Source organism: Maribacter aestuarii (assembly GCF_027474845.2).
Lineage (GTDB): Bacteria > Bacteroidota > Bacteroidia > Flavobacteriales > Flavobacteriaceae > Maribacter > Maribacter aestuarii.
The window spans coordinates 2951333-3009003 of the sequence record NZ_CP107031.2 but is presented as its reverse complement, the minus strand read 5'-3'; the positions used below and the strand labels follow the sequence as shown (position 1 = coordinate 3009003).

Genomic DNA, 57671 nt, shown 5'->3' with positions numbered 1-57671 from the left:
TCCATAGTTCTCGTCCAAGAGCGATTTTAAAAATCGGATTAATTAAAACAGCAGATGAAAGCCAAATTAAAAACCAGATTTGATTTATTTTATAATGGTAATATGCTAAAACTCCAAAACCTACCATTCCTAAAAATCTAACCAATTGGTAATAGCCATATTCCCAATTTAGTAAGCAACCCAAAAAAAGGATTATTAAAATTACCTTTATTGTCAATTGTAGCTTACTCATTACTAATATTGGTCTACTTCATTTTGGTAGTCTAACATTTCATCTTGATAGTCCTCAATAATTTCATCTCTTGTTATCATCTCGTACTGATAACTGAAAATTATTGATGCAGTTAATTTTTTCGGTAAATCATTCTCATTAGCTATGGTGTCAATTACTTTTACAACATAACTTGGGTCTTCCATTGTTTGAATAGTTGAACGAAATGTTTTTGCTAAATAATCTCTTAATACTGAATTGGCTTTTTCTTGTGGAATGTCTTTGATAATAGAAATCAGTCCAATTTTTTCCGCATCAAATTCCAAAAACATATCTGCTATTTCGTAATCCAATTCAGTCTGTGATTTTTCGGGTTCTTTATCGGTAGATGTCGAATTGTTGCAAGAGCAATAAAATAATGCAACTAGAGAAAGAAGTATAATTTTTTTCATAATGGATGAATCTAATTTTCTGTGAAGTCCTTTAACTCTAAATATTTTTTCCCAGATGGTATGTACATAGTACCAGTTTTAGTGTCTAATATTATTAAGCTTTCTTCTCTGATAGTATATCTGCCGTTCGAGGAATAATTCCAAAGTATCAACAATAGGAAAAAGCAAAAAACAGCTAGAATTATCAATTTGTATTTCTGGTATTTAGTCATCTATTCTAATTTTAGTCAAATGTTGCACAACAATTGTTTATGATCATTGATCATATATCCATTATACGACTAAGATACTAAAAGAAATCAGCTAAATTATTTCCCCTCTTTCCGCAAGACCTCTAAGGGTGGACTGTTCGACACTCCGTTAGTGGACAAACTTATGAGTAAAACCAACACAACAATACCGGACTTAAAAAATATACCCATTCCAATAAATTATACAGACCCCTATTTGCTATAGCCTTCGTGTTACGTTGTTATTCTTGTTTCAATTGCAGTAAAACCTTTTTCCCATTTTCATTTTCTGGATTCAATTCGATTGATTTCTCATACATTTCTATTGCTTCTGCTTTTCGATTTGCTTTTAATAAAGCTTCACCATAACTATCATATGCATTGAAACTATCTGGAAATAAAATTGTGCTTAATTTAAAAACTTCTAAAGCCTTATCTAATTCTTCATTTCCCAAAAATGAATATCCCAGTGTATTCAAATCTTGTTCTGAACGATTGTTCTTCTTAGCTTCAATAGATAATTTTATGGCGTTATCTAGAGCCTTTTGTAATATCGCATTTTGCTTCCCTTCGTCTAGTGTTTCTGAGTAGGCTTTAATAATGGTATTTATGATAAGTCCAGGATTATCCTTAAAGATATAATGACCACTTCCTTCTGCGATAATTTCAACTCGATTAGATTCAGTATTAACAAAATCTTTATGGACTTTTTTTATTAACGCCCAGTATTTGTCAGGATAACCTCTGTTAATAGGTGAAATAATATCTATAGCAGGAACATTTTTAGGAAAATCAATTTTACGTAATACCTTAACGGTTTCCGGATAGTTTTTTACAAGATAATAGATGCCTAGTGTTTCAGGAGTTTTGGGAGGAGATTCTTCTTCATCCATGATTTTCAGTACTTCATCAGTATAAACTCCTACTAAATTTGCATCAATACGAACTACATATTTTACTTTATCAGGATGACGTGATGCATAAAGCGTTGTATAAAATCCACCGTAGGAATGCGGAACAAGTATAATTTCATTGTCAAAACCCAGCTTAGAAAGACCAGTCTCTAGTTCTTTAATGCCATTTAATATTCCAAAATCCGAGTCGTTTGTTAGATTTGGATTTACTTCACTTTGTCCAAATCCTGAGCGGTCATAGGTGATTAATGTTGTGCCAGTAACTTTATAAATTTTTTCTAATATGTTATCCCATATAGAACCATCATTACCTGCACCAGCTTCAAAAAGAATTGGAGTTCCTGTTCCTTTTATTATGTTAAAATGTATTTTATAACCCCCAACGTCTACTAGCGTATCTTGACTTTGAGCTCGCATCGAGAAGGATAAACAGAAAATCACTAAGAAAGTTAAATAGAAATGTCTCATTTGGTCTGTAGTTTATTTTAATAACAAAGAACAATTGTATATGATCATTGATCATATATCCATTATACGACTAAGATACTAAAAGAAAAAAGCTAAATCACTTCCCCTCTTTCCGTAAGACCTGTAAAGGTGGACTGTTCAAAACACTCCTACTATTGGACAAACCTATGAGCAATACCAACAAGGTGATACCGGGAAGTACCACCAAAAAGGGAATCAAAGAGGGCACAAAAGGCGTTTCAAAGACAAAAAAGGCCAGTAACTGGCTACTTACTAGGGATAATAAAATACCCACGCCGCTACCCAAAATACCAAGATACAAATACTCCAAAGCCGTTATTCTCAGGATTTGCTTCCTATGGGCGCCCAAGGTCCTAAGCAGCACACTCTCCTTTATGCGCTGATATTTGCTGTTCCGTACCGAGCCAATAAGGACAATGATACCCGTAAGGATACTAAAAAATGCCATAAAACTAATCACCCATGAAATCTTGTCCAGAATACTTTCTACGAGTGTCAACACTTGTCTCAAATCCAAAATGGACACATTGGGAAATTTCCGTACCAATTCCCGTTGTAAGTTAGCCGAGCTAGCCTTATCGGGCGCGTTGGTGGTCATGACATGGAATTGTGGTGCATTCTCCAACACCCCGGTTGGGAAAACCACGGAGAAGTTAAGTTGCATCCTGCCCCAATCCACTTCACGGATGCTACCGACCACGGTTTCCATTAACTGACCTTGCACATTGAACAACAAGGTATCCCCTACTACAACCCTGGCATCTCCCGCCACATTATCGGATAGGGAAATAGGAATGGGTTTCGTTTTATCCACTTTAGGATTCCAAGTGCCCGAAACCAATTTCTCCGAAGCAATCAAAGAATCCCTATAAGTTACCCGAAACTCGTGACTTAGGATCCATTTATTAACTCTAGAGGTAGTGTCCAATCGGATATCGTTTACGCTGCGATCCTTTATTTTTTGGAGTCGCATCGTAATAATGGGTATGTTATTGAGTATGCGCAAACCTTTTGGGGTGATCGTGTTGGCCACGTCCTCCTTTTGTTGGGTCTGAATATCGAACATGATGATGTTCGGACTTTTTTCGTTCGATTCGATCTGTGCCTTGGCGAGCAGGAAATCCTTCGTAAAATAGAGCGTGCTGATCAGAAACGTACCAATACCAATGGCCAGGATGAGGACAGCGGTCTGGTTGTTGGGTCTAAAGAGGTTCAACAAGCTCTGCCTTGCCGTAAAACTCCAAGATTTAGGAAAATAACGTTTTATCAATCGCATAAAGAGAATTGCAACCCCGGCTAGAATAGAAAATGTGACCAAAATTCCCAATACAAAGCTCAGGGCGTATTTTAGGTTTCCTAACAACCAAAGGGCAAAGAGAAATACAAACAGGATAATGCTAACGATGACAACAATTTGTGCGGCCCTTGACTTGGTGCCCAGATTTTCCTGTACCCGTAGCACCTGTAGTGGCGATACGTACCAGGTATTGATCAATGGCGATAAAGCAAAAAGAACCGACATGAGAACACCCAATACCAGTCCCATGAAAATGGCCTGGAAAGAAGTACTTATCTCTACTTGAAAGGGTAAGAATTCCTGAAGGATGAACGGAAAGGATTGCTGTAACACTAAGCCCACTGCCGTCCCTATAATACCGCCTACCAAGCCCATTCCCACAATTTGAATTAGAAAAATAAGGAAGGTCTGCTTACGAGTTGCCCCTAGACATTTAAGCACCGCTACCGCCCTTAGTTTTTCTTTGATATAGATATGAACGGAGCTTGCAATCCCCACGCAACCCAATAAAAGGGCTATAAAGGCTACAAGGTTCAGGAATCGGCCTACGTTTTCGTACCGCCTGCCCAAACGTTGGCTGGTATCCGTATGGGTATCCAAGTCGGCATTTTGTTCATCCAATAAGGGGTCTATCTCCTTATTCAGCTTTTGTAAGTCGGCCTCGGGAGCTTTAAAGTAATAGTTGTATTCCAACCGACTCCCTTTTTGAAGCAGACCGCTAGGCTCCATAAACTCAAAGGGCACCATAACGGGAGGTGCTACGGATGTACCTATACCCGTACTACCTGGCGCGGTAATCAAGGAACCGATAATCGGAAAAGTCAGATTGCCCAATTTAACACTATCCCCCGGTTTTAAATCGAATTGAAGCATTACCGTGGCGTCTACCAAAGCACCACCTTTCTTTTGGTAATTTTGGGCGGCTTCCAAAGGCTCTGTTTCCAGTTCACCGTAAAACGGAAAATTACCTTCCACGCCCCTAACCTGTACCAACTTCGTCGCCCTGTTTTTGGAAAAGGCCGCCATTGAGGCAAATTTGACCTCCTTAGCATTGGCCCCACCAAGGGAATCCATAATAGCCACAACCCGTTCATTGGCAGGCTGGTTACTATCAATTAGATAATCGGCTCCCATTAAAGCCTTCGACTGAAGGCCAATATTCTCTTGTAGGTTCTGGCTGAAGGATTGTATGGATACCACGGCAGCGATACCTAAGATGATGGACGCCATAAATAGCAATAATCGCTTACCACTTGCCTTGCCATCTCTCCACGCCATTTTAAACAACCAACGAATAGGAGTCTTTACTACATGTATAAAATCGCTCAAGATGCTTGGGCTGTTTCGTTCGCAATAATTTTTCCTCCCTTTAACCGCAAGACATGTTGGTTTAAACGTGCAAGATCCAAATCATGGGTCACGATGACCAAGGTCGTCCCCATTTCCTTATTCAGGTTAAACAGCAGCTTGATTACTTTTTCACCCGTTTCCTCGTCCAGGTTTCCCGTAGGTTCGTCCGCAAACAGAATGGCGGGTTTATTGGAAAATGCTCTTGCCAGTGCCACCCGTTGCTGCTCCCCACCGGAAAGTTGGGAAGGATAATGGTCGTGCCTATCCCCCAAACCTACTTTCTCAAGTAATTCCATCGCATCTTTTTGTGCGTTCGGAACTCCTTGGAGTTCCAAGGGTACACTTACGTTCTCCAAGGCCGTTAAAGTGGGTAGCAATTGAAAATCCTGAAATATAAAACCTACTTTTTGATTTCTTAGCAGCGCCCGTTGGTCTTCGTTCAGGGAGCTCAATTCCCTTCCACACAGTTCAACGGAACCCTCATCGGACCGGTCAAGGCCCGCACACAGGCCTAAAAGTGTTGTTTTTCCACTACCGGATGGCCCCACAATGGCAAAGGTATCCCCCGCATTTATATCGAATGAAATGTCATCCAATACCGTTAAATTCTTGGAACCGCTCGTATAGGTTTTCTTCAGGTTGCGGACGTTTAATATCTTTGTCATAAATCATTTGCTACAAGCAGGCAAAATAAAGAAATGATTTTGATTTCTAGCACCCTACACTATGCACAAAGTATTAAAGTTTAGTTATTTTTTGGCAGTATTCTTCTTATTAAGCTGTGGTGAAAACCCGAAAGAAAAGGAAGTAGAAACAACCACGGAACAAGGAACGACCTTAGCGGATGAGGAAATAGTAGACGATAATAAGGTAATCCTCTTTTTTGGCAATAGCCTTACCGCGGCTTACGGATTGGATACCGAGGATGGCTTTCCCAACCTTATACAACAACGTTTGGATTCCCTAGGTCTGAAGTATACCGTCATAAACTCTGGCCTTAGTGGGGAAACCACTTCTGGTGGATTAAACCGTTTGGATTGGGTCTTGAATCAGGACGTGGATGTTTTTGTCCTGGAATTGGGTGCCAATGATGGTCTTCGTGGAATCCCTTTAAAGGAAACCAGAAATAATCTTCAGGAAATGATAGACTTGGTCCGGTCAAAAAATGAGTATACCAAAATAGTTTTGGCGGGAATGCAAATTCCTCCGAACATGGGGCAAGCCTACACCACCGAGTTCAGGAATATCTTTCCTAGTCTTGCGGAAAAGAATGATGTTTATCTTATTCCGTTCTTACTGGAAGGGGTTGCAGGGAACCCGGAGCTGAACCTGGAAGATGGAATTCATCCCACGGCTGAAGGTCAACAAATAGTGGCTGAAAATGTTTGGGACGTTCTAAAAGAAGTCGTGCTACCTGTTGAAGAAACAGAGATGGCACTTGATTAAACCAACTTCGCATCCCTTTTTCTTGTTTTAAAGGTTAACGCCCTTTTTACCCGGGAGTTCTTAAGTACAAATACTCCGGCTAGGGTCGGACATTCGGACTTCGCCACATTTGTGGTATCAATACTTTGGACAACGGGCATGGTCATCGTCTTCACTTTGGGTTGTTCACTATCCTGTGCTTGGGCAAAGAATCCGGCACAGATAACTAGAAATAAAAAAAGAATGGCACGCATAGTAGGTTAATTTGGGATAATGATAACTATCACTTTGCGCTTTTCATTTGATTTGAATCGATAAGTGGAATGGTTTTACCGATGAATTACCAAATATTCGATGAGCTACACGTTTTGAAACTCATTTTCCTACATGTGTAGTTGTTTTTAATCTGATATTTTAAGCAGTTCATCGATTTAATCAGTTATTTCCTACATACGTATATGGATAACTGAAAAGGAAAGTCGGAACTAGCTACCAACTAGTCTAATTATCTCTTATTACTTCTAACGTAAACCAATGCATATTTTCTTGTGGGCTGCGGGGCTAAAGACAAAATAACAGTTTCAATTTTAGTGGCTATGATGTGAATGATAGAATTTCTCATGGGTTTTGATTTTTGGGTTTGTATTAAGCCATTTTAGCGGCGTTTCTCTTCGTGTAAAAAGAAAGCTCTTTTTTTACTCTGGCATTTTTAAACTTGTACAACCTAGCAACTTCCGTCTTGTTCTCCAAGTTAAGTTCGTAAGCGGTTTCGGTAACGATGGTCATTTCAACCGTCTCCACTTTAACATCGGTAGTGTTATTCTGAGCCTGGGCTGCAGTTCCGATGAAGAAGATAAAGAAGATGGTTGCTATTGTTTTCATGACTTGCGTTTGTTACACTATTATAACTCGCACAAGTGTATTTTACGGGGTGGTCATTCGCTGAAAAACACGTATTACTCGGTATCCGGCATCAATTTGGATAAAGTGCAAAAATCCATCGATTAAATACACGACACCTAAATACCACTTACCGAAAAAAGGTGTGGATAAACGGTAAATCAGCTCCCAATTTTGAGTAGGAGATTTGGGTCGGGACAATTTTCACGGTAAAAATCCAAGTTTTCATGAGAACAAACACCGGGATAGTCTCCAAAAAAATCCCCTAGGTCCTTTATGATTTGAAAATGGAGATGAGGCGCATAGTTGACATTGATGTCGGGAGTGCCCAAAGTAGCCAATACATCACCCTTTTTAAATTCCCTACCAATAGTCAACCCCTCCAAGGATGATAAGGATAGATGACCATACAAAGTGTAAAAGATGATATTATCGATTTCATGCTTCAATATAATGGTAGGACCATAATCTCCAATATTAGCATTGTTTTTAAAACTATGTACTACACCATCAACGGGGACCATGACTTTTGTGCCGGCAGCGCACCAGAAATCAATGCCCAAATGAATGTCCCTACGACTCGTATTTCCATCAGAAAAATTGGCTTTGTCGCCATATAAATTGCGCTTTTCCAAATAGCCGCCATAGGCAATCTTACCACCTTTCGACTGAAGAACCCTCTCAACATAAGATTGGCAAACCTCTGGGTCCGCAATATTTAAAAGTTCCAAGTCTGGATTATTTACGGATAAATCTATTGGAACATAACTTTTCAAAGGAAGGTTGGCATCCAGTATAGGAGTTGGTCCATTGGAGTATGACATTATTTTATCCTCAAAAGTCTTCATACCGTAAAAATAGGGCATGAATCCATTTCATTAACACTTTTTAACCCTTTCTGCCGTAAGTAGTTTGTAAATTGCCTACCAATTGCTAAAAGAGAAAATAATGAAACACATAAAATTAACGGTTTTGACCATGGTCACCGTTTTCGTTGCCAGCTGTCAATCCTCCCCTAAAAAAAGTACTACTGCCGAAGCCACCAATATGGAAGTGGAGGAAGTAGAAAAACTTAGTCCACAGGAGTTGAGTAAATATGAGACCGCTTATTTTGCAAGTGGTTGTTTTTGGTGCGTGGAAGCTATTTTTGAAAGTGTCAAAGGAGTCAAAGAAGCTGTTTCTGGTTATTCCGGAGGTGAGGAAGAAAATCCCACTTATGAAATGATTGGTTATGGAAAGACATCACATGCAGAAGCTGTAGAAGTCTATTATGATCCAGAAGTGATTTCTTTCACCGCCTTGGTACAAGTATTTTTTGGTTCCCATGACCCTACTACGTTAAATCGCCAGGGGCCTGACCGTGGTACACAATACAGGTCCATAGCTTTTTATAAAAACGAGGAAGAAAAGAAAATCATTGAAAATTATATTCAGGCTTTAAAAGATCAGAACGTTTATGACGGTGAGCCAATTACCACCGAAGTGACCAAATTTGAAAAGTTTTGGAAAGCAGAGGAATACCATCAGGATTACGAGAAAAAGAATCCAAACAATTCCTACATCCGCAATGTATCCATTCCACGGTTGAACAGGTTCAAGGAGAACTTTGGTGATTATTTAAAAGAAAACGCCCACTAAATTGTCTCGCCATAAATTAGTATATTCAAGCGTCCGTAATGGACGCTTTTTTATTGTGCAATTTTTTAAAATTTATGATGACCGAACAATTAAAACCAAAATTGAAACTGCTCTTGGGTGCTTGTGCTAGCGTGCTACTCCTTTTGAGCTGCAACCAAGAACCAAAAGATGATACGCCATGGATTAGCCTATTTGACGGCAAGACATTAAACGGTTGGACGCAACTGGGTGGGATTGCAAATTATGCGGTAAGAGATAATAGTATCGTTGGCACCACTGTTCATAACACCCCCAACTCTTTTATGACCTCGGAAAAAAAATACGGGGATTTTATACTGGAACTGGAGTATAAAGTTGATTCTAGCATGAATTCCGGGATACAAATTAGGAGTAACAGTTTTCCGCACTACCAAGATGGTCGTGTACACGGGTATCAAATCGAGATAGACCCATCGGATCGTGCTTGGAGTGCAGGAATTTATGATGAAGGCAGGCGAGGTTGGCTACATCCATTAACGGACAATCCCAAAGCGCAGGCAGCTTTTAAACAGAATGATTGGAATCATTACCGCATTGAGGCTATAGGTGATACCATTAAAACTTGGATAAACGATGTGCCGGCAGCCTATCTCATCGATGATAAAACTGCAGAGGGTTTTATTGGCCTCCAAGTTCACAGTATTGGCGAAAATCAACAAGAAGGAACTGAAATTATCTGGAGGGATATCAAAATTCTTACCGATAGCCTTTCCAAATATTCACGTAAAAGCCCCTTGACTCCGGTAATTACTAAGAATTCCTTGGGCACAAGTGAGCTGGAGCAGGGCTGGGAAATGCTTTGGGACGGAAAAACTACCGCAGGATGGAGGGGTGCCAGATTGGATGAATTCCCGGAAAAGGGTTGGGAAATAAATGACGGGGTTCTCACCGTATTGGCATCAGGTGGAGGTGAATCGGAAGCTGGCGGGGATATTGTCACAAAAGAGAAATATGGTGATTTTGAATTAAAATTGGATTTCAGGATTACTGAGGGCGCCAATAGCGGTATTAAGTATTATGTGGATACAGATCTGAACAAAGGACCAGGTTCCTCCATAGGCTTGGAGTATCAGATTTTGGATGATGCCAGACATCCCGACGCCAAATTAGGAAACCATGAAGGTAGTAGAACTGTGGCTTCCCTATATGACCTCATAAAGGCGGATGAGAACAAACACATGAATCCGATTGGGGAGTGGAACACAGCCCATATCATATCAAAAGATAATCACGTGGAGCACTGGCTGAACGGGATGAAAGTTTTGGAATATGAACGTAAAAGCGATGATTTTAAAAAGCTGGTTTCCGAAAGCAAATATGAAAAATGGCCCAATTTTGGCGAGTCCGAAACAGGACATTTATTATTGCAAGATCATGGGGACCGTGTATCTTTTAAAAACATAAAAATAAAACCTATTACAAAATAACCTGGCATGAACACACGAAGGCAATTTATTAAAAAAACAGCGGCAGGAACAGCGGTGGTAACCTTAGGAGGCTTAGTGCTCCCACAAAAATCCTTTGCAGGAATATTAGGGTCCAATGACCAAATCAATTGCGCCGTTATTGGAGTGCGAAGCAGGGCAAAAGCCCATGTAATGGCAATTCATCAGGATGCCAATGCCAAAATACTTTATAACTGCGATGTAGATGACACTATCATTGAGGAGCATAACAGTTGGTGCCAAGAAAATATAGGTTATGTCCCAAAAGTGGAAAAAGACTTTAGGAAAATTCTTGAGGATAAGGATGTTGATGCCATATTCATTGCCACTCCCGAGCACTGGCATGCCCCCATGGCAATCTTAGGGCTACAGGCGGGGAAACATGTGTATGTGGAAAAACCGTGCAGTCATAATCCTCACGAAAACGATTTGTTGGTTGCCGCACAAAAAAAATATGGCAAAAAAGTGCAAATGGGTAATCAGCAACGTTCTGCGAAGACCTCTATTATGGCCATAAAGGACATAAGGGAAGGGATTATCGGAGATGTATACAAAGGAGAAGCCTATTATTCCAACAATAGGGGCTCCATTGGCATCGGAAATCCTATTGAAGTCCCAAGTACCTTGAATTGGGAGTTATGGCAAGGACCTGCACCAAGAAAGCAGTATAAGGACAACATACATCCCTACAACTGGCATTGGTTCCGAAATTGGGGAACCGGAGAAGTCCACAACAACGGCACTCATGAAATAGATATCGCCCGTTGGGCCTTGGGCGTAGATTTACCTGAAAGTGTAACCTCTTTTGGAGGCAAATATACGTACGACGACGATTGGGAGTTTGTGGATAATCAACAGGTTACTTATACTTTTCCCGATGATAAGTTCATTACGTGGACGGGACATAGCCGCGGTATGATGAAACCAGAAAGACCTGGGCGCGGAACTACTATCTATGGAAGCAGGGGCGCTATTCAATTGGACAGGAATTTTTATAGGCTTTTTGACCTGCAAGGAAATCTATTAAAAGAAGAATTGGAAGGTGCGGAAAGCGCTACCACAAATACGCGTGGCGAAGGTGGCTTGGATGTAAATCACGTAGGCAATTTCTTTGATGCGATTAGAAGGGATACCAGTTTACACGCCGATATAAACGACGGAAGTATCTCCACTATGTTATGTCATTTATGTAATATGGCCCAAGATGCCGGTGAAACGTTAATTGTGGATACGGCAACCGGAAAAGTATTAAATAACGACGAAGCCATGCAGTCATGGAAACGCGAATACGAACCGGGATGGGAGCCAAAATTATAATAACTACATAAGAATCCCTATAAAATATGAATAGGCGAAATTTTGTGATTAAAACGGGTCTGGCTACGGTCGCTACCGTCTCCACCAACACCCTATTGGGCGGCACATTTAGTACTAAAAGTCCATTGGAGACTTTAAATATTGGTGTCATAGGTACCGGAGATAGAGGTGGTGGACTTATTCCGTTTATCAATCAAATTGAAAACCTACAAGTGGTGGCTTGTTGCGACAGTTTACCCTTTAGACTGGATAACGGACTTCAAAAAACCGAGAGAAAGGCTGAAGGGTATAGAGATTATAGAAAACTATTGGAAAATCAGGATATCGATGCGGTATTGATAGCAACACCGTTCAATACCCATTCCAAAATTGCAATGGACGCTTTGGATGCCGGTAAGCACGTATACTGTGAAAAGACTTTGGCCAAAGGTTTTTTTGGTATTCAGAATTTGGTCGACACGGCCAAGAACATCCATAAAACATTTCAAACGGGGCATCAATACCATAGTTCTAGACTTTACACCCATGTGGTAGAACTTATAAAAGATGGTAAAGTCGGAAATATTACGGCGATTGAATGTCAATGGAACCGAAATGGGGACTGGCGCAGACCGGTTCCTAGTCCAGAATTGGAGAAAGCAATAAACTGGAGAATGTACAGGGAATTTTCCGGTGGCCTGGTCGCTGAACTCTGTTCACACCAATTGGATTTTTCCAACTGGGTATTAGATTCAGTCCCGGAAAAAGTTATGGGTGTAGGAGGAATCGACTACTGGAAGGACGGTAGGGAAACCTATGACAATGTGCACCTACTCTATACCTATTCCAATGGGGTGAAAGCAAAATTCACCTGCCTTACCAGTAACGCACTGGACGACTATAAGATTAAAGTTATGGGAGATAAAGGCACTATCATTTTGGATTACGTTAAAGCTTGGTTCTATCCAGAAGGTAGTTATAAAAAGGAGCTGGGAGAGGTAGATGGCGTTTCTGGCGCCACGGTTAATTGGGAGCAGGGAAAAGGAATCCCCATAGAAGTAAATCATTCCGACCCTAGCAAACAGGCCTTATTGGACTTTAGGACAAGTGTTCTTAACAATACGGAACCCCTGTCCAATCTACGCACAGGTGCCAAAACCGCGGCTTGTGTACAAATGGGCTTGGATGCCATGCATCAGGAAAAGATAGTTTATTGGAATAAAGATTTAATAGTGTAATACAACCCCATATAAAATTTGAAATTTCCCATGTGTATTTTAGTTGTGATTTAAGTAATAAAAAACCTACATGAAATTGGAAATTACTATATTTAATAGCGCAAACCCCAAATTTGTGACTTATGAAAAAAGGTTTTTCTACGCTTGTAGCTCTACTATTCCTATGCTGTAATTCTGTAAAAAAGAAAGAAGATACTTCAATCCTGGAGGTTACCTACATTGAAAAACCGCCCAATCTAGATGGTAAGGCTTCTGAAAGTTTTTGGAGTTTGATAGATTGGAATCCCTTAGATCAAAATTGGATCGGGGGACCATATGATTACGATGACTTTAACGGAAGGTATAAACTTGCATGGAACGAGGAGGGACTCTATTTTTTGGTCGAAATTACCGATGATATCCTGCTGGATAAGACCGAAGATCCTTTAAAACTGTGGTGGAACGACGATTGTCTCGAAGTTTTTGTGGACGAGGATAATAGTGGGGGATTACATCAATATAGTCATAATGCCTTTGCTTACCATGTAGCGCTTGATGGGAATGTGGTTGACCTGGCCCCTGATAAAACTCCAAAATTATACAACGATCACGTAACATCCGTTCACACGACTACGGACAACGTTACTACGTGGGAACTTGCTATAAAGGTTTTTGATGAAAATTTTGTTGAGGGAACCAATGTTGAACCTGTAACCCTTGTACCTGATAAAAAAATCGGATTTGCCCTAGCGTATTGTGATAATGATACGAGTACGGAAAGGGAAAACTTTATTGGTTCTGTTTTTGTACCAGGTGAAGATAAAAATCAAGGTTGGATAAATGCGGATATATTTGGGACATTAGTTCTGAAAAAATGATTATTGTACTACTACATCACTATAATCTGCCGTGATGACAATGGAACGATTACTGCCTGATTTTAGATGAAATCCCTTATGAACCATTGTACTTCCATTTTTCGTTTGGTTTAATTTTAGTCCGACCGGGGTGCTCAATTCGGAGGAATTCCCTTTTACATATATTGCCGTAGCTACGGAAGGTAGCTCAAAAGTAAGTTCGGCATTTTTCAAGGAGACATCCATTTCCTCAAAATCGTTTCCTATGGAACTGATCTTCAGTGGTCCGAAATCGTTCCTAATAAACGCCTTTTTCAATAATTTATCAATGGTTACATCTGATGACGTTGCCCTTAATTGGAGGTCCAAGACCTCGGCCAGCGATACATCTTTAGAATATTTAGTCTGCAACTGTCCGTAATTCCATTTTTGGACTTTTACAGGGGAATACGATGCAGAGACGTTAGTTTGGTTACCTTCTATTGTTGTGGCCCAAAGGCTTGAATGCGACAAGGTCGCATTCAAGTTTCTAGTGTTTTCCGCCAATTTTACCTCGCCATGGCGCACGTTCATTTTAAGACGGGTGGACTTGGGCATTTTTATCTTTATCATCTTTTTTATTTTGTAGTTTTTACTTTCTCCGTCCGTGGAAAAGTAAAAAATGTTTGGAGCTGTGCGTAAGCTATCCCTTTGATAGAACAGTGCTCTTGCCGAATCCCTAGTTACCCTCGCTCGTGCTCTAACTTCCGCCATCCTAGCTCTTTGTTCGGCTCTTTCTGCAACTCTCTTTTCCATCATTTCTTCACGCTTCTCCATCATTTCAGCCTGTTTTTGTTCACGTTCTTCCAAACGTTTCTCAAGCTCCTCTGCACGCTTCTCCATGCGTTCGCCCCACTCTTCCAACCGCTTTTGATACTCTTTATCGAAGCTTTTTTCAAAATCCTTTTGCCACTTCTTCATATATTTTTCACCATCCTTCTTATAAGCTTCATAATCAAATTGAAACCCTTTGGTCATTGGCAAAGGTGGCATTTCAGCAATCTCGGGAAAAGGGGCTATTTCGGGCATTTCCATAACGAAAGATGAAACTTCAGGAATTTCAATATCATAATCCCCGAAATCGAAATCAAAATCGCCATGATTGAATAATCCCCTGCTCCTTGATCTGGAAGTAATTTCAATCTTCTTGCTGTTCCCTAAAATTTCAATAGGGTCATTATTAAAATAGGAATTGGCCTCTTCTTCAGAAGCGCCCTCCAAAGTAACGGTTGCCGTAATTTCCACTACGTCCTTGTTCCAAGTTTCAAATTCAATATCCGCATAACTAGTGTTAATGTCCAGTACTGCATCCTCGGCAACCGTAAAACTCTCCTTGAATGTTTTGGTCTGTTTCTGACCCAACGCTGCAAACGTTGCGATAAAAAATCCTAGCGCAATGATGAATTGTCTAGATGCTATTTTCCGTGATCTGTTCATTTTTTGATGATTTTAATTGATTTAACTTCTTTTTTAACTTCTGCAGTAATTCTAATCGTAATTGTAAATTCTGTATCAAAGCCGCTATGGTCTGGTCATTGGGGCCTAATTCATTTAACTCCTTATTTAAATCCTTATATTCTTGATTTAGTTCGGATAACCGCTCCATAAAACTGTCCACCAAGTCCTTATTTTCTCCCGATACCTCTAGACGGGACAATTCCATATTGATATTGGCAACGTAGAAATTTTCAACCTTTCGCAAGTCGGGTGAAAGATCTCCGAAAGAAAAACTTTCCTCTTTAGATGACTCTCTATGGGTATCAACAATAATCGTAGGTATCGTTTCTTCCTTGGTGAGTCCTTGATACCCCAGAAAACCGAGGGTCGCTACCAATAAAATACTTGCCGCTATTTTTAATAAGGGTAGTGAAGACTTTTTACGCTGCGGTAGTGTATTATCCAACCGTTGCAAAAAACGCTCTTCATGGCCTGGCTTTAGTTCATACTTTCGTTCTTCCCGCTCTTTTTCAAACAATTTTCTAAGATCCTGTCCCATATTGCTTTTTTTCTAATAGTACCTTTAGTCGGTGTTTACCTCTTAATAATCTAGTTCTACACGTTGTTTCCTCGATTTGCATTACCTCTGATATTTCCTTATGGTCAAACCCTTCTACCAAAAACATCATGACCACATATTTGTATTTATCCGGTAATTTTTCAATGGCTGCCTTTACATGATCCAATCCAATTTCCTCATCAACTGTCCAATCATCATTTTCAACGGGCTGCATATAATTTTCTTCTAAGGGCACCATATTTTGTTTTTTCGATTTTAAAAAATCGATGCTCTTATTCACAACTATCCTTTTTAACCAAGCTCCAAACGTTACCTCGCCCTTAAACTGATGAATTTTTTGAAAAGCCTTTATAAACGATTCCTGTAGCACATCCTCCGCATCGTCAGAATTCTTGACAAAGCGCATGGCCACCGCATACATTCCATCACAGTATTGCCTGTACAACTTTAGTTGCGCGCTACGATCGTTGATTTTGCATTTTTCTACAACATCAATTTGCAACATTGGGTTAGTTGGGTGTTTGTTTTTAGTAGTTGTTATTTAAAGGACGATAGAAAAAAATGGATGTTGCAAAAAACTTCTATTTTTACACATCGCTTTAAAAATTTTCAATTGAAACAAGTTACAATATCCAACGCTTTTATGACATTGATGGTGCTGGATTATGGTGCCATTGTCCAGAAATTACTGGTAAAGGGGGCGGACGGGAAATACACCAATGTTGTAGTCGGGTTTAACCATCCCAGTCGGTATCGCTTGGACGAGAACTGTTTGGGTGCCTGTGTAGGACGCTATGCAGGGCGTATTTCAAATGGAGGTTTTGAGTTGGATAGGGAAAAGTTTCTTTTGTATCATGAGGAAGGTGTGCATTTACATGGTGGTAAAGAAGGATTCAACCAAAAATATTGGAACATTGAGGAAGTCCGCTACGAAGATGATCCTTACGTAAAACTTTCCTATAAAAGTAAACACCTGGAAGAAGGTTATCCTGGAAACCTTACCGTCACCGTTACCTATAAATTGGTAGGTAATGCATTGCAGATCGTACATGAGGCAGTAACGGACAGAAGTACCGTGGTTAATCTTACCAACCATTCGTATTTCAAATTAGATGACAGCCCTTATGTTGATGACTATGAACTGCAATTAAATTGTCCCTACTACTTGGAGACAACAGAAAAATTATTACCGACGGGCAATTTGATACCGGTAAGGAATACAGACTACAATTTTTTATTATCCAAAAAGATTGGTGTAAAACGATTGGACACTCCTTTTGTGAAGAATATTGGTAGTGAGAAGATTGCAGAGCTCTATTCCAATAAGTCGGGAATTTCATTGAAAGTATATACCAACCAACCTGCTGTGATCGTGTATACTCCTCCCGATTTTCCCGGGATTTGTTTTGAGACTCAGAATTATCCGGATGCTCCCAACCAAAGTGACTTTCCCTCAAGTGTTTTAAGACCAGGGGAAACGTATAACAACATTGCCATCTTTAAGTTTGATTTAGTACCTTAGAATAACTAAGGGTTTAAATAAATATAGTACCTATGAAATTTTTAAAGCGTTTTGGAATTGTTGTGATTGTCTTAGGTGCACTATTTTATTTTATCGGTATGCCTTACCTTAAAAAGCAGACTAAGAAAAACAGTCCGGAGAAAACTGCAAACTACACACTGGAGGGTGCTGAGCTTTCAGTAAACTATTCTAGTCCATCTAAAAAAGACCGAGTTATTTTTGGCGAACTGGTTCCTTATGGCCAAGTGTGGCGAACAGGGGCCAATGAACCCACCACTTTCTCTAATTCTGCAGAAATTATGATTATTGACAAGTCCTTACCTGCTGGAAAATATTCCCTTTGGACGATTCCCGGTAAGGAAAGTTGGAAAATCATCTATAACAAAGAAATTCCTGAATGGGGTGTAACCCTTTTAAGTGGCGGCAAGGAAACCACCAGGGATTTCGACAAAGATGTTTTACAGGTAGAGGTGCCGGTTAAACCACTGCCGGAGCCGGTAGAAAATTTTACCATCGACTTTAAAAATGAGGAGCAGTTGTACCTTACCTTAAGTTGGGACAAACAAAAAGTGAGTATCCCTATCAATAAATAAATTTGGAAACTACCGGAAAAAACGTGGGCCAAAAGTATTCCGTCGCAGAGCTTACAAAAGGGATTCTGGCCAACGATATTGCGATGCTGAGCAAAGCTATCACCATGGTGGAGAGCACCAATCCAGACCATCAAAAGATAGCAAACTCCCTTATTGAAAATTGCCTCAAAAAAGAATCAAATACCGTTCGCATTGGGGTTTCCGGTGTTCCCGGAGTTGGCAAAAGTACATTCATTGAAAGTTTTGGTAGCCTCATAGCAACTACAGGAAACAAAGTTGCCATACTTACCGTAGACCCAACAAGCAGCCAGACAAAAGGTAGCATTTTAGGTGATAAGACCCGGATGTACGAATTGGTTCAAAACGAGAATGTCTTTATCAGGCCTTCCCCGTCAGGAGACTCCCTGGGTGGTGTTGCCCGAAAAACAAGGGAGAGTATTATTATACTTGAAGCTGCCGGGTATGATGTTATTATTGTGGAAACTGTTGGTGTTGGTCAAAGTGAAATAGCGGTACATAGCATGGTAGATTTCTTTCTTCTCTTGAAACTGGCCGGGGCGGGAGATGAATTACAAGGCATAAAAAGAGGAATTATTGAAATGGCCGATGCCATTGCCATTAATAAAGCAGATGGCGAAAATGTTAGGATTGCTAAAAACGCAGAAGCCGAGTTTAAAAGAGCATTGCACTTATTCCCACCCAAAACCAATGGATGGACCACTAAAGTCGTTACCTGTTCCGCACTGGAAAATACGGGCATAGACTATATATGGGAGGTGGTAAAGGAGTATGTAACCGAAACTAAGCGTTCTGGTTATTTTAATGAAAATAGACAGCGTCAGAACAAAAGTTGGTTAACACAACATATTCAAGGGCTCCTATCGGACGATTTCAAACGGAACAAAAAGGTCTCCAAATTACTCCCAGAATTACAACAGGAAGTTATGTTGGGCTCAATCTCCCCTTTCATGGCGGCAAAAAAATTAATGCAAGCCTACAAAAGCTCTTAGAAAACTTAGAAAGTCTAGCCACTATTTGTCAATTATCATCTTAGGGATAAAAAACATAACTTTGCCCAAAATCCAAACAAAGCTTAATGGATATAGTTACTCCTGAACTTTTATCAATTGTTGTTCCACTGTACAACGAAGAAGAGAACGTAGCACTTTTAACGCAAAAAATCCATGAAAGCCTTAGCGGGTATTCCTATCAAATCGTTTATATCGATGACTTTTCTACAGATAGAACGAAGCAGGTGGTAAAGGATATGGGCGATGATAAAGTCCACCTTCTCGAATTAAAAAAGAATTATGGACAAAGTTTGGCACTGGCTGCTGGTTTGGACTATGCCAGCGGCGAGTATATCATTACCATGGACGGGGACTTGCAAAACGACCCTAGCGATATCCCACAAATGCTTTCCTTTGCCATAAACGATGAATATGATGTAGTAACCGGGATTAGACAAAAGAGAAAGGATTCCCTAGTCAAAAAGATTCCTTCAAAAATTGCCAACTTTTTGGTACGACGTGTTACCAAATTAGACATTAAGGACAATGGTTGTGCACTTAAGGTATTCAACAAAAGTATTGCAAAAGACCTGAACCTTTATGGCGAAATGCACAGGTTCATCACACTTTTAGCCCATCTGGAGGGAGCGCAAATCAAACAGGTTCCGGTAAAACACCATGCACGGCACGCCGGCGTTTCCAAATATGGTTTAGAACGCGTGTTTAAGGTAGTTGCGGATATGATGTTGTTGTTGTTCATTCGTAAATACTTTCAACGCCCTATTCACCTTTTTGGGATTTTCGGGTTTTTAATGATTCTATTGGGAGTACTAATCAATATTTATTTACTTATCGTAAAACTTGGTTTTGGCGAGGATATCGGGACACGCCCTTTACTTATGTTCGGAATGATGTTCATTCTGGCAGGTATTCAATTGTTTACCATTGGAATTGTAATGGAACTTTTGATAAGAACCTACTACGAATCGCAAAAAAAGAGGCCTTATCGTATTAAAAAAGTAAGCGTAGGTGGCAAAACGGAATAAAATTCTTACTACGCTATTTAAACTAATTATAAGCGTAGCGCTCGTTTACTTCATATTTTCCAAAATTGATTTAAGTGCCATTTTTTTCAATTTAAAAAGGAGTAATCCCTACTTCTTATTAATTGCCTTGGGTTTCTTTACATTATCAAAACTCATATCGGCTTTTAGGCTAAATCTCTATTTTCACAATATCGGGGTTTTACTAACTCAAAAAAGCAACCTCCAACTTTATTTTTTGGGGATGTTTTACAATTTGTTTTTGCCGGGAGGCATTGGTGGGGATGCCTACAAAGGGTACTTAATAAGAAAACGGTTCGAAGTTTCTACCAAGAAAGTAGTTAGCGTGCTGGTGCTGGACCGCCTCAGCGGACTAACCCTTCTCTTTCTGTATGCCTGTTTCTTGTTAGCGCTCTTAGAACGCGAAAGCCTTGAGTCAATCAGATTTTTGTTGATACTCGCCATTCCCTTAGCGGTTGCACTCTTCTGGCTATTGAACAAATATTTCTTTAACTATGTTTTAAACGTTTTTTGGAAATCGTTGGGTTATTCTGCACTTATCCAAATTGCACAATTAATCGCCGTTTGGTGGATTATGAAAGCTCTTGGTATAGAATTGGACCAAATCGCATACCTTCTGATTTTTCTAATTTCCTCCATTGTATCTGTCTTACCAATTACTATCGGTGGAATTGGAAGTAGGGAAGTTGCATTTTTCTACGGTGCTACCTTTTTAAAATTGAATGAGAATATTTCTGTAAGTATCAGTGTAATTTTCTTTCTGATTACGGCAGTCATATCGTTAATTGGAATATGGTACCACTTTAAGAAAATCAGCTTGGAAGTGAATAATCAATCAAAGTAATACAGTGGGAATGTAAGTTAGTAAACATGCACTAAGTACATGTTGTTAAGCACTTTATACCTAGTATTCGGATTTAAAAATTTGGCCTGGAGGCGCGTAATCCTAAAATGTTTCACGGAATACTGCTTATCCCAATCTACGCCGGCATTTCGCAATTCCTCCAATTCATTTTGATTAACATACACCCATATATCTTTTGCAGCTTTGACCGCATCAAGGTTGGATAATTTTACGGGGTGTTGGTTATAAAAGTCCAAAGCCCAGGTATAGTCCTTTCCAATTTTATAAATATTATCCACAGGTATTTCCTTTTCTTTAACTATCTGGGCCATTGATGATCCTCCCTGATAGTTCAAAAGATTTGGATAGAAATGCAGATTAAGCACGGTATTCAATAATAATGAAGCGCAAACCGAAATTGTTATAAGGCGTACATAATGATTCTCTCTTTTTAGAGCATAGTAAATCGTAACAAGTCCCGCAAATATCAAAACTCCCCAGGCCCATGGTGTTTTAAGCTTAAATACAAAGAAGCATATTAATGAGCAGGAGATAAAAACAATTCCAAGAATAAAATATTGACATCCCAGAAGCACATTCACCGCTCTCTTTTTGTCAAATCGATATAGATTATAGAGATAAGAAGCTGTAAGGATTGAGAATAAAGGGATGGTCACGTTTAGATAATGAGGCAATTTAAATTGTGCGAAACTTATGAGGATAAATACAAATGTAATACCGCCAAGGACTAAAAATTCATATTTTGGATTGTAGGCAAATTTAAGTTTGAAAAACGTCTTTACCCTACAACAATATGCCGTGATTGCTATAATGGTCCATGGTATAAAGACCCATAAAAAAGTATGGAAAAAGAAAAAATAGTCACTGCTGTTCTTTCCAATACCCTCTCCGCTTAACCGTTCAAAACTTTGTTCCCAGAAAATAAAAAAGATTCCACTGCGATCGGACTTACCCCTAATAACCTTTTCTGGATGTAAGTCAAACTGGTGATAATACGCATAGAGCATCGGTGCTATTGTAAGAGCGAAAATTAATAAAGCCAAAACGACTTTCCAGCTAAGAAAAGATTTCCATTTTCGGGTGTATGCTATATGACATAATAAAGGTAATCCGATTACTAAAAGAGCTATTTGACCTTTTGTGGAGAAGGCAATTCCAGCACCAAAGGCTCCTAAGACTATAGCAACCAAACTTCTATATTGAATGTACCGGGCCAACTGCCAGATAGAAAAAATAGTGAATCCCGTCAGCACGGCATCGGTACGAACATCGATTGCGCTTAGAACAATGGTTTGAGCTGTCATAAATATAAGAGCGGCCAACTTTCCAGTATGCTCATTATAAAGTAGCTTTCCCAAACCATAAGTACTGTAGGCCGCCAAAAGGGTTGCCAGTATTCCGGGAATACGATATGCCCAATCATGGAGGCCAAATATTTTAAAGGAAATGGCCGCTAGCCAATAATGCATGTGAGGTTTATCCAAATATTCCTCAGGTCCTTTGAAAAGGCTTAAGAAATCGTTTTCTTGGACCATGCGCACGGCCATCACGGCAAACTGGGCAGAATCATTCTCAAAAAGGGTAACGAACATCCCTATAATGTAAACGAGTATAACAAGGGTAATCAAGAACCAATACCTTCTATTGGATATCATAGGGAGAATTTCCGGATTACAAATATATATAACTTTGCAAATAACCAACCAAGTAGGGAACCGATTATAGCTCCTGTAAGAATATCCAATGGAAAATGTACCCCTATATAAATTCTACTATAGGCAACTAATGCAGCCCATATCAAAAGAAGAAGACTAATATTTTTAAACTCTGACTTTAGTAGGATACCAAAAAAAATGGCTAGGGCAAAGGAATTGGACGCATGGGCCGAAAAATACCCATATTGCCCCCCGCAGTAACTTTTAACCAAGCGAACCACCGAGGATATTGTTGGGTCATGACACGGTCTTAAGCGGGTCGTGCCGTACTTGAACAAATTGCTCAACTGGTCCGAAATTGTGATTAAAATGGCCACGCTAACAATGACTACAATCGTCTTCTTTAGCCCAAACTTTCGATAGGTAAGTATCAAAAGAAACAGGTATATGGGTAGCGCGCTATATTTATTGGAAATAAACTGCCAAAAATTATCCCAAGAAGAATTTCCCAATCCGTTGAGGTAAATAAAAAGCTCTTGGTCCAGATGTAGCAATTCTTCAAGCATGATAACTAATCCTCGTACCTTGAAACTTCCCTATCATAAAAAGCCGTAGCTGCTTCAATTAGATTCTCCGCCTCCGATTCCAGTTCTTTTTCATCCTCTTTGGAAAATTCCTCCAGCCATTCCACCTCATCATCTTCCAAGTTGATAATGAATCGCGGATAATGAGTGTGGATTACGAAAATCGCATCGGGATAATCCGTGTTATCCCCCAGTAAAAATTTTGGAAATTCCATAGTTTATTTTTCAATAGCATATTTTAGCAAAAAGTCTTCGACTTCCCTAGGGATGCAATATATCTCTTTTTAATATGAGCCGTCTGGTCAAATAATTAAATCGAATATACAACATAATGGCAGATGCCGTTAGCCCCGTCAACAATCCCATCCAAATACCAATACTCTCCAAATTTGTATGCAGGCCTAAATAATAGGATACGGGAAAACCTATGCCCCAATAGGCAACGAAAGTTATGAGCGTTGGTATTTTAACGTCCTGTAATCCACGTAAAGCCCCCAATACCACTACTTGTACTCCGTCTGAAATTTGAAAAAAAGCGGCAACCAGTAACAGCTGTGCGGCTAAATAAATAACCTCATTGTTGTCCGCTACATTCATTACATCGTTTATGTCTAAGTAGAGCGTTGGAAACCAATTCCTCCCTAGAAGAAAAAGGATGGCAAAAATAATTTCAAGTAAAAAAGTGAGGAAGAATATGGATTGGGCTATTCTTCTTAATTCTTTAAAGTTTTGAAGTCCTTTCTGATTGCCTACCCTAATCATGGCCGCCACGCCCAAGCCCATACCGAACATGAACGTCATGCTACTTAAATTCAGTGCAATCTGGTTTGCTGCTTGGGGATTTTTGCCCAAGACCCCGCTCAACCAAATAGCTGCGGTGAAAATAACTACTTCAAAGAACATCTGTAGCGCGGAAGGAAAGCCTAAGGCAATTATCTTGCGCATTACTCGCTTTTCTATCTTTTTAAAATTGAAACCGGTTACATAATCGTGGAACTTATTCTTGTTCTTTAGTAGTAACCAAATGTACAGTACCATGATAATTCTTGAAACCAATGTGCCAATGGCCGCACCTACTATACCCAATTTTGGAAAGCCAAAAGAACCAAAAATGAGAAGATAATTAAGTACTATGTTGACCACGTTGGCAATAACCGTGGCGTACATAGGGTAACGCGTTTCGGATAGCCCCTCCGTAAATTGTTTAAAGGCTTGAAATATCACTAAAGGAACCAAAGATAAAGCCACTAGATCCAGATAAGGCATGGCCAATGAAACAACCTCTTGGGGCTGCTTCATCAAATACATTAAAGGTTTGGCCAGAAGAATAAGCAAGAACAACGCTACAGAAATCATGGTGCAAAGTATTAGACCATGCTTTAGGGAACTTTTAGCGCTATCCTTGTTACCTGCTCCATCGGCCTCTGCTACCAAGGGCGTAATTGCGGTAGAAAAACCTATGCCCAAGGACATGGCGATAAAAACGAAACTGTTTCCCAGAGAAACCGCAGCTAGTTCAGCGGTTCCTAATTGCCCGACCATAATATTATCAGCAAACTGAACGAACGTATGGCCCAACATTCCTAAAATGACCGGGACGGATAACTTTATGGTATAGCGAAATTCTTTAGTGTACTGGCGCAAGAAAAAAATCTTTGAAGGCAAAGATACTTTTAATTAATAGGACGGATAAACCCCAGTTTCAAAAGAACTATGCTTCGCTACTATTCGGACTAATCTATCTTTTTGGCCGCCTCCCAATGGACGTCCATTTCTTTAAGGTTCATATCCTGTAACGATTTTCCCTCTTTTAGCGCCTCCGCCTCTAAGTATTTGAATCTCTTTGAAAATTTTTTGTTAGTGCGCTCTAGGGCATTCTCCGGATTGATACCCAAGAACCTGGAATAGTTGATCATTGAAAATAGTACATCTCCGAACTCTGCCTCAATCTTATCCCTATCCCCTGCTTTCACCTCTTGCTGTAATTCGGCTAATTCTTCCTGCACCTTTTCAAAAACTTGTTCCGGTTCCTCCCAATCAAACCCTACGCCTGCTACCTTATCCTGTATGCGGTTGGCCTTGACCAATGCAGGCAGACTTTTTGGAACTCCCTCCAGAACACTTATCTTACCTTCCTTCAACTTAATTTTCTCCCAGTTCTGCTTTACCTCTTCTTCGTTGGATACCGTTACATCTCCATAAATATGTGGATGTCGGTTAATGAGCTTTTCACAGATTCCGTTGATGACGTCGCCAATATCAAAACTATCCGTTTCTGAACCTATCTTAGCGTAAAACACGATATGTAAAAGAAGATCTCCCAGTTCATTTCTTACCTCATCCAAATCGTTATCCAGAATAGCGTCACCCAGCTCATAGGTTTCCTCAATAGTGAGATGTCGTAACGTCTGTATGGTCTGTTTTTTATCCCATGGGCATTTTAACCGAAGTTCCTCCATAATGGTTAGCAAACGGTCAAAAGATGCTAATTGTGATGCTCTAGAATTCATAGCCATAATTTGGTTAAAAATACAAATAGCCTGTGTCATTCAAAGGATATTGTTCATTGAATTTTCGTACATTTAAAAGGCGTAAAACCAGAAAACTAAAACATGTCTAGTTTAAAAGTTTATCCAGTTATTTTTTTGATGATGTATATGTTAATTCCCTCAATCAAAGCCCAACAAAAGGATTCAACTAAGACAGACATTACCACTCTGGAGAGCACCCTAGAAACTATAGACATACGAACTATGGACAGAAAAATAGTATTGAAGACCAATAGTCACATAGAAGCGCCTAATTGGTCCCCGGATGGAAAAACCATGATTTACAATAGTGATGGATTACTTTACAGTATTCCTGTATCGGGAGGACAATCAAAACTTATACCTACCGGATTTGCCAGACGCATCAACAATGATCACGGAATTTCTCCCGATGGTAAACAACTGGTCATCAGCGATCAAACGGAAACTGGAAAATCCCTCATTTATACATTGCCCATAAACGGAGGTACTCCTACAAAAATTACGGAAAAAGGTCCCTCCTATTGGCATGGATGGTCTCCCAATGGAAAGACTTTGGCCTACTGCGCGGAGCGAAATGGCAACTATGACATTTATACTATCCCAGTGGAGGGTGGAGAGGAATTACGATTAACGAGCGCCAAGGGCCTTGACGACGGTCCCGATTATGCACCGGATGGCAAAAAAATTTACTTTAATTCCTCCAGAACAGGGACCATGCAGATCTGGCGTATGAACGTTGATGGAAGTAATCAAGAACAAATTACGACCGATGAGTTGCACGATTGGTTTCCACATCCTTCCCCAGATGGTAAATGGATTGCATATGTTACTTTTAATACGGATGTGCCAGCAGATCAACATCCTGCTAATAAGAATGTGATGTTGCGCATTATGAACCTAGAAACCAAAGAAATTAATACGATGGCAAATCTGTTTGGAGGTCAAGGAACTATAAATGTCCCTTCATGGTCTCCAGATTCAACCGAAGTAGCTTTTGTAAGCTATAAACTAAAATAACCCGATAAATATTTATGAATACGCGAAGAGAATTTTTAATAAAATCAAGCCTGGTTTCTGCAGGTGCATTTCTGATTCCCAATTTACTAAGGGCCAATGAATCTAGACAAGTGTACGGAGTACAATTGTATTCTTTTAGGGATGCCATGGCCAAAGATGCAAAGGGCACCTTGGAAAAAATAGCCAGTTTGGGAATAAAAGAAATTGAAACCGCAAGGTCGCAGAAAGGTCATTACTACGGGTTAAGCCCAACCGAAATGAAAAATACTTGTGCCGGTTTAGGAATGAAACTTAAAAGTGGCCATGTACACTTAGATGCCAACTTTGACCAAACCATCGAGGAGGCCGTTGCCTCTGGACAAGAGTACCTAATATGTTCGTCCATGCCCTCTAAAGGCCAGACCATTGACAATTATAAAAGAGTGGCAGAAAAATTTAATAAAGCAGGAGAAGCCTGCAGTATGGCGGGAGTAAAATTCGGTTATCACAATCACGAATATGAGTTTGAATCTGAAAATGGGAAAATCCTATATGATGTGCTAATGGATAACACACAGCCCGATTTGGTGCATATGGAGTTAGACCTTGGCTGGGTCATCATAGCGGGCAAGGACCCCTTGGACTATTTTGAAAAGTATCCTGGGAGATTTCCCTTATGGCACTTAAAGGATATGAATATGGAAAAGAAGGAGAGCACGGAACTTGGCAAGGGTGGTTTAGATGTGAGAAGTATGATGAAACACAAAGAACAATCCGGAGTTAAGCATATTTTCATAGAACAGGAAGAATATGAAAGCACCCCTTTTGAAAGCATGGAACACAATATGAAGTATTTGAACAATTTGTAATAAAGTATGAAATCGATTTCACAGTTTTTATTCACGAGTGTTGTTGTGCTTTTTAGTTATTCCGGTTTAGCTCAGGGTGAGTCTATTATCGCCGATGGTGCAAAATTAACCTTGGTTTCCGATGAATATCAGTTTACAGAAGGTCCGGCAGTTAATAGTGAGGGTGACGTATTTTTCACGGACCAACCAAACGATAGAATTTTAAAGTGGGACGCGGATAGCAATAGCGTATCTACATATATGCAGCCCTCCGGGCGTTCCAACGGACTTTATTTTGATCACAGCGGTAACCTTTTGTCCTGTGCCGATGAAAAAAATGAGCTTTGGCGCATAGATCCTGAAAAGAATGTAACCGTACTCATTGATAATTTTGAAGGGGAAAAATTAGGTGGACCCAACGACCTGTGGGTAGACCCAGAAGGGGGTGTTTACCTCACCGACCCTCTGTACGACCGCCCTTGGTGGAATCCTTCAGTTGAACGCATCAAAGAACGCCGTGTCTATTATCTTTCACCAACTGGTGACGAGCTAAAAATCGTAGCTGAAGATTTTGTTATGCCCAACGGTATTATAGGCTCTGCAGATGGAAAGACCTTATTTATTGCCGACATAGGCGACAAAAAAACTTATGTCTACATGATAAACGAAGATGGAAGCCTAGCCAACAGGAAACTCTTCTGCGAGCTAGGTTCAGATGGAATGACGTTGGACAATGAAGGAAATCTGTATTTGACGGGGGACGGGGTAACCGTGTTTGATTCCGAGGGAAATCAAATTGAGCATATCGTTACCGGTGAAAAATGGACGGCCAATGTCACTTTTGGAGGAAAGGATCAGAACGTGCTTTTTATAACCGCTATGGATTCGGTGTATACCTTAGAAATGAACGTTCACGGAGTTCGCTAGTTAGAAAAAGGTAAAATCAATCTTAAATCAACAATCATGAAAAACATTTTCAAAAAGAATACTTCTAAAGAGCTTATAGCTAGGATAGAAAAATTAACCCCAGAAACACAACCCTTGTGGGGTAAAATGAGCGTGTCTCAAATGATGGCACACTGTAATGTAGCCTATGACATGACCTATACTGACAAGTACCCGAAGCCAACAGGTTTTAAAAAATTCCTGATAAAACTATTTGCGAAGAACTTAGTGGTAGGTCCAAAGCCCTATAAGAAAAACATGCGGACCGCTCCAGAATTCCTGATTACAGATTCCAGGGATTTTGAAAAGGAAAAGCAAATCCTGATTCAGAATATCATTAAAACCCAAGAACTTGGTGAAGACCATTTTGAAAACAAAGAATCCCATGCCTTTGGACCGCTAACTTCTGCACAATGGAATACTCTCTTTTACAAACACCTCAACCACCATTTAGAACAGTTCGGGGTTTGACACTGTCTTTACGGTTGTCTCGTATAGACCAAACTTTGAATACCAGGGAGATCTTCGTTTCTAGATTCTCTTAGTGTATCCCCACTTAATGTGATAGGGCTAAAACCAACGCGATTAAGACTTAAAACGTTATTCTGAAAAGACCAATTTCCAGAATAAGAAATGGATTGTTCACATTGTATGGCGTATAAATCCCCCGTAATTGGAGTAATACTTACATCGGTTATGGAAGCTGTCCAATTGCCATTTTCGCTAATTATTAAAAGTCCGGTTAAGCACGGGAGTTCATCTACCATATTTGTAGAAGCAGTCCCATCATCGTTAGGGTCTTGCGGAATGCTTACATTCACTTCGGTAAGGCTCCAAGTTCCCACTACCAATGGTGTTGCTGTAGAATCCGTGGCACCATCGTCGGATGAGCATGAGACCAACGCTATCAACAGAGATAACCCAAGGATATATTTCAAATATTTCATAGTAAAGTTTTGGTAATATTATAAAAAATGAGGTTATAAAAAAATCGTGATGCTCAATTTAACAAGCATAGTGCAATCCTTATTTTACCAAATCGAACATACGGGTATATTTGATAATAAAGCTATTATTTAACGGGTCACCATCCCGGAGATTGTAGTTGTACACCACGAATAATCCGGTATTGGCACGCTCTAACCAACCGAACCTAATATTTGCCGCCCATAACTTATCCGTTGTATTATGTTGTATCAACCCTTGTAAATAAACGTTAGGCTTAAAAGAATACGATAATTGCGTTCTTAAAATGTTGGCCGTAAAATCCCCCACTGGTAACTGAAAGTTATTATACTGAAAGGTAACTTCCGAGTTGAACCGATCCCCAATTCTGTAGGCCGCAGTAACCGTTTCTATATATCGGGTCCCGCCAAAGGAACCCCCTATTACCGACCTTAAATTCACCGAAAACGGTTTACTCCTATTGGTAAAGAAAATAATCTGGGATTCTGCGTGACTGTAATTTCCAGGCTGTACAATGACATTGTCCCCTCTTGAAATATCAAAAGGAAAAACAACGCCCTCCTTGGTAATATTGACACCCGTATGAAGTTCTGATCCACTTTTCCATTCAAAATGATTATCCAAGTGCAAAAAGCTGGTTTCCAGAAAACCATCAAAATTCCAATAACCTCTATAAGAAATATGTGGGCGATACTCCAGAATTTTCGATTCCGGATTTTTTGGTCTTAAATGGTACAGTACAAGTCCTTCCGGTTTTCTAAAGGCCGAACGCAAAAGGAACCCTACCTCGGGGTTAAAGCCCTGTCCGACCTCTGTATATGCCGCTCTTAATTCCCAATTGTTCCAATTATAATCCGTTTGGAACTTAAAGGAGTTGGCATTTATAGTATCATTAGGATCGGAAGTATGGGCATAAAATCCAGACATACGTGCTTTTCTACCCAAGCCAAGTTTTCCATCTAAGGCAATGGTTCTATTAAAATCATCGGATTGTAAACCTTCTTTATTGATAATTGCGGCACCAAGTGCCGTTCTTCCTTTAAATTCGTGGTTAACCCTTGCGACGGTAAAATTATTGGCTTCCACACCAATATCGGAAACCTCTTCCGTCCACATGCTTAAGAGCCCAATATTTGTCCGATTAAGTTTTCCTGAAAGCCGCGCACCACCTATAATCGGAACGATGTTACCATTGTCACCGATTCCAATACGCCTACTAAAGAACAGATCAACCTCACCTGGACTACCAACGCTGAAGAGACCGGCATTCTCCAAGAAAAAGGGTCGCTTCTCGGGAAAAAACAGGTTAAATCGATCAAGGTTCACTTGCTGGTCATCTACCTCTACTTGGGCGAAATCGGTATTGTACGTAAGGTCTAAGGTCAAACTAGGGGTAATACTATACTTCACATCTCCACCTGCGTCAAAGCGGTAATCAGATTTAGGGTCGGTCAAGGCATAGTCCTTGGAGACACTCCCTAAAACATAGGGAATGACCTTGAGATTTCCGGGGCTACGCAATTCCAAACCTGTAAGGGTTCCAGCGAGTGAGAGACGTTTTAAATCGAGACCTAAGGGTATGGGCGACCAATAGGCTATTTCGTTACTTTTTCTAATATTTCTTCTAAAATTGATGCCCCAATCCTTCCCGGACTGAAATCGAAGTGTTCTCAACGGAATTACAAACTCAGCACTCCAACCGTAATCCCCTACACTGGCTTTCACCTCCCAAGAACCGTCCCAGTTCAAATTAAACCCACCAATGGTACCACCCTGTTGGCGGTTGGCATTAAAATTTCCCTGTCCTTCATTGTCTACCTGTGCATCGTATTCCACGCCTAAAGAGTTTGTTCCAAAAACAAATCCGTTCTGACCATCCCTGTACGTATCCAAAATAAAAAGAAAAGCATCGGTGTTGTCCAAGTCCGCGTCTCTTCTGGCATCGGAAACGACTAAATTGTTCGGTCTGGAATCATAACAAACTACGGAGACAAAAAAAGTTTCGGTCGTGTAGGCGATTCTTATTTCTGTTTTCTCCGATGCCGGAATTCCAAAATTAGGCTGGGTTTGGGTCAAATCCCCAAAAGGTTCTATGCTTTGCCAAATCGCATCCTCTATAACTTTTCCGTCTATTATCGGTTCCTCTGAAATGGGTACGGCTAAAGCCGTGGGTCTAATATTGTCTGAAGTTTGACCAAATACAATATTTCCAACTAGCAAAGAAATAACGGTGACAAGAATTTGTTTAAAGTGGGTCATTTTTGGATGATTGGTTCGGTGCTGTAACAGATGAACAAGATACTATTTTTTGTTATGCGACAATTATAAACAGAAAGGTTGATGACAATACGTAGAAAATAAAAATTAACCTAAATCATATTACCAAGGTTAAAAGAATAGCGCTTAGTTTAATTCCGTGTATTTTTTTATCTTACCCGCACTAACCAAAACAAATCTATGACAGCTTATATTTTTGAATTTATAGGTACAGCGATGCTTATTCTTATTGGAAACGGTATCGTTGCCAACCTTGTACTTAAAGGGACAAAGGGTTCCGATTCTGGATGGGTAGGAATCGCACTGGCTTGGGGAATTGCCGTATTTATTGGGGTATTCATTTCTGCCGATGTTAGTGGCGCACACCTTAATCCGGCCGTTACTGTTGGTCTGGCAATTACCAGCAAATTTTCTTGGACGTTGGTTCCTGGATATATTTTGTCACAGGTACTCGGGGCTATGACGGGTAGTCTGTTGGTTTGGCTTACTTACAAAAAACAATACGAGGCTACGGAAGATGCATCGGCCATTTTAGCCACATTCTCAACAGCCCCGGCCATACGCAGTCCGTTTTGGAACATGGTATCGGAAGTTGTAGGGACTTTTGCTTTAGTTTTCGGAGTGTTTTTTATCGCGGGAGGAGCGATGGGCGAAGAAGCGATTTCCCTAGGTTCCCTAGATGCGCTACCCGTTGCACTATTGGTAATGGGAATTGGTTTTGGTTTGGGAGGCCCTACCGGATATGCCATAAATCCCGCTAGGGATTTAGGCCCTAGATTGCTTCATGCGATTTTACCCCTTAAGCACAAGGGTAAAAGTGACTGGCGTTATGCATGGGTGCCTATTGTCGGTCCTATTCTGGGAGCACTTTTGGCGGCTTTGGTATTTATTGGTATAAATTAAAAAATCAGTAATTATAAGTGTTCTGTAAAATTTAAATATTCAAAAACATTATATGAAACCTTTTCTTAGCATACTTTGTGCCTTCTGCATATCGGCTTTAAGCTTAGCACAAAACACTATTAACTTACCTTTTGACAAAAGCCCTGGCGTGACGTGGGAAAGTGAGGAGAAAAATTATTTCTCGGAAATATGGCAAAATCAAGTGGTTACCAATGTATCGGTTCCTACTATGGAAATTTTTAAACCGGAGAAGCCTAATGGAACGAGTGTCATAATTGCTCCAGGTGGTGGTCTTTACGCCCTCAGCATTAAAAGTGAGGGTACGGACGTAGCCAAATGGCTGAACGAAAAGGGCATTACAGCTTTCGTTTTGAAATATAGACTAGTGCCCACCGGTGAAGATGGTGTTGCAGAAATATCCGAGGAAGGCTCAACCAACCCTCAAAGAATTATGGAACGTGTGAGACCGGTTTTACCATTTTCTATTTCAGACGGACTTTCGGCGGTCAGCTATGTTAGGAGTAATGCTAAAGGTCTTGGTCTAAATCCAGAGAAAATTGGTTTTATGGGATTTTCCGCGGGTGGAGCAGTAACCATGGGAGTAACTTTCAATTGTACCGAAGAAAACAGACCTAATTTCATCGTACCTGTATATCCTTGGATGACCGTAATCCCGAAATATGAAGTACCGGAGGATGCACCTCCCATGTTAATCATCTGTGCTACTGATGACCCTTTGGGCCTCGCAAAAGATAGTGCAAACCTATATATGGCTTGGTTGAATGAGAATTACTCCGTGGGACTCCACATGTATGCCAAGGGAGGACATGGATTTGGCATGAAAAAGCAAGGACTTGCCTCCGATAATTGGATTGCTCAGTTTCATAGCTGGGCCTTGAGCCAAGGGTTGACTTTTCCTGTAGGAGGAATGTAATAACATCTATTTCTAAAAATTCCCCTTATGAACCGTATCCTTCGATTAAGTACTTCCTGTGTTATTTTTCTTGCTTTCATAGCACAATTCGAAATAAAGGCACAGACTGTTTCGGCTTTTGAAGAAGAGGTCGAATCCATCACCAAGAAGTATGACACCGTTTGGGACAAGCAAAGGGAGACCATTTTATTTACCGGAAGTTCCAGCGTTAGGTTTTGGAAAACCCTGGAGGAGTCCTTCCCCGACCATCAAATTTTAAATACCGGTTTTGGAGGTTCCCAAGCTTCGGATCTTTTATATCACTTGGATGATTTGGTATTGCGGTACAGACCTAGCAGGGTTTTTATTTATGAAGGGGATAATGATATTTTTGCAAGGAAAAGGCCAAAAGAAATCGTTCAAACAACTTCAGATATCATTTTGCAAATCAGAAATAATAATCCTAATACTAAAATTGTATTGATTTCCGCCAAGCCTAGCATAAGTAGGTGGAAACTTAGAGGAAGGTATAGAAGATTAAATAGAAAATATAGAAATTTAAGTGAGAATGACCCACTTCTGGAATATGTAGACGTTTGGAACCCTATGCTTAACGGTCGTAAGCTTAAAATGGATATTTTTATCGAGGACGGACTACATATGAATCCAAAAGGATACATATTGTGGTACGAGGCCATGAAAGACTTAGTAAATAACCCTTAAAAATTAGAAATGCTTAAAACTACCCTAATTAGATTATTATTTTTAATATCAGTCTTCAGTGCTATTATCGCATGCCAAGAAGAAAAGAGGCAACGTATCCCAATGCCAGAAACCGATTTGGCCAAGGCAAGTCTCATGCCCAAACCTGTAAAGACCATACCCACAAATTCTGCCTTTGCACTAGATCAGTTCACAGCTATCTATACATCCAAAGGTGCCACCGGTTTTGAGGAAGTCAGTAAGTTTTTAGCGGATAAGTTAAAATCAAAAATTAACTTGGACATTCCGGTAAACACAGAGACTACCAATACGGTGGAGCGTGTCATATATATCAATCAGAGCGATAGTTTGGAAATGGACACTCCGGAAGCTTATCAACTCTATATCAATCAAGATTCGATTATTCTAAACGCAAATACTGCTGAAGGGGCTTTTAGAGGAATTCAAACATTACGCCAACTGGTACCGGAGGTTAGTAATGACACGCTTGCCGAACAAAAAATATGGCCAGTGCCTTCCGGAAAGATTTTTGACAACCCTACCTTTTCCTACCGTGGAGCCATGCTGGATGTTGCTCGACATTTTTTTAGTGTAGCGGACGTAAAAAAATATATAGACCTTTTATCCTACTACAAAATAAACGTACTGCACCTGCATTTATCGGACGATCAGGGCTGGCGAATAGAAATCAAGTCCTGGCCTAAGCTAACAGAGGTTGGAGGAAGTACCGAAGTAGGCGGAGAAGCTGGCGGGTTTTACACCCAAGAAGACTATAAGGAACTCGTGCGCTACGCAGCGGAAAGATATATGACCATTATACCGGAAATTGATATGCCAGGACACACCAATGCCGCCTCGGTGTCCTATCCTTTTTTAAACGGTAATGGTAAAACCCCGAAGCTATATGAAGGTACCCATGTGGGCTTCAGTACATTTGACACCCGAAAGGATACGGTATATGCGTTTATTGATGATGTGGTAAGGGAAATCTCGGCCATTACCCCTGGACCTTATTTCCATATTGGCGGTGATGAAAGTCATGTCACCAAAAAAAATGACTATATCTACTTTGTTAATAAGGTGGAAAAAATAGTTCAAAAGTATGGTAAGCGAATGATCGGTTGGGATGAAGTAGCCATAGCGAATATAGATTCAACCTCCATTTCACAATGGTGGGCAAGTGAAGAAAATGCAAAAAAAGCCGTAGAAAAGGGAATGAAAATTATTGTTTCCCCAGCCAAAAAAGCCTATTTGGATATGCAATACGATACCCTTTCCAAACATGGTCTTCATTGGGCTGCCTATATTCCAGTAGATACTGCCTATGTTTGGTCGCCTGAGGAATATGGTGGTATTCCATTAGAGAATATTCTTGGTGTGGAAGCACCTTTATGGTCTGAGACAATTAGTAATATCGACGAATTGGAATATTTGGCCTTTCCGAGGATAATCGGCTATTCAGAATTAAGCTGGAGTATCCCAGAAAATAGGGATTGGGAGGATTATAAGCTCCGCTTGGCAGATCAAGCACCCTTTTTAGACCGTATGAATGTAAAATACTATCCTTCGCCCTTGATTGATTGGAAAAAGAGCAAATTCACCTACGAAACCATTGAAAAGGATTGATTTCACGACTTGAATGGCCGGAAAAACCGATTTATCTGAATTGCTGAAGGAAATGATTCCCAAGCTTAACGAAGGGGAATATGTTTTTTGCACGATAAGGGATATAAACAAAATAGACCGAGGCCTTACTATTGGTGAATTCAAAGAAGCCGAAAGAACAACCGTAATTCTAGAACGGAACAAAGCCGATGAACTTGGCCTTGATTACGCCTATATCGCGGCTTGGATCACACTAACGGTTCATTCCTCCTTGGAGGCTGTAGGATTTACGGCTGCGTTCTCCAACGAGCTGGCAATGCACGGTATTAGTTGCAATGTCATAGCAGGATATTATCACGACCATATTTTTATCGACATAAACCAGTCAGAAAAAGCAATGCAGGTTCTAACGAGTTTATCAAAAAATAGCTAACCTTATCAATTAATTTAAAAGCTTTTGATTTCAATTTCCTATCCCTGGAACTCCATCAGGCTTTTTGGTCTGCCACGTAAAAGTTTCGGCTTTCTTCTTGTCTGGCCATACCTCATCTAAAGTATCGGCATCATAAACCCGACCATTTTTAATTACTTGGTCTATACTGTTCGTATTCCTCAAATCATCCAAGGGATTATTATCCAGTACAAGTATATCCGCCAGTTTACCAGGCTCTAGACTTCCCAAGTCCTCATCCAGCCCAATGGCTTCGGCGCCAATAATTGTTGCAACTCTCAAAGCGTCCATTGGTTTCATTCCACCACTGGCAACTGACCAAAGTTCCCAATGGAACCCGAGTCCTTGTAACTGTCCATGACTTCCAATTCCCGCAAGGCCACCAGCATCAACCAAATCGGCCATAAATTCTGCATGCTTTTTGAATACATGCTCCTCATCCATAAACCAACCTGGTCTTCTCCTACTCTTGTTCGCCAGTTCCTTGTAAGGAGTAAAATATTGGAGCTTTTCGTCTCCCCAAACATTCTCTCTAGAGTAATAATAGTTCTCCGCCCATGGCCCACCATAGGAAACAAGTAATGTTGGTGTCACTGCCATTTTAGAATCCGCGATGGTTTTAATGACATCATCATATATGGGATAAATGGGTAAAGAGTGTTCATGACCCGGATACCCATCTATCAATTGCGTCATATTCAATTTAAAATCTAAACCGCCTTCTGTGGTTGGCATTAATTTTAAGTCCTTACAAGCCTCAATGACCCATTGGCGTTGTTGACGGTTACCGACCAAGTACATTTTTATGGTCTTGGTGTCAAAATAGTCACTGTATTGCTTTAAAACCTCCTTGGTCTGTTTCAGACTTTCTAACTGGTAGCCCCAAAACCCTAATCCCGGGCCAGTACTATATATCCTTGGACCGTCAACCATACCAGCTTCTACCATATCCGAATAGGATAATACATCGGTAGTTCCTGTTTGCGGGTCCCTTGTTGTGGTGACACCATAAGCGAGATTAGCGGCATACATCCAAACTTGATTCTTATGGACACCCCAAGCCGGTCTTAAGTGGGCATGTGTATCCACAAATCCTGGAATAATCGTTTTTCCAGATACGTCGATTTCTGTGGTTCCATCTGGAATTGACAAACTCCCAGAAGTTCCAACGCCTTTTATTCGGTTATTCTCAATAAGAACATCCCCATTTTCTATAACCGCTTCATCCTTCATAGTAAGGATTCTACCACCTTTCAATAAAAGGTTTCCTTTTGGGGTGTCTTTTTTATAAACGATTTTGATCTTAAACTCATCTGCCCTGAAAACGGGAGTATCTTTTTCATCCTCTTTATTATCTAACCTAGTAGAATCCTTCTCTATTTCCGTTTTCTTTAGCTCTTTTTCCGCCTTTTTAGCTTCCGCCAGACTGTCATTAAATTTCTTCCCTTCTTCAATTATATATCTAAAGTGACTTGCACCAAGGGACCAATGCACTTTTTTACTATCATTGGACCACGTAGGGAATTCTCCACCAATTACCGTTAGTTTCATAGCGGGGAAAGCGGCATCATCTACCTTGGCTACCGAAACTGTAGGAGTCTTTCCATATCTTGGAATAGTAGCCGTATATATGTCATTATTTATTTTTGCCAAAACGGATTTGCCATCTGGAGAAATTTTAACCACACTGGGTTTTGAAGATTTATCCTTGTCATCCGCCTCAGTCATTGTTGGTAATAGGCTGTGGTCATCAAGAATGTCCTGAGAACCATAGGTGACTATTCCTTTCAGTTTAATGTGTTCCTTTTCATCCGTACCGTCCCAACGGATAGATACTAGCCCTTTTTCATCATGGCTCAAATAAATACGATCATCCACTTTTGTAAAATGTGGCATTTGTCTTCCTTTGGTCTTGTCGATTAAGTTAGTCTCTCCCCCATCAGAAGAAACCCAGACCAAATCCTCAATATTTCTACTGGAAAAAAGACCTAATAAATCTTGAAAAGATTGTGAACTGCCCCTATGAAAAGCAATTCTATTTTGTTTGTAAGACCATTCCGGATAGGTGTACAGTCCTGGTTTGTTAGTCAACTGTATAGGTTTAGGCCTTCCGTCAACATTAATCTTATAAAGATGTCCCCCATTTTCATCCCAAGTGGTGAAAGCCAAAAATTTACCGTCGGGAGACCACGAGGGCTGTGCCTCTATGAAGTCATTTCCCGTAAGTCGCCTAGGAGTACCATTAGGAAAATCCATCACGTACAATCTGTTCAATGCTGTAAATGCCAATTTTGTACCATCAGGTGAAGGTTTGGCGTCTCTAATCTGGGTTGCCAGTGCATCTTCCGTATCTTTTATGGGATATTTAAAAGCCAACCTTGGCCCCATATCCAACTCCACCGCGACCTTAAAAGGTATTTCGGTTGCCTCGTTGTTCCCTAAAGAAATTTTATAAATTTTGCCACCGTAGGAGGCAATCAGATGTTTGCTATCCGGGGTAAAGGACATACCGGGCAGAACACCTAAAGCTGCAATGGACTCCTGCTCATCTCTTTGAACGGGATATGCAAGCCATCTTTCATCGCCTGAGGAAAGGTTTCTTAAAACCAATCCTGTTTCGGCTTCAAAACGAGTACCATAAACCAACCAATTACCATCCGGAGACAATGTAGGGGTAAAAGCCGAGCCGTATTTTGATGTAATTACGGCCATGTCCGAATCCTCCATATCGTAAGTGCCAATCTGATATTGTGGTAGTTGGGCATTATAGTTCCAAGCGTTCTGGCGCTGGGAAAAATAAACCAACTTTCCATCGGGACTTGCGGCTGGATCAATGAGTTTTATATTCTCGGGCTTATCTACCAACTGACTTCCTGAACCTCCATCTTTGTGGTAAATATGAGGTTTAATATTTCTTCTACCCTTTACCCCTATCAGATATTCCCCATCTGCAGTCCATTCCGCAGAAAAGAAATTATGCTTTTTTTCTTTGGTAATTTGTTTGTCCTCTTTTGACGCTAAATCCAAAGTCCAAATGTTGTCCGAACCACTTTTATCCGAAATAAAAACTAGACTTTTTCCATTTGGACTGTATCTGGGGTGCACATCATATTGCATACCAGACGTAATCCTCGTAGCACTACCGCCAGTAATCGGCATGGTATATATGTCACCCATTAAGTCAAAAACGATGGTCTGACCGTCCGGACTAACATCTAAGGAAATCCAAGTTCCCTTCTCCGTTGTGAATGAAATTTTCCGTTCCGGTTCTAGAGGAAGTTCTTTGGTAGCTTTCTTATCAGCCTCATCATTCTGGGCATGGATGATAGTTAAACTGATTAGAAAAAAAGTGATAGAAACTGTTTATAGGAGAAGCGCATGATGGTATTTTTATTTGAATTAATCCTCCTAAATATAAACATTACTTTTATCCCTGCGCCATAAAAAAAGCCCCGATTTTACAAACGGGGCTTGAAAGTTTTAAGGTAATATTTACTATTCCTCTTCCGAGGCTTCTGCTTCAGTCGCTTCAGGGCTGATATCTGAAAAATCGGTTATTTCTTTATCGACCAATATATTATACCATTGAATGATTTTCTTTATGTCACTCGCATATACCCTGTCCTCGTCGTAATTGGGGAGAACCTCAAAAAAATACTCTTCCAATTTTATCTTCTCATCCTTATGATTTACGGAAGTCTTCCCTCCATTTTCCTTCTTCTGTATTTTTAGAAAAACCTGGCGCAGTGGCAGTTCTTCCTCCAACGTGTAAATAGCAATTTCTGACAGTACACTTACGTTACTCCTTAAGCCGACACTTATTTTTTTGCCGTCCAATAAGGATTCGGCCACAAATCCTGTCCTTGTCTGTGTAATTAATTTGTATAATCCTGGTTTTCCTGCAACGGAAAGTATTTTTTCCAACCCCATAGGTTAAGTTAAAGTTTAAGTGAGCAAATATTATATTTTTCTATTGATTTAGTATAGGATTTAACGTCCTTTTTTTAGGCCGGGAAAGCGCATCCTATAATCCACATCGATTTTTCCTTTTGAAATGTTGGCCAGTCTTCCCTTTATCAAGCGTTTTTTTAAGGACGAAAGTTTATCCGTAAACAGAACACCTTCAATGTGATCATACTCGTGCTGGATAACCCGTGCCAATAAGCCATCAAAAGTCTTGGTGTGCTTTTTAAAGTTCTCGTCCTGATAGGTGATTTTAATAGTGTCCTTTCTGCTTACATCCTCGCGGACATCCGGAATACTTAAACAACCTTCATTAAATGCCCATTGCTCACCGGTTTCCTCCTCTACGTGGGCATTGATAAAGACTTGTTTAAATCCCTCCAATTCCTTTTTTTCATCTAACGTTAAATCCTCATCATCCGCAAAAGGAGTGGTATCCACAATAAATAAACGAATAGGCAGTCCAATTTGCGGTGCGGCAAGACCAACCCCGTTCGCGTTGTACATAGTTTCCCACATATTAGCAACCAAATCCTTTAGGTTTGGATAATCCTTGTCAATTTCCTGTCCTATTTTGCGTAATACAGGATCACCATAAGCTATAATCGGTAAAATCATTATTTATTCTTTAAATCTTGTTCTAAGTACATTTCCAGAATTGAGCCACTGAACGAGGTCAAAATACAAAAATGTAAGTTTAAATCTCTTCTTTCCGTTCGGCGGAGTTCCTTTTTTCTTAGTTGGGTCCTTTATAAATTTTATATGTTCTAAATTGGAAAGCCCTGGAATTTTATCAAAAGAAAAAGATAGTTTATGCTTAAAATCCATTTGATGGAACTCTTGGATATCCTCCTGCGAGACTCTTCGCCTATCACAGATGGTAAAAAAGTAATTGTCCTTATTCTCATGGGCCAACATTCGCTCCCTTCTTCTGACCCACTTTTCATTGGCCTCTTCATTATTCTGGTAGTGTTGAAAGTGAATCTCCACATCACCTAATAGTCCTATGGGATAATCGTTATATGCTTCAGGATATTTGGAAGTCTCACAAAAAACCAGTTCCATTTTCATATAGGTATCAAAATCTCTCAACAATTTCATATAACAGGGGCCGAACAAAAACAGACCAACAAAGGGCGTATTGTAGGGTTTTCCCAACCATTGATAGGCTTGTCCTCCCCAGCAATTTCTACTAATCAATACAAAGTTCTTATTCTTTAACGCGGACCTATCTGCTTTTTGGTAATACGAATCAAAAAAATGTCGGATTTTACGTTTGATAAAAATTTCGGGTCTTTTGAACATATCGCGCTAAATCCTTTCCATAAATGATTGAAGAATAATTGTTGCGCTAATCTCGTCTACCAAAGCCTTGTTCCTTCGTTGTTTCTTCTTTAGACCTGAATCCAGCATCGTCTGAAAGGCCATTTTAGAAGTAAAACGTTCATCATGTCTTAAAATCTTCACGTCTGGAAATTGCTGTACTATTTTTTCCAAAAAAGGCTTTATTAGGGCTTCTGACTCCGACGGTGTATTGTCCATTTGTTTAGGTTCTCCAACGACTATGGTAGATACCTTTTCTTCTTTCAAATAACCGGTTAAAAAGTCAAAGATTTCTGGAGTAGGTATGGTCGTTAGACCTGATGCGATTAGTTGCAACTCGTCCGTAACAGCAATTCCAATGCGTTTTGCCCCATAATCTATTGCCAGAATCCTCCCCACTTTGAATTTTTAGCAAAAATAAAGGATAATTTGTTATATGATGATTAACACTTAGAGAATTACTTTGCTTCAACCTATCTTTGAACGAAATATTGAGGACACATGAACGATTTAAAGCAGATAATAGAAAAAGCATGGGAAGAAAGGGCCATGTTGAAGGAAGCGAAAACTCAAGAAGCCATACGGGAAGTCATTGACCTGATTGATGCCGGGAAACTGCGCTGCGCAGAACCTACTGCAGATGGATGGCAAATTAACGAGTGGGTTAAGAAAGGTGTAGTACTCTATTTCCCCATTCAGAAAATGGAAACCTTAGAAGCGGGAATCTTTGAATACCATGATAAAATGCCCTTAAAAAGAGGGTATGCCGAAAAGGGAATCAGGGTCGTGCCTAACGCCGTGGCAAGGCATGGGGCTTACATCTCGCCCGGCACCATACTCATGCCGAGCTACGTAAATATTGGAGCTTATGTAGATAAAGGTACTATGGTGGATACTTGGGCTACCGTGGGGAGTTGTGCACAGATTGGGAAGAATGTCCACCTTAGTGGGGGTGTTGGTATTGGAGGAGTTTTAGAGCCGCTACAAGCTGCGCCGGTAATTATAGAGGATAATGCATTTATAGGGTCTCGATGCATTGTTGTAGAAGGTGTTAGGGTAGAAAAAGAGGCCGTATTAGGTGCAAACGTTGTTTTGACAGCCTCAACAAAAATTATTGACGTAACCGGTTCCAGTCCCGTTGAAATTAAAGGTAGGGTTCCCGCCCGTTCAGTTGTTATACCAGGGAGTTACACCAAAAAATTTCCCGCTGGAGATTTTCAAGTGCCATGTGCTCTGATTATAGGTACAAGAAAGGAAAGCACCAATAAAAAAACATCTTTGAACGATGCACTCAGGGAATACGGTGTCTCCGCATAAAATTTGTAGGAATTTTAGGTAAAATATAATTTTTAGGTTTTTTTTTAGTTATAACTTTGTTGACTCTAGTTTTAAAAAACCTACTTACTTAGATTACTATGGAAGGTACACAAGATAAAATAAGCGCCTTGATTATAACCTATAACGAAATAGGTTACATAGATAAGTGTCTGGAATCTGTATCTTTTGCCGATGAAATCTTGGTAGTTGATTCCTTTAGTACTGACGGTACGTATGAGTACCTAACCGACCATCCCAAAGTAAGGGTCATTCAAAATCCGTTTGAGAACTTTACAGCACAGAAATCGTTCGCTTTAAAAAATGCGAAGAATGATTGGATATTGTTCTTGGATGCCGATGAAATTGTGTCAGAGGGATTAAAGAACGAAATACAAAGTACTGTAGCTGAAGGGACCGACGTAGCCGCTTTTTGGTTTTATCGTCAATTCATGTTTCAAAATGAAAAATTGAGGTTCAGCGGTTGGCAAACTGATAAGAACTATAGGCTTTTTAGAAAAAGTAAGGCAAAATTCTCCGATAGTAAGATTGTGCATGAAACCTTGGATGTTAACGGCAAGTCCGGCATTTTCAAGGAAAAATTGGTTCACTATTGCTATAAAAATTACGAAGATTACAAGGAGAAGATGTTGAAGTATGGAAGACTAAAAGCTATCGAGTCCTTCTATACCGAAAAGCAGTTCAACTATTTCTTAATGGTACTTAAGCCCACTTGGAAATTTTTCAACCACTATATACTTAGACTTGGCATATTAGATGGTAAGAAAGGTTTTATCATCTGTTATTTAAACGCCCTTGGTGTACTGGAAAGGTTCAAAGAACTTAAACGCCTAGAGAAGAAAAATCAGCTAGCTTACTATTTGGTTATGCCGTAGTGTGTCCAAACGCGTTTTTCACGCTTGGTTTTTTTACGTATCCCAACATTTTTAGCAATGGATTCGGGCGTCTTGTACCCTCTTTTATGATCCAGGTGCACACATACGGCACTATATCTTAGCTGTTTGGATTTTATTCCAAAGTTAAAAAGCCTTTCACCGAGTTCTCTATCCTGACCTCCATATTGCATACGTTCGTCAAAGCCATTAACGTTTAGTATATCCTTTTTCCAACCGGACGAATTATGACCGTTCCAACTAGCATTGGTAGGCGTAATCCAATTGAGTAATTTGGAAATGAGTCCGTTTGCTGTCAACTTGTTGTTTTTAAATGTCTGAGGAATACCCATTTCTTTCAACCAGTTGATATTAAAGCAGTTTTGTTTCTCAATGTCCTCCAAGGTGATGGCTTTTGATATGTTCATAGGAAGCATATAATATCCCCCGGAAATAAAATAACCCTTCTCCTTGTTTATATAATGTACCTGAACAAAATCCTCTCGGGGTATACAGTCGCCATCGGTCATGATGATATAGGATGCCCTACAAGCCTTTACGGCTTTGTTCAAAATTCTGGACTTCTGAAAACCGTCATCCTCCTGCCAAACATGAACAATTTCGTAATCGACTTCCTTGGCCATTTCTTCTATCAGCAATCGTGTAGAATCCCTAGAACCATCGTCCGCTATTACGACCTCGAAACTTTTGAATATTTGCTGATTAAATCCCCACAGCACCTTTTTCAGCCACTCCTCGGCATTATAGGTGCTTACAATCACGCTTATTTTTGGAACCTCAACGGTGTTGCTCATAATTGCACAAAAATATAAAAGTCTTCCAGTATCTTTGGATTAACCAAAAGATAATGTCAGATAAAAAGAAAATAGCGCTTGTTGAGCTTACGACCTATCACGAAGAATGTCTGTACTCCCAAGTTCAATTTCTTCACGATGCCGGCTATCAAGTTACTTTAATACTTAATCCAAGGAATTCTAGAAATGTTGATTCCTATGGAATTTCAAAAGGTTACATTAAATACTATAATCCAAGGGCAACCGCATTTTTTCTAAAAAGGATAAGCAACTGGTTTTCTTTATACCAGTACATCACTAAAAATTCCTTTGAAAAGATAATTTTCAATACGGCAAGCTCCAACAAAGAAACGATTGCGTTGACTTATTTTTTACCGAAACGTATCAGAAGGTATGGGATCATACATAACCTGCGTAAATTAAATGAAAGTACGTCCCAAAAAATTGTGAACAAGAAACTAAAGGACTACTATGTGCTCAACGATTTCTTATTGGATTCCAGTGAAATCGATGATAAAAGCATACGATTACATTCCTTCTACCCTATTTTTTTCCCTCGCTACAAGCTTAAGAAAACAATTGAAAAAAACGAAGATTATTGGATTTGTATACCGGGTGAATTAAATTACAAAAGGCGTGATTATGATATCGTCTTAAAGGCCTTATCCAAATTAGATAAAGTTGGAAAAATCAAAGTGGTTATTTTAGGGAAAATGCCCTATGATGCCCCTGCGACTATAAAATTTCTCAAACAAATTGACAAATTGGGGTTGAAAAAGTATTTCATCACCTTTTCCGATTTTATTGAAAACGAAGATTTTCATTCATACATAAAAAAATCCGACTTTATAATGGCGCCGGTATCTTTGACCGAGCAACATTACCTGAAATTTAAAATTACGGGGGCCTATAATTTAGCATTTGCCTATCAAAAGCCATTAATATGTCCTAAAGAGCTGGATATAATTCCAGATTTAAAGGCCAATTCTCATTTCTATGAAGATGAAAATTCCTTGGCTAAAATATTTAAAGGTATAACGAACGAAAGGTTACCAAAATTGGAATTGTACCATGATGAGAAATGGCAATATTCGGTACAACAAAAACAATACATCCAACTCCTATTAAAATCTGATTATGGAAAAAATTGATTTTTCGACTGAATTAAACAAGTGCTTAGAGGTACTCCACAGTGGGGGCCTTATCCTCTATCCTACGGATACCGTTTGGGGCATTGGCTGTGATGCTACCAATGAGGAGGCGGTCAGGAAGGTTTACAGACTAAAAGAGCGCAATGATAGCAAGGCTTTAATTTGCCTGGTTGCAAACGATGCAATGCTAGAGAAACATGTTGAAAAGGTACCTGATTTAGCTTATGACATCATGGATTTATCCACAAAACCTACGACCATTATCTATGACAATCCCAAGGGAATAGCAAAAAACCTGGTAGCTTCTGATCAAACACTTGCCGTTCGGGTCGCCTCGGACAAATTTTGCAGATACCTTATAAATAAATTCAAGAAGCCAATTGTGTCTACCTCTGCAAATAAAGCTGGCGGAACAACGCCAAGAAGTTTCAAAGAAATAGACAAAGCCATTTTATCAGGTGTGGACTATGTGGTAAATTTGCATCGGGAAACTATTACTTCGAACCCCTCGTCCATTATCCGTTTAGGGAATGATGGGACGGTCCAAGTAATAAGGGAATAATGGCGAAAGAACAAAATGAACCACAGGCAAGCGCTTAAACAAGAAGTTTTTAAAATCATTGGCAAAAGTGCGGACGAACTTCAGGTCGATGCCTATGTCATAGGTGGTTTTGTACGGGATTATTTCTTACAGAGAGGGGACGCCAAAGATATTGACATTGTCGCTGTAGGCAGTGGAATAGAACTGGCACAAAAAGTTTCCTCCCAGCTTATGGAAAATCCTAAGGTATCGGTCTTCAAGAATTTTGGGACCGCTATGATAAAACATGGGGACATAGAGCTGGAATTCGTTGGTGCAAGAAAAGAGAGCTATACCTGCAATAGCAGAAAACCTATTGTAGAGAATGGCACTTTGGCGGATGATCAGAATAGAAGGGATTTTACCATAAATGCCTTGGCACTTTCCTTAAACGAAAGGGATTTTGGAAACCTTTTGGACCCTTTTGACGGAATAGGAGATCTTGAAAAAAAATTATTAGGACGCCTTTGGAACCCGGAATTACTTATTCCGATGATCCTTTAAGAATGCTTCGCGCCATCCGTTTTGCAACGCAATTAGAGTTCACCATTGAAACCAAGTCATTTGAAGCCATAGCAACGAACAAGGAAAGAATACAAATTATTTCCGGGGAGCGTATCGTAGATGAACTGAACAAAATTTTAGCAACGAAGAAACCTTCCAAAGGCTTTTCCTTATTGCTCAAAACCGGGCTCTTGGATTTTATTCTACCGGAACTTACCGCATTACAGGGCATAGAAGAAGTGGAAGGTCAAAAACATAAAGATAACTTTTGGCATACCTTGGAAGTGGTCGATAATATTTCTGAAACTACAGACAACCTCTGGCTCCGCTGGGCGGCACTTTTACATGATATAGGCAAGGCTCCTACAAAGCGTTTTCACAAAAATAGGGGTTGGACTTTTCATGGGCATGAATTTGTAGGCTCCAAAATGGTTAATAAGCTCTTTAAGAGACTACATATGCCCCTGAATGAAAAAATGAAGTACGTTCAAAAAATGGTACTCATGAGTTCCCGCCCACAAATTTTATCGGAAGATTTTGTGACAGATTCAGCGGTAAGGAGATTGGTCTTTGATGCAGGTGATGATGTTGATGACCTTATGACATTATGCGAAGCAGATATCACTACCAAGAACTCTAAAAAACAACGGAAGTATAAAAACAATTTTAAGCTTGTAAGAGATAAGATTATTGAAGTTGAGGAAAGGGATCGTATTAGAAATTTCCAACCACCCATCAGCGGTGAGGAGATTATGAAAACTTTTGACCTTAAGCCATCTAAGGAAATTGGAATTATCAAGGAAGCAATCAAGGAAGCAATCCTTGACGGAGAAATTCCAAATGAATACCATGCGGCAAAGGAACTAATGTTGCAAAGAGGTAAAGCCCTAGGATTAAAAACTATTGATTAAAAGAACTGTGAAATTTAGAAAAATTGCCAAAACGGCGTTGATATTGGTCTATTTAGTAATTGCCGCCGGTGCGGTTGTACGTATGACCGGAAGTGGCATGGGGTGTCCGGATTGGCCCAAGTGTTTTGGATATTATATTCCACCTACTGATGCATCCGAATTGGATTGGCAACCAAACACAGCTTACAAAGAAGGTCAGGTTATAATTCTGAACAAAGAATTACGAGTTTCCAAACAGGATTTCACCACAAATGAAAAGTACGAAGAAAAAAACTGGGAGCCCTATACCAAGCATGATTATGCCATTTTTAATCCGTGGCACACGTGGATAGAATACATTAATCGCCTATTAGGTGCGCTGGCCGGTTTGGCGACACTTGTTCTAGCCTTTGCCTCTCTTAAGTATTGGAAACGTCAAAAAAGGGTGACCATTTTGTCTTGGTTAGTTGTCTTCGGGATGGGATTTCAAGCTTGGTTGGGAGCAACGGTAGTTTATTCTGTTCTGGAACCGGTCAAAATAACCACCCATATGCTTATGGCCCTGCTTATAGTAGCCATGTTGTTATATATCATATTTACAGTAAACATGGAAGACAAGACTATTAGGTACGACAAAACGACCTTAAACATTGCCATTTTTGCTCTATCCCTAACTTTGGTACAAATTGTTTTGGGTACACAGGTACGCCAATTCGTAGACGACCAAATAGATTTAGTCGGATATGAAGCTAAAAACCTATGGCTTCAAGATCCGTCCCTTCAGTTTTACATTCATCGTTCATTTTCAATTTTAGTGACCTTGGCAAATATTCTTTTGGCCTATCGCATTTTAAAATTGAATCTGGGACATTTCAAGATTTATTGGATTTTATTCATTCTTATTATTGAGGTTTTTACCGGAATCGCCATGTACTATCTAGATTTTCCGTTCGCTAGTCAACCACTTCATTTAATTTTGGCTTCAATTTTATTCGGGGTTCAATTCTATTTGGTTTTAGAAGCTTTAAAGCCTACTAAAAGTCTTAAAACTTCGTAACTTTGCATTCCCGCAAAATTTAAGGTATGGTTTATAAGATAAGGGTGATTTTAGATGCCGATGACGATATTTTCAGAGACTTGGAGATAGAAGCGAAGAGTAATTTAGAAGATTTCCATAACGCCATTACACAGGCTTTCGGCTTCCTAGGAAATGAAATGGCTTCGTTTTACACCTGTGACGAAAAATGGAAACAAGATGAAGAAATAGCGCTGTTCGACATGAGCGAAACTGGTAGCGATGTACGTTTAATGAACGAGACTTATCTAGAAGATATACTTACGGAACAAAGCCCAAAACTTATCTATGTTTACGATTTTCTGAGTATGTGGACGTTTTTTGTTGAATTGGCGGACATCACCGAAAAAGAGGATGGCCGAGCCTATCCCAATGTCCTGTTCAGTTTTGGCGAATTACCCGAAACACCTCCCGAAAAAAATTTTGAATCTGAGAATAGTGCCTTTGATTTTGACGATACTTTTGAGAATTACGATGACCTTGATTTCGACGAAAATTGGAACTAGTTCAGTTGACACAGACTGTTGACAGTTGACAGTTGACAGTTGACAGTTGACAGTTGACAAATAAAAAAAATTACAGAATAGTCCTAACCCCTAACAAAACAATGATTAACCTATACGCTACCCAAATTGAAACAATTTCCATCCATAGAGTTGGAAATAAGAATAAAAATGAAAGTGTCTTTTTGTCCAGCGAACCCGTTACCCTAAACGACGAAACTACAGGACTTCTTAAGGAATATTTTTTTAAGCCTTTCAGGGAAAAAGAGGAGAACTATTTTAAGTTTACCAATGAAGTGGATTTAGAGTTCAATGAACTCTATAAGATTGCAGATGAGATTTTTGCCGATGCTTCCAATACGCACCACAGTTCTAAAAAGATTGCAACGCACTTATTCGAACAGAGCAAACATCCACATATTAAAAGTGGCGAAGTCTATGTAGCTCACTTGACCGGGGTCCTTTTGGACAATGAGAAGGTTGACGCGGTTGGAATATTTAAGAGTGAGTTAAAACAAGATTTTCTTCAGTTTAAGGAAAAGGATTCCAATCTGGATATTATCGTGCAACAGGGAATTAACATTAATAAGCTAGATAAAGGCTGCCTAATCTTTAATAAAGACAAGGAAGAAGGCTATAAGGTACTTTCCATAGATAGTAATAAATACGATACAAAATATTGGTTAGAGGATTTTTTAGGAGTAAATCCGCTATCCGACGACAACTTTAAGACCAAAAACTACCTTAAATTCTGTCAAAATTTTGCCAAGGACGTAGTTTTACCGGCAGAAGACAAGCAACAGGAAGTATTGTTCATGAACCGAGCGGTCAATCATTTTGCCAAGAATGATGCTTTTGAAGAAAGTAATTTTCTAAACGAGGTGATGGAGAATCCGGAATTGATTCCTGAGTTCAAGAATTATAAAGTTGAAAAAGGACCAAAGTACAGTATTGAGGATGTTTCTACGTTTGACATTGCTAACAAAGCCGTTTCCGATGCAAGAAGAAAAATTAAAAACGTTATCAACCTGGATACGAATATTCAGATAAAACTTGATTTCATCAACCCAGAGTCAGCCGAAAAATTTGTAGAAAAAGGTTGGGATGAAGAACGCCAAATGTATTATTACTTAGTTTATTTCAACAAAGAGCAAAAAAGTTAGGGGACTTTAATAGTCTGCTCAATAATCTGCTTCATACTTACGTCTTCATAATTACGACGCACAAAATTCAGGGCTAGGTCCAAAACCTCACCCATAGTTTCGCATTTTTTAAACTTAAGATCTTGTGTTAGTTCTTGAATTTGTTCCCGGAGTAGTACAATATTCTCGGGCGTGGATATCTTGTCCTTCTTACAAATATTGCGCAATTTTTTAATACGGTTCCCCGAACTTAAAATTCTTTTAGCAACAATAGACCGTTCTTCTAGTTTATATTGATCTACGGAATCACGGAGCAATTTATGCCGCACCAATTCTACCATCTGATAATTTTCCTTGAAAAATTGCGGACGATATACTTTCAGTTTACCCTCAAAACACTGCTGATCAAAATCTATAGCTCTTATTTTATAGACGACATGATCAAAATCATGTGTTGGCACAATGACATAGTTGTAGGAACGCATATCCCCTAAAAGGCGAATCATACAGCGTTCGTTAAACTTCACGAATTCCTTTGCCAATTGGGCCTTCTCGGCTTCCGAACATTTTGGAAGCATTTGCTTGATGAACTCATCTCCAGGTATCCCGGCAATATGTTCTTCAATCAACGTATCCTTATAGACCAAGAAATTCAGATTATAGGGAGACAGCATATGTTCCAATTCCAATCCGTAAATTCTGGAAGCATCAGTTTTCTTTATGTAGAAATATGTAAAGTTATCATTAAGAATATTCCGGATTTTTATTCGAAAGGGCTTAGAATTTCCAAACGTGCAAAAGTCCACTGCATCAACATTTAAGTATTGGTGAATGTTGTTGCTACCATCCGAATGCAGAATGGAGTACACTTTCTTTAAACTATCATCTATCTCCCTACGATCAAATTCCGAATAATAGACCCTTATCCAAAGGGTATCCTCGTCATTTGCATTATAGACAACCACAGAACCGGCAAACCGCAGTAAGTCATCATAAAAAATAGGTATTTCTATTTTACGACTGTAATGGTCCAAATACGTATCCAAATCCTTGCTCACCGGATATGCAGGTTTTTTTTTGGACATCAAACGTTCATCGGACATGGGCAGTTGTTTAAAATAACCTTATTTTTTGTAACAAAGTTAGGCTTTCTTCGTCAACTTAGTATATCAATCAAAACAATCACCATCTTGGAGAAAATACTCACCGTTGAAAATCTCACCAAAAAATTTGGCTATTTAACCGCAGTTAAAGACCTGTCATTTTCTATTGAAAAGGGTAATGTCTATGGTATTTTAGGCCCCAATGGGAGTGGGAAATCCACCACTTTGGGTATTGTCTTGAATGTAGTAAACAAAACCAAAGGTAATTTCTCTTGGTTTGGAGGCAACACCTCTACCCACGAAGCACTTAAAAAAGTAGGGGCCATAATAGAAAGGCCTAATTTTTATCCCTATATGAGTGCAGTTCAGAATCTGAAGCTCGTATGTAAGATAAAAGAAGTAGGAGAAGATAAGATAGAGGAGAAATTGGAGTTGGTTGGGCTGTTAGACCGTAAAAACAGTAAATTCAAAACCTATTCATTAGGAATGAAACAGCGTTTGGCCATCGCCTCTGCCCTACTGAACGACCCTGAGATACTTATTCTTGATGAACCCACCAACGGTCTGGACCCACAGGGTATACACCAGATTAGGGAAATTATAAAGAAAATCGCCTCAGAAGGAACCACCATATTGTTGGCCTCGCACCTCTTGGACGAGGTGGAAAAGGTATGTAGCCACGTAGTCATTCTTAGAAAAGGCGAAAAATTGTATTCCGGCCGTGTGGACGGAATGTTGGCCAGTCATGGTTTTTTCGAACTGAAAACGGACAATCCCGAAAAGCTAATTGACTTTTTAAACAATAACCCAAGTTTTGGTAAAATAAAGGATGGGGAAGGATTGATAACAGCATTTCTCAAAGAAGAAATGGATGCCAAATCCTTTAATAAATCACTTTTTGACCAAGGTATAATTCTTTCACATTTGGTAAAACGAAAGGAAAGCTTAGAAGAGCAGTTCTTGGAACTAACGAAAAACCGATCCAATTAATTTGCCAAAACCATCCGAAATGATACGTTTATTACAGATTGAATTCATAAAACTTTGGAACAATAGAGCCAGTAAGGTGCTTATTATCTCTTATTTCGCATTATTGACCTCCATTGCCCTTGTAGCGGCCATAAAATTTGATATTGGACCGGTTAAATTTCATTTGGCCGAAATAGGTATTTTCAATTTTCCGTATATATGGCATTTTAACACTTTTGTAACGGCATTTTTTAAACTTTTCTTGGCCATAGTCATTGTGTCCATGATGGCCAATGAGTATAGCAATAAGACTATAAAACAGAATCTTATCGATGGACTTTCAAAAAAAGAATTTATTTTATCAAAATTCTTAACGGTCATCTCCTTTGCCTTGATTTCTACGGTTTTTGTTTTTGTAGTGTCCCTGATTCTTGGACTTATATATTCAGATTTCGACGAGTTGTCCATCATCTTATCAGACTTGGAATTCGTTCTCGCTTTCTTCGTGAAACTTATGGGATTCTTTTCCTTTTGTCTTTTTTTGGGAATATTAGTTAAGCGCTCGGCGTTTGCTCTCGGTTTTCTCATCTTATGGCAGGTTTTGGAAGGTATCACCAGGGGCCTTATTAGATGGAAATTGTTCGATAGCGAAACAACGGACACTATCATGGGGTTTTTCCCTTTACAATCCATGTTCAATCTTATAAAGGAACCCTTCACCCGTCTCGAGGCTGTACAAACGGTAGCAGATCAAGTTGGGGAAAAAATCAATTTAAACTATCATGTACATTGGTATGAAGTTCTTATAGTCCTCGCCTGGACAGCTATTTTCGTGTATTTATCCTATGTGCTTCTCAAAAAGCGTGATCTTTAACGTACCTGCATTCTCAATTTGAATTATACCGAAAAATTTGCCTATTTAACAGTATTCCTTAAGCGCTAAAACGCTATTTGTATTATATTGTACTGTTTTCGAGTGCGCTATGAAAAAAATTAGAACCTTAGTTTTACTAATAGGTTTGGTGGTTCCTGTCCTCTTTTTTGGATATGGAGAGCCATCCAATTGGTACCTCGGGAACAGGGCTGCGATAAAGTTCAATAACGATGGTAGCGTTACCACGCCTACTCACGGCAGGGTAAATACAGTTGAAGGCTGTATGAGTATTTCCAACCTTTTCAGTGATTTACTTTATTATACCGATGTCATTTTTGTTGATGATAGACATCGTAACTCCATGAAGAACCCAAACGGTTTGCATGGTGACCCATCCAAAACACAATCGGCTATCATAGTCCCTAAACCAAAAGATGCTTATATCTACTCTATTTTTAGCGTAGATATTGCCAATACTAATCTGCGAGATAGAAAACATTTTGAAGGTTATTTAGCCCTGGAAACATAATGAGCCGAGAATGAAAAAACTACAGTTCTTTTTGGGGGTATTTTTATTAAGTCTCGGGATCTATGGTCAAGAATGCCCTAGCCTAACGGCTCCTATTGACGGGGCTGTAAACGTAGCTGTAGATACGAGCATAAGTTGGGAAAGTATAGCTGGAGTAACAGGGTATATCATATCAATAGGAACGACACCTGGTGGTACAGACATCGTTAATACTAGAAGTGTGGGAAGTGCCACCAACTATACCCCACCACTGGGTCTCCCGGAAAATACTCAAATATATGTAACAATAACCCTTTTCTTTCTAGGGGGATTGCCTGATATAACTTGCCCGAGTGAGAGTTTTAGAACAGGAAGCGTAACTAACCCGCCCTCCTGTACAACCTTGAGTAATCCCGTAGATGCGGCTACCGGAGTTAACATATCCAATAATATTTCTTGGAATTATGCACCAACAGCAACCGGCTATAGAATTTCCGTAGGTACTTCTCCAGGAGGCACTGACATAACGAACAATTTGGATGTCGGCAATACATTAACCTATAATCCACCGGTTGACTTTCCTCCAAGTACGACCATCTATGTCACAGTTACCCCATACAATGCAATAATACCAAACCCAACCTGCTCCGAGTTTTCTTTTACCACGGGGGCGTTGGCGACTCTGCCATCGTGTACTTCGTTGATAAGCCCATTAGATGGGGCAATTAATGTTCCTTTAACTCCTTTTTTAGAGTGGACGGAAGTTCCCAATGCAACCGGATATAGAGTCACTATAGGTACATCCCCTTTACTTTCTGATATTCTTGATGAGGGCGTATTTACCAACAATTCGACTTTTGTTCTCGATTTTGAGCCGAATAGGACCTTTTTCATCACTATAACACCTTTTAACGCGGCCGGGGATGCGATTGGATGTGTTCAAGAAAGTTTTTCGACCATCTTGGGTTGTGGACCCTATTTTGACGCTGTCACAGGAGAACTCACAACCTTAAATCCGGAAATTGATTTTCCCGATGAAATTGGCATCTGCCTAAACGAAGATAGCACGACCATAACAGCGACCGATGTGGCAGAGGGGTATAGATGGTTCCGTTTGGGACCTGGTAATTCCGAAACGCTGATATCATCTACGGCGGAGGTAAATCTATCCGAGCCCGGACAGTATATCTATGAAGCTTACAATACCGTATCCCAGTCTGGAGGAACCGTAGAATGCCCAACAAGCAAGGAATTTACCGTAGTGGTTTCAGAGTCACCGACGATTGATAATATCCGGGTTTCGGAAGAAGTGAGTGGTATTCGGATAGAAACTGTGGTCAGTGGAGTAGGTTCCTATGAGTATGCTCTTGACGATATATCAGGCCCATACCAAGATAGTAATGTCTTCAGAAATATAGCACGTGGAACCCATACCGTTTATGTGCGCGATAAGAATGGTTGTGGGATAGACGAAGAAACCGTGGTACAAGATTTGACACTAGAAGGTTTCCCTAAATTTTTTACGCCCAATGGGGATGGCGTTAATGATTACTGGCAGTTCATCCCACCCGTTGCAACTGGGGAAATCAATGTCCTAATCATTCAGATTTTTGATAGGTACGGAAAATTTCTCGCTCAGGTAGAACCAACCTCCCAAGGATGGAGTGGGCGCTTAAATGGAAGATTGTTACCCGCATCAGACTATTGGTTTAGAGCCATTTCTACGGACAATAAAGAAATAAAGGGATATTTTTCCCTCAAACGTTAAAGTTGAATGCTAAGAAAGAATAACTTTATTTTATGGCTCATTTTAGCTTTGGCGTTAAATCCGCTAGTAGGACAAGAATGTCCTACATTAATAGCACCGTTAGACGGTCAGATTGATGTGCCTGTAGACAATCCTATTAGATGGACGGCCGTAGACGGTATCATAGGATATTTGGTATCGCTTGGAACCACACCCGGTGGCGGGGAAATAATCAATAGAAGGTCTTCTGGCTTATCCAACTTTTATATTCCGGAAGTAGGCTTACCGGAGAGTACCGTCATTTATGTTACAATTAGTCTCTTTTTGCCCGACCAGCCAATTAAAGTATGTCCACTTCAAATATTCACCACGGAAGAAGTCACCACTCCTCCGGATTGTACTAAGCTTGTGAATCCAATCGACCAAGATTCGGGTGTTCGGGTAGATACTGACCTGAGATGGGAATATGCCCCAAGGGCCACGGATTACATCATTAGGGTAGGTACTACATCGGGAGGAAACGATATCGTGGATGATAGTCTATCTGGGAACGTCTTGTTTTACAATCTATCGGAACTTCCGTTAAATCAGGAAATTTTCGTATTAATAATTCCCCTTAATGAAAATGGTAGCGCCACTGGTTGCATAGAAGAAAGCTTTTCAACTGGCGAACCCACCGTGAGTTGTGCTAATATAAATTTTCCTACGATTACCATACCTGATACAGTGGCGCTTTGTGCCAGGGATGAAAATGCGATACTTGAGTCATTTGATAGAGCAAGAGGTTATAGGTGGTTTAAAATTAACAATGATGGTACTGAAACACTTCTATCCGAATCAAATCAATTAACCTATTCAGAAATCGGTCAATATCGAGTGGAGTTATATAATACAGTGACAGAATTCGGTGCAACCATCGAGTGCCCCATTACCAAAATTTTTAATGTGGTAAGTTCTGAGGTTCCCACTATTGAATCCATTGCAATTACAAGGGAAAACTCAGGATTACGGATTGAAGTTGTAGTTAGTGCTAATGGAAATTATGAATACTCATTGGATTCTGTAGATTTCGGATTTCAGGATAGTCCTATATTCAATAATGTTCCTCCTAGAGAACATATTATTTATGTTAGGGACAAAAACGGATGTGGGATTGCCGAGCGCGTTTTAGAAAAAGAACTTTCTAAGAGTGATTTTCCTCAATTTTTCACTCCCAACGGCGACGGCATCAATGATTATTGGCAATTCGCACCTGTATCGGAAACTGGGGAGGTATCCGTAGAAGATATTCAGATTTATGATCGCTATGGTTGCTTTTTAGTTCAAATAGACCCAAATGGAGTAGGATGGGATGGACAATTTATGGGTAGACCCTTGCCATCCACAGATTATTGGTTTAAGGCAACCTCTTTCAACAAAAAAACCATTACTGGGCACTTTACACTTAAAAGATAAGTGTTTTCAACCTACAGTCGTTTCTTTGCCAACACATGAAAAATATAAAAAGACAAGTCTCTATTGGTAAATAAAATCATTAATTGGGCCGGGCTATGTTCAAAGTGCTTTTAGATATGTTTTATTTCTGATACGCCCAAAATAGGAACATGGCTTTTTGTATTTTTAACTTATGAAATTTAAAGTTGTCTCGGAATTCAAACCGACGGGGGATCAGCCTAATGCCATCAAGGAATTAAGGCAAGGACTGGATAGTGGAGAAAAGTACCAAACCCTTTTAGGCGTTACCGGATCGGGTAAGACCTTTACCGTGGCCAACGTTATAGAGCAAGTACAGAAACCAACCTTGGTCTTGGCCCATAATAAAACTTTGGCTGCTCAATTATATTCGGAATTCAAGCAGTTCTTTCCCCAAAATGCCGTTGAGTATTTTGTATCCTATTACGACTACTACCAGCCGGAAGCTTTTATTCCCACAAGTGGGGTTTACATAGAGAAAGACCTTTCTATAAACGAGGATATCGAAAAACTAAGGCTCAGTACTACCTCCTCCCTCTTGTCCGGTAGGAGAGATGTTCTTGTAGTAGCCTCGGTA

General features: G+C 39.8%; 58 protein-coding genes and 1 pseudogene (2 of these 59 running past the window's edge). 34 read left to right on the top strand and 25 right to left on the bottom strand.

Annotated elements, in window-relative coordinates; translation table 11 throughout:
- The 5 genes from N8A89_RS13750 to N8A89_RS13730 form a co-directional block, all read right to left on the bottom strand.
- On the bottom strand, window positions 1-232 hold the 5' portion of the coding sequence (locus tag N8A89_RS13750) for a DUF6804 family protein (RefSeq protein WP_281542759.1). The gene continues 77 nt to the left of window position 1, outside the view; only the first 232 of its 309 coding nucleotides appear in the window; the start codon lies at window positions 230-232; its stop codon lies beyond the left edge, outside the window.
- 2 nt (window positions 233-234) lie between these two features.
- Window positions 235-663, bottom strand: coding sequence for a hypothetical protein (locus N8A89_RS13745; protein ID WP_281542758.1), 429 nt, complete (start codon window positions 661-663; stop codon window positions 235-237).
- 472 nt (window positions 664-1135) lie between these two features.
- Complete coding sequence (locus N8A89_RS13740) at window positions 1136-2275, bottom strand: alpha/beta hydrolase (RefSeq protein ID WP_281542757.1); 1140 nt, start codon at window positions 2273-2275, stop codon at window positions 1136-1138.
- Between the two features lie 97 nt (window positions 2276-2372).
- Window positions 2373-4871, bottom strand: coding sequence for an ABC transporter permease (locus N8A89_RS13735; RefSeq protein ID WP_281543284.1), 2499 nt, complete (start codon window positions 4869-4871; stop codon window positions 2373-2375).
- Between the two features lie 47 nt (window positions 4872-4918).
- Window positions 4919-5608, bottom strand: a complete 690-nt coding sequence (locus N8A89_RS13730; RefSeq protein ID WP_281542756.1) for an ABC transporter ATP-binding protein — start codon at window positions 5606-5608, stop codon at window positions 4919-4921.
- 61 nt (window positions 5609-5669) lie between these two features.
- Between N8A89_RS13730 and N8A89_RS13725 the strand changes: the two genes are divergently transcribed.
- Window positions 5670-6389 (top strand): arylesterase, encoded by a 720-nt coding sequence (locus N8A89_RS13725; protein ID WP_281542755.1) that lies wholly within the window; start codon window positions 5670-5672, stop codon window positions 6387-6389.
- Here N8A89_RS13725 and N8A89_RS13720 read toward each other — a convergent pair.
- From N8A89_RS13720 to N8A89_RS13710, 3 genes are all read right to left on the bottom strand, one after another.
- Window positions 6386-6622, bottom strand: coding sequence for a hypothetical protein (locus N8A89_RS13720; protein ID WP_281542754.1), 237 nt, complete (start codon window positions 6620-6622; stop codon window positions 6386-6388). The two genes, N8A89_RS13725 and N8A89_RS13720, sit on opposite strands and share 4 nt — an antisense overlap.
- A 391-nt stretch (window positions 6623-7013) precedes the next feature.
- The gene (locus N8A89_RS13715) at window positions 7014-7250 is read right to left on the bottom strand and encodes a hypothetical protein (RefSeq protein WP_281542753.1); all 237 of its coding nucleotides are present in this window, start codon (window positions 7248-7250) and stop codon (window positions 7014-7016) included.
- Between the two features lie 179 nt (window positions 7251-7429).
- Entirely contained in the window at window positions 7430-8134 is a 705-nt protein-coding gene (locus N8A89_RS13710; protein ID WP_289644472.1) for a peptidoglycan DD-metalloendopeptidase family protein, read from the bottom strand.
- Between the two features lie 82 nt (window positions 8135-8216).
- Between N8A89_RS13710 and msrA the strand changes: the two genes are divergently transcribed.
- The 5 genes from msrA to N8A89_RS13685 all read left to right on the top strand — a co-directional run bounded on the left by msrA (window position 8217) and on the right by N8A89_RS13685 (window position 13781).
- Window positions 8217-8906 carry a peptide-methionine (S)-S-oxide reductase MsrA gene (msrA, locus tag N8A89_RS13705; RefSeq protein WP_289644471.1) on the top strand — a complete coding sequence of 230 codons (690 nt, stop codon included), beginning with the start codon at window positions 8217-8219 and terminating at the stop codon, window positions 8904-8906.
- Between the two features lie 74 nt (window positions 8907-8980).
- Complete coding sequence (locus tag N8A89_RS13700) at window positions 8981-10372, top strand: 3-keto-disaccharide hydrolase (RefSeq protein ID WP_430682003.1); 1392 nt, start codon at window positions 8981-8983, stop codon at window positions 10370-10372.
- A 6-nt stretch (window positions 10373-10378) separates the two neighbouring features.
- Window positions 10379-11707 (top strand): Gfo/Idh/MocA family oxidoreductase, encoded by a 1329-nt coding sequence (locus tag N8A89_RS13695; RefSeq protein ID WP_289644470.1) that lies wholly within the window; start codon window positions 10379-10381, stop codon window positions 11705-11707.
- A 26-nt stretch (window positions 11708-11733) separates the two neighbouring features.
- Window positions 11734-12924 (top strand): Gfo/Idh/MocA family protein, encoded by a 1191-nt coding sequence (locus N8A89_RS13690; RefSeq protein ID WP_281542750.1) that lies wholly within the window; start codon window positions 11734-11736, stop codon window positions 12922-12924.
- 122 nt (window positions 12925-13046) lie between these two features.
- The gene (locus N8A89_RS13685; protein WP_281542749.1) at window positions 13047-13781 is read left to right on the top strand and encodes a sugar-binding protein; all 735 of its coding nucleotides are present in this window, start codon (window positions 13047-13049) and stop codon (window positions 13779-13781) included.
- On the opposite strand, the gene N8A89_RS13680 is transcribed toward N8A89_RS13685, so the two are convergent.
- The 3 genes from N8A89_RS13680 to N8A89_RS13670 are packed head-to-tail and all read right to left on the bottom strand — an operon-like array spanning window position 13782 to window position 16321.
- Entirely contained in the window at window positions 13782-15236 is a 1455-nt protein-coding gene (locus N8A89_RS13680) for a hypothetical protein (RefSeq protein ID WP_281542748.1), read from the bottom strand.
- On the bottom strand, window positions 15208-15795 hold the full coding sequence (locus tag N8A89_RS13675; protein WP_289644469.1) for a hypothetical protein: 588 nt from the start codon (window positions 15793-15795) through the stop codon (window positions 15208-15210). The genes N8A89_RS13680 and N8A89_RS13675 overlap by 29 nt, the downstream gene beginning before the upstream one ends.
- Complete coding sequence (locus N8A89_RS13670; RefSeq protein ID WP_289644468.1) at window positions 15779-16321, bottom strand: RNA polymerase sigma factor; 543 nt, start codon at window positions 16319-16321, stop codon at window positions 15779-15781. Before N8A89_RS13670 ends, N8A89_RS13675 begins: the two co-directional genes overlap by 17 nt.
- Before the next feature lie 108 nt (window positions 16322-16429).
- Here N8A89_RS13670 and N8A89_RS13665 point away from each other — a divergent pair, with 108 nt between their 5' ends.
- From N8A89_RS13665 to N8A89_RS13645, 5 genes are all read left to right on the top strand, one after another.
- Window positions 16430-17338 carry an aldose epimerase family protein gene (locus tag N8A89_RS13665; protein WP_281542747.1) on the top strand — a complete coding sequence of 303 codons (909 nt, stop codon included), beginning with the start codon at window positions 16430-16432 and terminating at the stop codon, window positions 17336-17338.
- A 32-nt stretch (window positions 17339-17370) separates the two neighbouring features.
- Window positions 17371-17931: a DUF2911 domain-containing protein gene (locus N8A89_RS13660; RefSeq protein ID WP_281542746.1), complete on the top strand. Its 561-nt coding sequence runs from the start codon at window positions 17371-17373 to the stop codon at window positions 17929-17931.
- Window positions 17932-17933: 2 nt separating this feature from the next.
- Complete coding sequence (gene meaB / locus N8A89_RS13655; protein WP_281542745.1) at window positions 17934-18941, top strand: methylmalonyl Co-A mutase-associated GTPase MeaB; 1008 nt, start codon at window positions 17934-17936, stop codon at window positions 18939-18941.
- An 86-nt stretch (window positions 18942-19027) separates the two neighbouring features.
- Window positions 19028-19987: a glycosyltransferase family 2 protein gene (locus N8A89_RS13650; RefSeq protein WP_281542744.1), complete on the top strand. Its 960-nt coding sequence runs from the start codon at window positions 19028-19030 to the stop codon at window positions 19985-19987.
- Complete coding sequence (locus tag N8A89_RS13645) at window positions 19971-20849, top strand: lysylphosphatidylglycerol synthase transmembrane domain-containing protein (protein WP_281542743.1); 879 nt, start codon at window positions 19971-19973, stop codon at window positions 20847-20849. The genes N8A89_RS13650 and N8A89_RS13645 overlap by 17 nt, the downstream gene beginning before the upstream one ends.
- Window positions 20850-20866: 17 nt before the next feature.
- Here N8A89_RS13645 and N8A89_RS13640 read toward each other — a convergent pair whose 3' ends face one another.
- The 5 genes from N8A89_RS13640 to mazG form a co-directional block, all read right to left on the bottom strand.
- Entirely contained in the window at window positions 20867-22525 is a 1659-nt protein-coding gene (locus N8A89_RS13640; RefSeq protein ID WP_281542742.1) for an ArnT family glycosyltransferase, read from the bottom strand.
- The gene (locus N8A89_RS13635) at window positions 22522-23091 is read right to left on the bottom strand and encodes a phosphatase PAP2 family protein (RefSeq protein WP_281542741.1); all 570 of its coding nucleotides are present in this window, start codon (window positions 23089-23091) and stop codon (window positions 22522-22524) included. Before N8A89_RS13635 ends, N8A89_RS13640 begins: the two co-directional genes overlap by 4 nt.
- Window positions 23092-23096: 5 nt before the next feature.
- Window positions 23097-23324: a hypothetical protein gene (locus N8A89_RS13630; protein WP_281542740.1), complete on the bottom strand. Its 228-nt coding sequence runs from the start codon at window positions 23322-23324 to the stop codon at window positions 23097-23099.
- 46 nt (window positions 23325-23370) lie between these two features.
- Window positions 23371-24753, bottom strand: a complete 1383-nt coding sequence (locus N8A89_RS13625) for an MATE family efflux transporter (RefSeq protein ID WP_281542739.1) — start codon at window positions 24751-24753, stop codon at window positions 23371-23373.
- A gap of 89 nt (window positions 24754-24842) precedes the next feature.
- Complete coding sequence (gene mazG / locus N8A89_RS13620) at window positions 24843-25619, bottom strand: nucleoside triphosphate pyrophosphohydrolase (RefSeq protein WP_281542738.1); 777 nt, start codon at window positions 25617-25619, stop codon at window positions 24843-24845.
- 102 nt (window positions 25620-25721) lie between these two features.
- Between mazG and N8A89_RS13615 the strand changes: the two genes are divergently transcribed.
- The 4 genes from N8A89_RS13615 to N8A89_RS13600 are packed head-to-tail and all read left to right on the top strand — an operon-like array spanning window position 25722 to window position 28900.
- Window positions 25722-26657 (top strand): DUF5050 domain-containing protein, encoded by a 936-nt coding sequence (locus tag N8A89_RS13615; RefSeq protein WP_281542737.1) that lies wholly within the window; start codon window positions 25722-25724, stop codon window positions 26655-26657.
- A 14-nt stretch (window positions 26658-26671) separates the two neighbouring features.
- Entirely contained in the window at window positions 26672-27505 is an 834-nt protein-coding gene (locus N8A89_RS13610; protein ID WP_281542736.1) for a sugar phosphate isomerase/epimerase family protein, read from the top strand.
- Window positions 27506-27511: 6 nt separating this feature from the next.
- Window positions 27512-28411, top strand: coding sequence for an SMP-30/gluconolactonase/LRE family protein (locus N8A89_RS13605; RefSeq protein WP_289644467.1), 900 nt, complete (start codon window positions 27512-27514; stop codon window positions 28409-28411).
- A gap of 36 nt (window positions 28412-28447) precedes the next feature.
- Window positions 28448-28900, top strand: a complete 453-nt coding sequence (locus N8A89_RS13600; RefSeq protein ID WP_281542734.1) for a DUF1569 domain-containing protein — start codon at window positions 28448-28450, stop codon at window positions 28898-28900.
- 8 nt (window positions 28901-28908) lie between these two features.
- On the opposite strand, the gene N8A89_RS13595 is transcribed toward N8A89_RS13600, so the two are convergent.
- Both N8A89_RS13595 and N8A89_RS13590 read right to left on the bottom strand, forming a co-directional pair.
- Complete coding sequence (locus N8A89_RS13595) at window positions 28909-29376, bottom strand: hypothetical protein (RefSeq protein WP_281542733.1); 468 nt, start codon at window positions 29374-29376, stop codon at window positions 28909-28911.
- 79 nt (window positions 29377-29455) lie between these two features.
- Complete coding sequence (locus tag N8A89_RS13590; RefSeq protein WP_281542732.1) at window positions 29456-31654, bottom strand: DUF5916 domain-containing protein; 2199 nt, start codon at window positions 31652-31654, stop codon at window positions 29456-29458.
- A gap of 198 nt (window positions 31655-31852) precedes the next feature.
- Between N8A89_RS13590 and N8A89_RS13585 the strand changes: the two genes are divergently transcribed.
- The 5 genes from N8A89_RS13585 to N8A89_RS13565 are packed head-to-tail and all read left to right on the top strand — an operon-like array spanning window position 31853 to window position 36249.
- Window positions 31853-32575, top strand: coding sequence for an MIP/aquaporin family protein (locus N8A89_RS13585; protein ID WP_281542731.1), 723 nt, complete (start codon window positions 31853-31855; stop codon window positions 32573-32575).
- 52 nt (window positions 32576-32627) lie between these two features.
- Window positions 32628-33509, top strand: coding sequence for an alpha/beta hydrolase (locus N8A89_RS13580; RefSeq protein ID WP_281542730.1), 882 nt, complete (start codon window positions 32628-32630; stop codon window positions 33507-33509).
- A gap of 27 nt (window positions 33510-33536) precedes the next feature.
- Window positions 33537-34211, top strand: a complete 675-nt coding sequence (locus N8A89_RS13575; protein WP_281542729.1) for a GDSL-type esterase/lipase family protein — start codon at window positions 33537-33539, stop codon at window positions 34209-34211.
- A gap of 9 nt (window positions 34212-34220) precedes the next feature.
- On the top strand, window positions 34221-35837 hold the full coding sequence (locus tag N8A89_RS13570; RefSeq protein ID WP_289644466.1) for a beta-N-acetylhexosaminidase: 1617 nt from the start codon (window positions 34221-34223) through the stop codon (window positions 35835-35837).
- Between the two features lie 13 nt (window positions 35838-35850).
- Window positions 35851-36249 carry an ACT domain-containing protein gene (locus tag N8A89_RS13565; protein WP_281542728.1) on the top strand — a complete coding sequence of 133 codons (399 nt, stop codon included), beginning with the start codon at window positions 35851-35853 and terminating at the stop codon, window positions 36247-36249.
- A 30-nt stretch (window positions 36250-36279) separates the two neighbouring features.
- Here the strand turns inward: N8A89_RS13565 and N8A89_RS13560 are convergent, their stop codons facing one another.
- The 5 genes from N8A89_RS13560 to ruvX form a co-directional block, all read right to left on the bottom strand.
- Window positions 36280-39444 carry an amidohydrolase family protein gene (locus N8A89_RS13560; RefSeq protein ID WP_281542727.1) on the bottom strand — a complete coding sequence of 1055 codons (3165 nt, stop codon included), beginning with the start codon at window positions 39442-39444 and terminating at the stop codon, window positions 36280-36282.
- Between the two features lie 318 nt (window positions 39445-39762).
- Window positions 39763-40197, bottom strand: coding sequence for a DUF5606 family protein (locus N8A89_RS13555; RefSeq protein ID WP_281542726.1), 435 nt, complete (start codon window positions 40195-40197; stop codon window positions 39763-39765).
- A 60-nt stretch (window positions 40198-40257) separates the two neighbouring features.
- Window positions 40258-40848 (bottom strand): peptide deformylase, encoded by a 591-nt coding sequence (def, locus tag N8A89_RS13550; RefSeq protein ID WP_281542725.1) that lies wholly within the window; start codon window positions 40846-40848, stop codon window positions 40258-40260.
- 3 nt (window positions 40849-40851) lie between these two features.
- Window positions 40852-41535, bottom strand: coding sequence for a DUF1919 domain-containing protein (locus tag N8A89_RS13545; RefSeq protein WP_281542724.1), 684 nt, complete (start codon window positions 41533-41535; stop codon window positions 40852-40854).
- A gap of 6 nt (window positions 41536-41541) precedes the next feature.
- The gene (gene ruvX, locus N8A89_RS13540) at window positions 41542-41952 is read right to left on the bottom strand and encodes a Holliday junction resolvase RuvX (protein WP_281542723.1); all 411 of its coding nucleotides are present in this window, start codon (window positions 41950-41952) and stop codon (window positions 41542-41544) included.
- 102 nt (window positions 41953-42054) lie between these two features.
- On the opposite strand from ruvX, the gene N8A89_RS13535 reads away from it, so the two are divergent.
- Window positions 42055-42870: a 2,3,4,5-tetrahydropyridine-2,6-dicarboxylate N-succinyltransferase gene (locus N8A89_RS13535; protein ID WP_281542722.1), complete on the top strand. Its 816-nt coding sequence runs from the start codon at window positions 42055-42057 to the stop codon at window positions 42868-42870.
- A gap of 98 nt (window positions 42871-42968) precedes the next feature.
- Complete coding sequence (locus N8A89_RS13530) at window positions 42969-43763, top strand: glycosyltransferase family 2 protein (RefSeq protein ID WP_281542721.1); 795 nt, start codon at window positions 42969-42971, stop codon at window positions 43761-43763.
- Here the strand turns inward: N8A89_RS13530 and N8A89_RS13525 are convergent.
- Entirely contained in the window at window positions 43745-44575 is an 831-nt protein-coding gene (locus N8A89_RS13525) for a glycosyltransferase family 2 protein (protein ID WP_281542720.1), read from the bottom strand. The genes N8A89_RS13530 and N8A89_RS13525 overlap by 19 nt on opposite strands.
- Before the next feature lie 53 nt (window positions 44576-44628).
- On the opposite strand from N8A89_RS13525, the gene N8A89_RS13520 reads away from it, so the two are divergent.
- From N8A89_RS13520 to N8A89_RS13495, 6 genes and pseudogenes are all read left to right on the top strand, one after another.
- The gene (locus N8A89_RS13520; RefSeq protein WP_289644465.1) at window positions 44629-45726 is read left to right on the top strand and encodes a glycosyltransferase family protein; all 1098 of its coding nucleotides are present in this window, start codon (window positions 44629-44631) and stop codon (window positions 45724-45726) included.
- A complete protein-coding gene (locus N8A89_RS13515) occupies window positions 45713-46288 on the top strand; it encodes an L-threonylcarbamoyladenylate synthase (RefSeq protein ID WP_281542717.1) in 576 nt (191 codons plus the stop codon). Before N8A89_RS13520 ends, N8A89_RS13515 begins: the two co-directional genes overlap by 14 nt.
- 15 nt (window positions 46289-46303) lie before the next feature.
- Window positions 46304-47721: pseudogene (locus tag N8A89_RS13510) on the top strand (CCA tRNA nucleotidyltransferase).
- Window positions 47722-47728: 7 nt separating this feature from the next.
- Window positions 47729-48757, top strand: coding sequence for a COX15/CtaA family protein (locus N8A89_RS13505; RefSeq protein WP_281542716.1), 1029 nt, complete (start codon window positions 47729-47731; stop codon window positions 48755-48757).
- A gap of 26 nt (window positions 48758-48783) precedes the next feature.
- Window positions 48784-49281, top strand: coding sequence for an IS1096 element passenger TnpR family protein (locus N8A89_RS13500; RefSeq protein WP_281542715.1), 498 nt, complete (start codon window positions 48784-48786; stop codon window positions 49279-49281).
- Between the two features lie 101 nt (window positions 49282-49382).
- On the top strand, window positions 49383-50441 hold the full coding sequence (locus tag N8A89_RS13495; RefSeq protein ID WP_281542714.1) for a nucleoid-associated protein: 1059 nt from the start codon (window positions 49383-49385) through the stop codon (window positions 50439-50441).
- Here the strand turns inward: N8A89_RS13495 and N8A89_RS13490 are convergent.
- Window positions 50438-51523, bottom strand: coding sequence for a hypothetical protein (locus N8A89_RS13490; protein WP_289644464.1), 1086 nt, complete (start codon window positions 51521-51523; stop codon window positions 50438-50440). The genes N8A89_RS13495 and N8A89_RS13490 overlap by 4 nt on opposite strands.
- Before the next feature lie 87 nt (window positions 51524-51610).
- Here N8A89_RS13490 and N8A89_RS13485 point away from each other — a divergent pair, with 87 nt between their 5' ends.
- The 6 genes from N8A89_RS13485 to uvrB form a co-directional block, all read left to right on the top strand.
- Window positions 51611-52513 (top strand): ABC transporter ATP-binding protein, encoded by a 903-nt coding sequence (locus N8A89_RS13485; protein ID WP_281542713.1) that lies wholly within the window; start codon window positions 51611-51613, stop codon window positions 52511-52513.
- A gap of 19 nt (window positions 52514-52532) precedes the next feature.
- Complete coding sequence (locus N8A89_RS13480; protein WP_281542712.1) at window positions 52533-53366, top strand: ABC transporter permease; 834 nt, start codon at window positions 52533-52535, stop codon at window positions 53364-53366.
- Window positions 53367-53475: 109 nt separating this feature from the next.
- On the top strand, window positions 53476-53895 hold the full coding sequence (locus N8A89_RS13475; RefSeq protein WP_281542711.1) for a hypothetical protein: 420 nt from the start codon (window positions 53476-53478) through the stop codon (window positions 53893-53895).
- 10 nt (window positions 53896-53905) lie between these two features.
- On the top strand, window positions 53906-55642 hold the full coding sequence (locus tag N8A89_RS13470) for a T9SS type B sorting domain-containing protein (protein ID WP_281542710.1): 1737 nt from the start codon (window positions 53906-53908) through the stop codon (window positions 55640-55642).
- Window positions 55643-55648: 6 nt separating this feature from the next.
- The gene (locus tag N8A89_RS13465) at window positions 55649-57076 is read left to right on the top strand and encodes a T9SS type B sorting domain-containing protein (RefSeq protein ID WP_281542709.1); all 1428 of its coding nucleotides are present in this window, start codon (window positions 55649-55651) and stop codon (window positions 57074-57076) included.
- A 172-nt stretch (window positions 57077-57248) separates the two neighbouring features.
- Window positions 57249-57671, top strand: the start of a protein-coding gene (gene uvrB, locus N8A89_RS13460; protein WP_289644463.1) for an excinuclease ABC subunit UvrB. Its footprint extends 1566 nt past the window's final position; only the first 423 of its 1989 coding nucleotides appear in the window; it begins with the start codon at window positions 57249-57251; the stop codon falls past the right edge of the window.

What these genes read in the sequence shown, in the direction of transcription:
- N8A89_RS13745 (WP_281542758.1), bottom strand. Translation starts at nt 663, where the DNA reads ATGAAAAAAATTATACTTCTTTCTCTAGTTGCATTATTTTATTGCTCT.
- N8A89_RS13740 (WP_281542757.1), bottom strand. Translation starts at nt 2,275, where the DNA reads ATGAGACATTTCTATTTAACTTTCTTAGTGATTTTCTGTTTATCCTTC.
- N8A89_RS13735 (WP_281543284.1), bottom strand. Translation starts at nt 4,871, where the DNA reads ATGGCGTGGAGAGATGGCAAGGCAAGTGGTAAGCGATTATTGCTATTT.
- N8A89_RS13730 (WP_281542756.1), bottom strand. Translation starts at nt 5,608, where the DNA reads ATGACAAAGATATTAAACGTCCGCAACCTGAAGAAAACCTATACGAGC.
- N8A89_RS13725 (WP_281542755.1), top strand. Translation starts at nt 5,670, where the DNA reads ATGCACAAAGTATTAAAGTTTAGTTATTTTTTGGCAGTATTCTTCTTA.
- N8A89_RS13720 (WP_281542754.1), bottom strand. Translation starts at nt 6,622, where the DNA reads ATGCGTGCCATTCTTTTTTTATTTCTAGTTATCTGTGCCGGATTCTTT.
- N8A89_RS13715 (WP_281542753.1), bottom strand. Translation starts at nt 7,250, where the DNA reads ATGAAAACAATAGCAACCATCTTCTTTATCTTCTTCATCGGAACTGCA.
- N8A89_RS13710 (WP_289644472.1), bottom strand. Translation starts at nt 8,134, where the DNA reads ATGCCCTATTTTTACGGTATGAAGACTTTTGAGGATAAAATAATGTCA.
- msrA (WP_289644471.1), top strand. Translation starts at nt 8,217, where the DNA reads ATGAAACACATAAAATTAACGGTTTTGACCATGGTCACCGTTTTCGTT.
- N8A89_RS13700 (WP_430682003.1), top strand. Translation starts at nt 8,981, where the DNA reads ATGATGACCGAACAATTAAAACCAAAATTGAAACTGCTCTTGGGTGCT.
- N8A89_RS13695 (WP_289644470.1), top strand. Translation starts at nt 10,379, where the DNA reads ATGAACACACGAAGGCAATTTATTAAAAAAACAGCGGCAGGAACAGCG.
- N8A89_RS13690 (WP_281542750.1), top strand. Translation starts at nt 11,734, where the DNA reads ATGAATAGGCGAAATTTTGTGATTAAAACGGGTCTGGCTACGGTCGCT.
- N8A89_RS13685 (WP_281542749.1), top strand. Translation starts at nt 13,047, where the DNA reads ATGAAAAAAGGTTTTTCTACGCTTGTAGCTCTACTATTCCTATGCTGT.
- N8A89_RS13680 (WP_281542748.1), bottom strand. Translation starts at nt 15,236, where the DNA reads ATGAACAGATCACGGAAAATAGCATCTAGACAATTCATCATTGCGCTA.
- N8A89_RS13675 (WP_289644469.1), bottom strand. Translation starts at nt 15,795, where the DNA reads ATGGGACAGGATCTTAGAAAATTGTTTGAAAAAGAGCGGGAAGAACGA.
- N8A89_RS13670 (WP_289644468.1), bottom strand. Translation starts at nt 16,321, where the DNA reads ATGTTGCAAATTGATGTTGTAGAAAAATGCAAAATCAACGATCGTAGC.
- N8A89_RS13660 (WP_281542746.1), top strand. Translation starts at nt 17,371, where the DNA reads ATGAAATTTTTAAAGCGTTTTGGAATTGTTGTGATTGTCTTAGGTGCA.
- N8A89_RS13650 (WP_281542744.1), top strand. Translation starts at nt 19,028, where the DNA reads ATGGATATAGTTACTCCTGAACTTTTATCAATTGTTGTTCCACTGTAC.
- N8A89_RS13640 (WP_281542742.1), bottom strand. Translation starts at nt 22,525, where the DNA reads ATGATATCCAATAGAAGGTATTGGTTCTTGATTACCCTTGTTATACTC.
- N8A89_RS13635 (WP_281542741.1), bottom strand. Translation starts at nt 23,091, where the DNA reads ATGCTTGAAGAATTGCTACATCTGGACCAAGAGCTTTTTATTTACCTC.
- N8A89_RS13630 (WP_281542740.1), bottom strand. Translation starts at nt 23,324, where the DNA reads ATGGAATTTCCAAAATTTTTACTGGGGGATAACACGGATTATCCCGAT.
- mazG (WP_281542738.1), bottom strand. Translation starts at nt 25,619, where the DNA reads ATGAATTCTAGAGCATCACAATTAGCATCTTTTGACCGTTTGCTAACC.
- N8A89_RS13615 (WP_281542737.1), top strand. Translation starts at nt 25,722, where the DNA reads ATGTCTAGTTTAAAAGTTTATCCAGTTATTTTTTTGATGATGTATATG.
- N8A89_RS13610 (WP_281542736.1), top strand. Translation starts at nt 26,672, where the DNA reads ATGAATACGCGAAGAGAATTTTTAATAAAATCAAGCCTGGTTTCTGCA.
- N8A89_RS13605 (WP_289644467.1), top strand. Translation starts at nt 27,512, where the DNA reads ATGAAATCGATTTCACAGTTTTTATTCACGAGTGTTGTTGTGCTTTTT.
- N8A89_RS13600 (WP_281542734.1), top strand. Translation starts at nt 28,448, where the DNA reads ATGAAAAACATTTTCAAAAAGAATACTTCTAAAGAGCTTATAGCTAGG.
- N8A89_RS13595 (WP_281542733.1), bottom strand. Translation starts at nt 29,376, where the DNA reads ATGAAATATTTGAAATATATCCTTGGGTTATCTCTGTTGATAGCGTTG.
- N8A89_RS13590 (WP_281542732.1), bottom strand. Translation starts at nt 31,654, where the DNA reads ATGACCCACTTTAAACAAATTCTTGTCACCGTTATTTCTTTGCTAGTT.
- N8A89_RS13585 (WP_281542731.1), top strand. Translation starts at nt 31,853, where the DNA reads ATGACAGCTTATATTTTTGAATTTATAGGTACAGCGATGCTTATTCTT.
- N8A89_RS13580 (WP_281542730.1), top strand. Translation starts at nt 32,628, where the DNA reads ATGAAACCTTTTCTTAGCATACTTTGTGCCTTCTGCATATCGGCTTTA.
- N8A89_RS13575 (WP_281542729.1), top strand. Translation starts at nt 33,537, where the DNA reads ATGAACCGTATCCTTCGATTAAGTACTTCCTGTGTTATTTTTCTTGCT.
- N8A89_RS13570 (WP_289644466.1), top strand. Translation starts at nt 34,221, where the DNA reads ATGCTTAAAACTACCCTAATTAGATTATTATTTTTAATATCAGTCTTC.
- N8A89_RS13565 (WP_281542728.1), top strand. Translation starts at nt 35,851, where the DNA reads ATGGCCGGAAAAACCGATTTATCTGAATTGCTGAAGGAAATGATTCCC.
- N8A89_RS13560 (WP_281542727.1), bottom strand. Translation starts at nt 39,444, where the DNA reads ATGGGTGACATATATACCATGCCGATTACTGGCGGTAGTGCTACGAGG.
- N8A89_RS13555 (WP_281542726.1), bottom strand. Translation starts at nt 40,197, where the DNA reads ATGGGGTTGGAAAAAATACTTTCCGTTGCAGGAAAACCAGGATTATAC.
- def (WP_281542725.1), bottom strand. Translation starts at nt 40,848, where the DNA reads ATGATTTTACCGATTATAGCTTATGGTGATCCTGTATTACGCAAAATA.
- N8A89_RS13545 (WP_281542724.1), bottom strand. Translation starts at nt 41,535, where the DNA reads ATGTTCAAAAGACCCGAAATTTTTATCAAACGTAAAATCCGACATTTT.
- N8A89_RS13535 (WP_281542722.1), top strand. Translation starts at nt 42,055, where the DNA reads ATGAACGATTTAAAGCAGATAATAGAAAAAGCATGGGAAGAAAGGGCC.
- N8A89_RS13530 (WP_281542721.1), top strand. Translation starts at nt 42,969, where the DNA reads ATGGAAGGTACACAAGATAAAATAAGCGCCTTGATTATAACCTATAAC.
- N8A89_RS13525 (WP_281542720.1), bottom strand. Translation starts at nt 44,575, where the DNA reads ATGAGCAACACCGTTGAGGTTCCAAAAATAAGCGTGATTGTAAGCACC.
- N8A89_RS13520 (WP_289644465.1), top strand. Translation starts at nt 44,629, where the DNA reads ATGTCAGATAAAAAGAAAATAGCGCTTGTTGAGCTTACGACCTATCAC.
- N8A89_RS13515 (WP_281542717.1), top strand. Translation starts at nt 45,713, where the DNA reads ATGGAAAAAATTGATTTTTCGACTGAATTAAACAAGTGCTTAGAGGTA.
- N8A89_RS13500 (WP_281542715.1), top strand. Translation starts at nt 48,784, where the DNA reads ATGGTTTATAAGATAAGGGTGATTTTAGATGCCGATGACGATATTTTC.
- N8A89_RS13495 (WP_281542714.1), top strand. Translation starts at nt 49,383, where the DNA reads ATGATTAACCTATACGCTACCCAAATTGAAACAATTTCCATCCATAGA.
- N8A89_RS13490 (WP_289644464.1), bottom strand. Translation starts at nt 51,523, where the DNA reads ATGTCCGATGAACGTTTGATGTCCAAAAAAAAACCTGCATATCCGGTG.
- N8A89_RS13480 (WP_281542712.1), top strand. Translation starts at nt 52,533, where the DNA reads ATGATACGTTTATTACAGATTGAATTCATAAAACTTTGGAACAATAGA.
- N8A89_RS13475 (WP_281542711.1), top strand. Translation starts at nt 53,476, where the DNA reads ATGAAAAAAATTAGAACCTTAGTTTTACTAATAGGTTTGGTGGTTCCT.
- N8A89_RS13470 (WP_281542710.1), top strand. Translation starts at nt 53,906, where the DNA reads ATGAAAAAACTACAGTTCTTTTTGGGGGTATTTTTATTAAGTCTCGGG.
- N8A89_RS13465 (WP_281542709.1), top strand. Translation starts at nt 55,649, where the DNA reads ATGCTAAGAAAGAATAACTTTATTTTATGGCTCATTTTAGCTTTGGCG.